Here is a 50,660-nt window from a genome sequence, read left to right on the forward strand (position 1 = left end):
ACGAGACCTTCGGGGGCACGTGCGGCCTGCGCGGTGTCAGTCTGCTGGGCGCCTGCGCCAGCAGTCTGCCCTTCCCGTACACCTACGGCGATGCCCCCGACCTGGACGCCCTTCAGGACTCGTGCGTGGCCGGTGACCTCGTCGCCTGCGACAGCCTGTATCGAGGCTCCCCCTCGGGCAGCGACTACGAGGCGGTCGGCAGCTTCTGCGGCTGGCAGTCGACCGAGCCCATGTACGGCGCCTGCGCGGGAGGTTGACCGTGTCGACAGACGCGGTGCGGGACGGCCCGCAGGTCCGAGCAGACGCTGACCGGTGCACCACTCTCGAGCTCCTCGCCCAGGCCATCCACGGCGTCTACCTGAGCGAGAACAGGTCGGCGGGCCACCAGCTACCGCCCGACGACCCGGCGCTGCAGCCGTGGGACCGGCTGAGCGATGCCCTCAAGGACTCCAACCGGGACCACGCACGGCACCTCACCGACAACCTGCACGCGATGGGTCTGGCGGTCGCTCCCCTGGACGGCGACGCGGCCACCCTCACCGAGGCAGAGGTCGAGGCCCTGTCGCAGGAGGAGCACGAGCGGTGGGTGACCGAGCGGCGGCACGCCGGTTGGAGGGCGGGGCCACGCGATGCGGCGGCGCGCACCACTCCATACCTGGTTCCGTGGGGCGCGCTGAGCGAGGAGGTCCGCGATCTCGACCGCATGTTCGTGCGGAAGCTGCCCGACCTCCTCGCGTCCGTCGGCCTCCAGGTGGTCCGGCCGGCGAGCTGGGCGTCCCTGTCGGCACCTGCTGCGCCGTCGGGGTATGACGCGACGGCCCCCGACGTCGTGCAGCTGGCGTGGGACTCGCACCGTGCGTGGTCCCGGGCTGCGGACCGCCTGAAGCACGACCGCGAGCGCCAGGCGAAGGTCGTGCTGGTGCTCGGGCTCGTGGGTGCGGCGCTCGCCGCCGCGCTGATCGCGGCCGGCGCGGGATCCACGACCGGACGACTCCTCGCCTTCCTGAGCGCCGCCTCGGTGGGGGTCGCGGGCGTCCTCAAGTCGAGGTCCGGGACGGAGCAGGTGCGGGACTGGACCAGGGCGCGGTCTGTCTCGGAGGCCATCAAGTCCGCGGTCTACGTCCACCTGGCCACCGGCGGTGACGACGATGCCCTCGACCAGCGGGTGACCGACCTCGAGGAGGACGCGAGCGACCTCCTCAGCCTGAAGGCCATGGCTGCACCGTCGTCGGCGCCACCGCCTCCGGTGCGCGACCTCGAGACCTACGTGCGCGAGCGTGTCCTGGAGCAGACCGAGCAGTTCTACCGCCCCCGCGCACGAGAGCTGGAGCGCAGGGCCGCCGTGGTCCGACGGGTGTCGCTCGGTCTGGGCGTCGCGGGTGCACTGCTCGCCGCTGCCGCGGGGACCTGGCAGGCGGAGCAGGTCGCGGCCTGGGTGCCGGTCACCACCACGATGGCGGCCGCGATCACCGCCCAGGCAGCCGCGGCCCGGTACGACTACCTCATCGTCGAGTACACGCGCACGGCAGCGGAGCTGGAGCGTCTGGCGCGACGTCAGAGGACGAGCACGGCCCTGAGCACCAAGGACTTCGTGACCGCGGCGGAGCGGGTCATCTCCACGGAGAACCGCGGGTGGATGGCTCGCCTCGCAAAGGGCGACGAGACCACCTGAACCGGCCAGAGCCCGGCTCCTGGCTCAGACCGCAGGGGCTGGCGCGGGAGGCTCCGACCTGAGCTGGCCACACCAGGTGACCATCCGGGCTAAGTGCGGCGAGCAGCTCGGCGGCCCCGGGTGGGACGCATCACCATGCTCGGACTGCTCAGCCCTGTGGATCTTCGAAGCGTGCGGTGCCGACCCCCAGGAACCTCGATCGACTCCCCGACTGCATCCTCGCTGCGTACATGGCATCCGGCAGCTGACCAAGGCGCGGATCTGCCGCATCACGGGTGCCGTTCCCACAGGATTGCTCCCGCCGAACGGCCCGCCCTGCTGGATGCCGGACGGGCCGTTGCCTTGACGGTACGCAAGCCGCGAAGCTTCGGTGTCATCACCCGGGACCCTGAGCCGATGACCTGTCCGGACGAGCCGGTGGCCTACGATCTGGTGGCTGTGCCCCGGTGGGCCGGTTTACTGGTCACCGGCTCCGCTGGTGCCTTCTGCGTCCGAGGCCTGCCCGAAGACCCAGGCGTCGACCGGGAAGAAGTCGTCCACCCACCAGACCCTGCGGGCCATGGCGTCGGACTCTGTGAGCGTCCCGTCAGTGATCTGGGCCTGAGCCCAGACCGCGTAGAGGAACTGTCCGCCGGGGTTCGCCGTCATGCTCGCCTCGCTGGCCTCCAGTCCGGGCGTCCCGGACTCCATCTTGTCGAACTCGTTGCAGAAGCCCGAGCCCTCCAGGACGGTGCCCACCACGTCGTCGTCCTCGTGCGCGGCGTTCGGGTAGCAGTCCGTCACGTCACGGCTGCCGTCACGCGTGGACTCCGCGAGCTCGTCCCAGACCACGTAGTCGTCGCCGAAGTTGACGGCGCGGCTGTAGAAAAGGTCGAGCGGCTCCGGCTCGCCGAACTGGGTCGTGGTGTTGTCGCCGGTCTCGTAGACGACGAAGAAGCGCGAGGGGTCCCGCACGTCCTCGTTGTCGCCGAACGCCGTCTCCCACTCGAGCAGCCCGTACCCGAACAGGTCGGACGTCACGTTGACGCCTTGTGGCGAGCCGGTCATCGCGAAGCGCGGGTCGAGGGTGGTGGTCGACATCGACTTGTGCTGCGTGACGTTGCGAGCCTGCTCGTCGGCGCCATCCTTGGTCGCGTCGTAGGTGTAGCAGACCTGCGGTTCCACGAGGTCCCCGCTGGCCTGGGTCTCGTCGCTGCGGTAGCTCTCGCAGACGACGGTGCCCTCACCGGTGTACTTGGTGCCGTCCCAGTGGGTGTAGTTGCTGGGCGTGTTCGTCCACGACCCGGCGCCGTCGAAGGAGCGACGGATGTACAGCTCATAGCGGTCGCTGCCCTTGGCGTTGAGCCGCCAGTTCGGCGACCAGGCGTAGAGCATCATGACCATGTCACCGTCGAGGAAGCCGCGGTGACCCTTGGCGACATCGAGCGGGTTGTACCACGACTGGTCACGCAGGGTGGAGTCGTCGGTCCGGGCATCGGTGTCGCAGTCGAGGGGCGCCATTGTGTCCTCGCCCAGTTCCACGCTGCTGTAGTCGGCGGGGCACTGGTGCCACGTGAGGGCCTCGGTAGTGTTGGAGTCCTTCGTGGTCTCGTCGCCGTCGTCCAGCACGTTGCCCTGCAGGATCGGGTTGGTGTCCCCGACTCCGAAGGTGCCCTGGGTCAGGTCGACCGCGGGGCACGCGATCGCCTCGCCCGTCTCCGAGTCGACGCACGTGTCTGGGATGGAACCCGACAGGTTGATGGGAGACTCGAGGCAGACGCCCTCGGGGTACTGAGCGTTGGAGCCGTCCTGGAACGCCCACGTCTCGCACGCCATGTTGCGGAACGCGTACGGGTTGCCGCCGTTGGGCCCGCCGGACCTGAGGTTCCAGCCGTCCGGGATGATGATCTGGCGGGACATGACGTCCGCCGGACCTCCCGAGTTCATCGTGCCCTGCTTCCAGGTCGGCAGCGCCAGCAGACCGTCCTTGGCCTTGGAGGTCGCGTTGTGGACCTTGTAGATGTCCTGGCCGAGCCAGCTGCCGCGACGGGCGATCTCGGTGTTGTAGATCGAGTACTCGTCGGGTGCATCCCCTGCTACGGGAGTGGCGTCGCTGAAGTTCCACAGGTACTCGGTGCTGGCGTCGCCGAAGAACTCCCCGGTCCGCCAGTTCACCTCCGGCTGGTTGAGCATGTTGCCGTGGCTGCCCAGGTTGTCGAGCAGGCCGTCGAGGTCCTCACTCACCATGTCGTCCGTGAGGGACATGCTGAACGAGTTGTACCAGATGCTCTTGCCCTCGTCGAAGGGCACGCAGCCCTCGATCGCGGGATCCGCGTCGGGGTCGCACGCCACCGTGTAGTCGACGGTGCCGTCCTCGGACTCCATGAAGCCGAACTTGCCGAGGCCCTTGTCCTCCTCGAAGATGACCGTGGCGAAGGCGTTGTCGATCACGGCGTCCTTCACCTTGCCCGTCGAGTCGTAGCCGTAGAGGCCCAGGCGCGGCCGGGTCGCGGCGGTGTTGCCGAGCATGGGCAGCCCGTCCTCGGTGATACACACAAGGGATGTGTCATCGTTCTTGCCGACCACGACCTCGATGATCGACTCGCACATGTCGTCGAGGCCGTACTCGAGCGGGTTCAGCTCGATACCGTCGGTGGTCTGGGGCACCGGGACCGGACCCGTGTCTGGGTCCGTGTACTCCGCGAGGGCCGAGCCGTAGCAGTACGGCTTCGGGTTCTCCACGTTGCACTTCTCGTTGTCCGTGACGCGCATGGGCATCGCGAACGGCACGAACGGCTTGGGCTTCTGCGTGACCTCGGGGTCGAGCGCGAGCGCCTCATAGCTGCCCTCAGTGGCGGTGAAGTCGTCACCGGTCAGCGGCAGGTATGCGGTGCCGTCCTCGACCGTCGGGTCCTGGACGATGCTGAAGTCCTCGATGTCGATGTAGGAGTACCAGACGTCTGTCCCGCTGTTGGCGATGGCACCGCTCCAGCCCTCACCGGGGCCTTCTCCCTGTCCGGGGCGCAGACCGTCTGGGTCCTCCTGCCAGGTGATCGCGAAGCCGGCGCCGGCGACGCCCATGACCTCGACGCGGTTGACGTCGCGGGTCCCGGAGGTGAGTCGCTCGGTGTTGAACCAGCGCATGAAGGATGCCTCGGTGACATCCCCGGTGCGCGGGTCGTCGCCCTTGATGAGCTCGCCACGGGCGGTCCACAGGCAGGAGAAGGGAACCTCGCCGGCCGGGTGGTTCTCCTCCCACTTGTCGTCGAGGTAGTCGATCGTCCCCTGGTTGCCGGCGACGCCGTACATGTCGATGAGGTAGAGGTCGTCAGGTGACGCAGTGGCGAGGTCGATCCCGAGGTACGTGGCGATGGCCGCACGGCGCTCGGTGTTCAGCAGGCCTGTCTCGTCATCGACGCCGTCGAGCGAGTAGTTGGGCTGGCCCTGGCTGCAGAACTTACTGGGCCACGCGACGACGACCTTGTTGCCGGCGATCGCGTGGAACATGTTGGTGACATCCCCGGGGTATGCGGTGGTTCCGTCAGCCACCAGCCCTGCGTCCGTGAACAGCGGGATGTCGTCGCGCACAATGTCGATGGAAGACTCGGCCGCCGACTCGGACAGGTTCGTGTCCTTCCACGTCACGCCGTCGTCAAGGCTGACCGCGGCGAACGCGTCGCGCAGGCCGTGACCCGCGAATCCCGTGCCGTCGACGCCCTCCTCGGGTCCGTCCATGAAGACGTTGACCAACGGTTTGGCGAGCCCTCGTATTTCATCGGCGACGTCGTCGCCGTCGTTGTAGAAGTACTCCAGCCCACCAGCAGTGGTCTCGGTAGAGATGGTTCCGTTCGCGGCCTGCGCCGGGACGTAGAACTTCATCATGCCGGTGAAGGCGTGCTCGGCCTCATCGACGTAACCGTCGACGACGGCTTCCTTGTCCGAGATCACCTTCATGACCTTCTCGCCGTCATCTGCGATGGCCATCGTGGCGACGGACATAGCTAGAGCCGCTGCGCTCAGTATCGCGACCCCCCGGTGTTGCTTCATGATTCTTCCTCTCCCATCAGCCCCACGGCGAGGGAAGGGAGGCGCTCCGAAAGGAGGGTCTGACGGCTCTCGTGGCGATCCACGGTGATCGCTGGGGACAGTGCTTGTGAACGTACTCCGGTCCGTCGACCGCGACCAGCAAAGGTGTTGAGCGTCACAATCCGAGCGTGCGTTTACGGGGTATTCGTCTTCGCGGATGGGTGAGGGCGACGCGCCGAGCGAATGCCTGAGACTGCGACAACTGGACCTTCTCCTGGGCCTGGAGGGGCTGCACGTGCTGGCGGCCCGATCGCGTCAGCTGGATCGGCAACTGTTGCTGACGTGCGCTTCGAGACCAGAGCGCTCGCGGGCGGACGACGGGGGGTGCTACCCGTCCAGCCCGCACGCTGTGCGAGCCTCCAGGATGGCGGCGCGCGCAAACTCCTCGTCCCCGCTGAACTCGGGGTCTTCCTTGATGGAGGTGGCCGAGGCCCTCAACCGGTCCGGGCTCCCCGCCTGCAGTCCACACAGCTGCTGGATGAGGTCCGCGTAGGCGTCCCGGCGTGCCACCTCGTCATCGTCAGAGAACCGCGCGTCCAGCTCGTCGCCGCTTCCGGCTACCGCGGCTTCGTACCATGCGGCGAACTCATCGATGGCGGCATCGCTCACCGGCTCCGCCCGGTCCGGCCCAGGTCCGGGCCTGGGCGCATCCACCGCAGTCGTCTCGCTGTCAGCACCGCCGTCGTCGGCGCTGCACCCCGCCAGGGCGACGACAGCAAGGGCACTCGCAGCGATGACCTGTCTCAGTCCCATGACACCAACGTAGAGCGGGAGGGCATGAGGCGCACGACTATCGGACCGAGCGCCGGGAGGACGACGCGAGGTTGGCGAGGGCCCACCCGTGCGGTCCAGCTCGGGCGGCAGGTTGCCGTAGCGTGCGCCACCCCCGACCCTCACCGCGGACCGGTCCGCGTCCGCCTCGACCGGGCGCGGGAGGCGGTCCGTCGACACGGGCACGCCCGGGGTGTCGGCCACCCGGCTGAAGGAGTGCCTGGCCCCGAGGGCCCTCGGCGACCCCAGCGTCGGGAGCACCCGCTGGAGCTCCTCCACCGAGACGGGCTCGACCCCGTGCGTCGCGGCATACCGCAGGTTGCCTCCCCATTTCATGCCGGTACTCATGGGGAGCCTCCTGCCGTCCCGCACACCGAGAAGGTGGTTTGCGTGGGGCCAGGTTCCGGGGCCACCTTCGATCGAGGAGCCGTCGGAGAGGCTCGGCGGCGGATGGAGCGCCTTGAGAACGTCCGTGCGCCACACGGCATCGTGCGCCGCGGTCAGCACCATCCTCCTTTTCGCCGGGTGCTCCGGCGGCGACGAGGACTCCTCGGTTCCGGCCGACACCGCCACCAGTGCCCAGACCTAGGACCCCACCGGTGCGACGACGGCTCCCCCCGGCGAGGCCGCTGCACAAGAGGTGGCCCTGCCCGACCCGCCCGGACCCCGGCGACGTCATCCCGATGACACCGGTGGCACTCCCGCTGAAGGTCAGGGAGCAGCTGGCTGCCCTCCTCACCGGGCCGAGTCCGTGGCGGACCCTGGTCGCGGAGCGGGAAGCCTGGGAGCAGACCCTCGACCGGTTCGGGGACCAGGGGTCGCTCGGCGACATCCCGCTGGTCGTCCTCGTCGCGGCGGCTGGGGCTGGAGGAGGACATGTCCGCCTTCGACCGCCAGCAGTTCGGCATCAGGCCCGAGGACGTCGCGACGTAGGACATCTCCATGGGCAATTCTGCCCATAGCCGGAGGACGGTCTCCCGCGGGACACTTCTTCCCGGCGGTCGTGGAGGACCGCGCCGAGAGGGAGTGACATGACGACAAGGCATCTCCAACGCAGCATGGCGGTCGCCGCCGTGACGGCGACCTGTCTGCTAGGTCCGGCCGTGGGCGCCCACGCAGCCAACGAGCGCGGCGCCCAGGCGGCCCAGGGCGACTTCGTCGCGGTGGTCGATTTCACCTCGCCGCAGGTCCAGGACGTCCGGGGCAACAAGTGCGAGTTCACGGTGAACGGCACGCTGACGTTCTCGGGCACCGTGGACGGCGACGCCGTCGGGCAGACGACCGCCGTGATCTTCGCGCCGTGCGATGAGGCGCTGTCCTCACCGCCCGGGACCTTCTTCGACGTCTTCCGTTTCGAGGGCGACTTCACCGGCGAGGTGCTCGGCGATCCGACCAGCGGGCCCGTGAGCTATGCCGGCGTGACGCGAGTCGGCGGGTCCATCGACGCGAGGATCATCCTCGAGGGGGACGACGCACGGGCCGTGCTGAGGGCGGACGCCCAGGTCGGCGTGGGCGGCACCTACGACGGGGTCGCCAAAGCCTCCTGACGCGGCGCAGGCGAGGAGCCTCAGAGGTCGGGGTGGCGCTGCCCGTACGCCGTCGCCGCCTCGAAGGCGTGGGCCACCCGGAGGAGATCCACGTCGCGGCCGGGGGCCGCGACGATCTGGATGCCGATCGGCAGCCCGCCCGAGGAGAAGCCGCCCGGCACCGAGATCGCCGGGCACCCCGTCGCGGAGATGAGCGTCACGGCCCGCATCCACTCCAGGTAGTTCTCCATGGGCCGGCCGTTGATGCTCTCCGGATACTCCAGCTCGGCGTCGAACGGGAGCGCCTGGGCCGTCGGCAGCACCAGCACGTCGTGGGTGGTGAAGTAGTCCTGCGTCGCCACCCACAGCCGTCCGCGTGCCGCGTCCATCGCGACGAGGTCGTCGACCGTGAGCTCGAACCCCAGTCGTGTGTTCCACACGACCGCCTGCTTGACGCGGCCGCCGTCCGGGCGCGCCGTCTCGGCGCGGACGAGCTCGCCGAACGTCGCGACGAAGTCGTAGGCCCGCTGCACCCGGAACACCTCGTCCGCCTCGCGCAGGTCGGGCACGCCGCCATCGACCTCGGCACCGAGCCGGGCCAGCACGTCGGCGCTCGCCGTGACCGTCGACGCCACCTCAGCCTCGACCTCCAGCATCCCGCCCAGGTCGGGGCTCAGCCCGACCCGCAGCCCCGCCAGGCTCGGCTGGTAGTCCGCGCCGAGCCGGAACTCCGGCAGGTCGAAGACCGAGCCCGGCTCCGGCAGCGAGCACGGGCCCTCCGGCAGCGGCCCGCAGCCCACGCTCATCAGCAGCGCGACGTCACCGACGGTCCGACCCATGAAGCCCTTCTGCGCGAGCCAGGCCCAGGCGTTGCCGGGCGGGGTGTGCGGGATCCGGCCGTTGGAGGGCCGCATGCCGACGACGTTGTTGAAGGACGCCGGCGTGCGCAGCGAGCCACCCATGTCCGACCCGTCGCCCGAGGCCTGGATGCCGGTGGCCAGGGCCGCGCCGACGCCGCCCGACGAGCCGGCCACCGACTTCGTCGGGTCGTAGGGGTTGACCGTCGTGCCGAAGACCGGGTTGAAGGTGTGCGCGCCCGCGGCGAACTCGGGCACGTTGGACTTGCCCGTGGTGACGACGCCGGCGGCGCGCAGCCGCGCCACGACGAGGTCGTCGGTCTCCGGGACGCGGTCGGCGTGGACGGGCGAGCCGAGCGTGGTCCGCATACCAGCCGTGTCGTGGGTGTCCTTGTGCGTCATCGGTATGCCGTGCAGGGGCGGCAGCACCTCCCCCGCCCGACGGGCCGCGACGAGGCGCGCGTCGGCCGCGCGCGCCTCGTCCAGTGCCCGCTCGGGGTCGGTGGTGACGATCGCGTTGACCGTCGGGTTCACCTCGTCGATGCGCGCGTAGTGCGCGCGCACCGCCTCTTCCGAGCTCACCCGCCCCTCGGCGATGAGGGCGGCGAGCTTGCGGGTGGAGAGCCAGGTGAGGTCGGTCATCACGATCCTGTCTTCGGTGGGTTACGTCTGCAGGTGGCTGACGAGCGCGGTGAGGGCGGCACGGACACCCGTCCGCAGAGCGGTCCGGACGTCGTCCGGCAGGAACATCGGGGAGTGGTTGCCAGCCACCCCTGCCTCGACGGACTCCGCCGTGTGACCGCCGAAGAACCAGTAGGTGTAGGGCACGCCGATCGCGTCCCCGAACCGTCCCACGTCCTCAGACCCGGTGACGGCGGGGGTCTCCAGGACCGCGTCCTGGCCGAGCTCGTCGCGGAAGGACTCCATGAGGCTGCTCGTCAGCGCAGGGTCGTTGTAGACCCGAGGAAACTCGTACATCTGCCGGATCTCGGGCTCCGGGGCGCCGGCGGCCGCCGACTCGGCACGGACGATGCGCTCGATGGCTGCCAGCACCGTGGCCCGCACGTCCTCGTCGAAGGAACGCACGTTGATGCTGAAGACCGCCTTGTCCGGGATGATGTTGTCCTTCAGACCGGCGTGGAACGTGGCGATGGTCAGCACGACAGCGTCGCGCGCGGAGATCTCGCGCGAGACGACGGTCTGCAGCCGGGTCACCATGAAGGCGCCGAGGACGACGGGGTCGATGGCATTCTCGGGCTGGGAGCCGTGGGCCTGCTTGCCGCGGACCGTGACCTCCAGAGAGTTGGCCATCGCCATCGCGGTCCCCACCGACACGTTGACGGTGCCCGCGACGCCCGGCCACAGGTGCTGGCCGAAGACGGCCGACGGCCTGGGCGCCTTGTCCCACACCCCGTCCTCCAGCATCGCGGCCGCGCCGGCCGACGTCTCCTCTCCCGGCTGGAAGAGGAACACCGCGGTGCCGGCCCACAGGTCGCGGTGCTCGGCGAGCAGGCGCGCGGTCTCCAGCCCGACGCTGATGTGCGTGTCGTGCCCGCACCCGTGCATCACCGGCACGGCCGTGCCGTCGGGCAGCGTCCCCTGCGCCGTCGAGGCGAAGTCGGCGCCGGTGTCCTCCGCGATCGGCAGACCGTCGATGTCGGCCCGGTAGGCGACCACCGGCCCGTCACCGTTGACCAGCGTGGCCACCACGCCCGTGCCCCCGCAGAGGAAGGCGTCGTAGCCGTGGCCCTCGACGAGCTCCTTGATCCGGGCGGCCGTCGCGTGCTCCTGCATCGACAGCTCGGGGCTGCGGTGGAACTCCTGGTAGAGCTCGACGAGGTCGTCGAGGTGGGCGTCGAGGTCCTGGGTGAGTGCTGTGCTCAGTGCCACTGGGTGATCGTCTCCTGGCGGGTATGGCGTGCGGTCGGTCTGGGGAAGGTGGTGCGGCGGGTCAGTTGATGCGGGCCTCGAGGTGCTCGTCCTCCACGTGCTCGGCCTTGTTGCGGGTGAACCAGGCGATGGCCACGGTCAGTGCCACGCACAGCGCGATCGCGAAGGACGACACGAGCTTGGGGCTGTTCGGCACCAGGAGCAGCACCACCGCGAGCGCGACGCCGATCGCGATGGCCGTCGACTTGGGCTGCTTGAGCGTGGCGATCAGCTGGACCATCACCCCGCCGAGGATGGACGGCAGGATGTAGACCCGTGCGACGTCGGTGATCGAGGTGGGCATGATCGAGACGATCCAGGTGCCGAGGATGCCGACCAGCAGCAGCAGCGAGGTCACGTGGACGACGGCGGCGCCCGCGATGCCGGCCGTGGCGGCGTACGACGCCTTCCGGGTGCCGAGCTCGGCCTCGATGCTCGCCTGCGCCACGATCGCGGAGGGGACGAGCTTGTTCGCGATGTTGCCGATGAGGAAGGCCTGGTACATGCCCGCCGGGCCCAGGATCGGGAAGTAGGTCACCGGCTCGACGACGTAGAAGACGCCGTAGACGGCGGCGACCGCGATGAAGGCGGTCAGGACCTGGCTGAACGTGATGCCGAGGTCGGTGGTGGCCAGGATGATGAACGGCACCGCGGTGGCGATGACGAGCCCGGCGAAGAGCGTGGCCCGACCCCAGTTGTTGGTGGTCCGGGTGTAGGCATCGAACAGGACGTCCTGCTCGGGGGTGTAGGTGCGCATCGTCTGGTCCTCAGTTCGTCGCGATGTAGGCGGCGATGAGCCCGCCGATGATGGAGAAGCCCAGCGCCCACTCGCGCAGCCAGGCCTGGTTGATGCGCCGGGCGATCCACAGGCAGATCGCCATGATCACTGCGGAGACGGCCACGGCCAGGACGTGGAAGGACGACTTGGGCAGCTCGGTGACCGTCAGACCGGAGAAGGCGGCGAGCAGCGCCGCGGAGGGCACGATCGCCATCAGCGCCGGGTTGACCTTGGTCAGCCTGGCCTGGCCGCGCGACAGGAGGGGCGTCAGGATCAGCGTGGCGATCATCCAGCAGGCGCCCGACAGGCTCATCGCGAAGAGCGCGACGACGAAGACCTCCTGCGTGTAGGTCGCGTCTCCGAGGTTGGCCCCCATCGTGCCGGCGGCGATCGAGGCCGACGCGGTCTCGGTCGCGGCCGAGCCGATGAGACCGATCCGGACCAGGATCGCGGGCGTGCCGAAGAGCGGGAGGAGGGCGATCGCGACGAGCACCACGGCCAGCGACGGGCCGATGGCGGCGACACCGCCTGCGCGGAAGGCGTGGAAGACCTCGCGCTGGGTCATGTCGGCGCCGACGGCGTTCTTGCGCACGGCGATCATGTAGATGCTCGACTGCAGCAGGACGACGCCGAGGACGGTGAGCGCCAGCACCCACAGCAGCGGCGAGTTGGCGATGGCGCCGATGTCGTTCGACGCGCTCTGCGCCCGGATCATGTGCGGACCTTCGTCATGCGGGGACTCCTTCGGTGGTGGTCATGACGGGGGTGTCATGGCGCTGGATCGGTGCGGGGTCTGGTCGGATCTGCGGATCAGGTCACAGGTGGTAGGTCACGTTCGCCTCGTGCGCGTGCTGGGGAACGCCGGGGCTGACCTGCACCCGCCTGCGAGCGGGATCCAGCACGACGGTGACGAGAGTGGCGAGGCGTTCCTTCGGGTCCTTCGTCTCGTCGGGCAGGAGCGCGACCCCGCCCTGGTCCAGCGGGGAGCACAGCAGCGGGATCAGCTCGTCCGGGGTCCGAGGGACCAGGGCCCGACCCGTGGTGCCCTCGAGGTAGGCCAGCCGGTCGCGGGTGTCGGACTCCGGGTTCAGAAGCAGGGCGCCTTCCTGCTGGTCGCGCGCCAGGAAGTGGTTGGTGTGGACCCTCCACCCCTCGCCGTCCAGCACGGAGACCCGGCCCGGGGCGACCTCGACCATGGCCACCCGGTCCGCGCCGACGAGCGTGAGGACCGAGGAGGACGTTGTCGGGGCCGAGCGGATGATCTCGAGGCCCTCCGCCACGGACCCGGCCTCGGACAGCACCCGGTTGAGCACGGAGTGGACCGGCACACCGCCAGGGCTGTCGTCGCGGTGCTTGAGGATGTTGAGGTGCACGCCGACCCCGGCGGCGTTCATGCCGATCTTGGCGGGCATGCCGTGCTCGGCGAACCCGGCGTGGGCCAGCTCACCCTCGAGCGGATCGACCCGGTGCGCGTGCCAGCAGCCGGAGAACTGCGCATACCAGTCCCAGGTCTGGGCGGACACGGAGGCGCCCTGCGACTGGTGGGCCACGGTCGAGCACTCCCCGGGTGCAGCCTCCGCCAGGGTCAGGATCTCCGTCCGGGCCAGGGTGAGTCCCAGGTCGAGAACGTCGAGCTCGGCCCCGTGGGCGATCCCGAGGATCTCCTCGTGCTGCCTCGGCGCCCAGACCCGCAGCGCGGCCAGCGACGCGTCCGCGGCTGCCCGCTGGTCGACCTCGCTGATGCCCAGGTCCACGAAGAGCCCTGCGTAGCGTCGCGCCGTCGCCCGGATGCTGGCCGCCAGCGTGACACCACGGACAAGGCCACGCTCCCGGTGGTCCTCAGCACCGATCCGGAAGGCCTGGAGCGGGACGCGATGAGGGGCCACGGTCCCGGGCACGAGCTCGGTCCTCACTGTTGATCCAGAGCCAGGAGCGCGTGCGTGAGCGTGGTCACGCCGGCGGTCACGTCCACCAGGTCGGTCCACTCCTCAGGACAGTGGCTCCGCCCGTCGTGGGAGGGGACGAAGATCATGCCGGACGGCACCTTGCGCGCGATCACGGCGGCGTCGTGCTCGGCACCGCTGAAGAGTCGCGACGACGAGTAGCCGAGACCGTCCACCACACCGGCCAGCGCTGACAGGACGGGGCCGGACATGGGCGCCGGTTCCTGCAGGGGGAGCCAGTCGACCTCGACCCCGACCCCCCGCTGCCGACCCTCGTCCTGGGCAGCAGCAGTGAGCTGCTCCTGCGCCTGCCGCAGCCACTCCCCCTCGGGCCCACGGAACTCACCACGGAAGTCGGCGCGTGCGGTGACGACGTTCACGGCGGCCGGTGTGAAGGTGACCTGACCGCTCGTGCCCCTGGTCTGCACACCCTCGCCCGCGATGCGTTCCACCGCCAGGACTGTCCCCGCGGCGGCGCAGCCGGCGTCGTGACGCAGACCCATCGGTGCGGTGCCGGCATGGTCGGCCCGCCCCGTGAAGAGGGCCCGGAAGCGCGAGACCCCGGTGATCGACTCCACGAGCCCGATCTGGCTACCCTGCTGCTCCAGGTACGGACCCTGCTCGATGTGCAGCTCCAGAAAGGCATCGACGCCCGAGAAGTCGACGTGTGCCCCGAGCAGTGCCGACGCGTCGATGCCGATCTCGGCGAGCGCGTCCGCCAGGGTGCGCCCCCGGTCGTCGAGGAGTCCCAGGTGCTCGGCGGTCAGCTCGCCGACCATCGCTCGTGAACCCAGGCAGCTGAGTCCGAACTCGTTCGGCTCCTCGCTGAAGAAGTCCACGACGACGAGGTCGTGCTCGAGCTCCCGCCCCGCCTCCCGGAGTGCCCGGACGGCCTCGATGGCACCGACGACCCCGACGATGCCGTCGAAGCGACCGCCTCCCACGACCGTGTCCGTGTGCGACCCGACCATCAGGCTGCGCCCTGTGGCGCCTGCCCCGCGCAGCCGCCCGACGATGTTGCCCGCGCCGTCGACCGTCGTCTCCAGACCCGCGTCGGCCATCCACCGAAGGACGAGCTCCCGGGCCTCGCGGTCGACGGGGCCGAGGGCGGTGCGGGTCCACCCGGGGAGGTCAGCCTCCACCAGCGCCGCGAGCGCCCACAGATCGGACTCCACGCGCCCGGGGTCGACCGCGATCTCTGCGGCGATGGCACCCATGCGGTCCACCTCTCTGAGGACTCGTTCACGCGAACGTTTGCGTTGGCTTAGTAAAGCGAACGTTTGCGGCCTGGTCAAGGGTCCACGACACTTGTCTTCGTGGGAACTGATCCGGCACAGAGCCGTCACCCCCGGCCGGCGACGCTCACCAGCCTGGCGACCGAGCTCGGGGTGCACGTCTCAACCGTGTCGCGCGCGTTGTCGACAACGCCGAAGGGCGTCTCCCCTGCGACCGTCGAGGCCATCAGGCAGCTGGCGCACGACCGCGGCTACCGCTCGAACCTGAACGCCCGGGCCCTGCGCACGGGCCGCTCGCTCGTCGTGGGGATGCTGGTCCCGCGGTTGTCGGACGAGGTGCTCGCGACCCTCTACGAGGGGGTGGACGACGCCGCGATCGAGGCTGGGTACGCCACTCTCGTGGCCAACACCCTCAACCGGTCGGACCTGCGGCAGCAACGGCTCGATCTTCTCCTCGACCGACAGGTCGACGGCGTCGTCGTGGCCGACTCGCTGCGGGACTCGAACGTGGTCGACGAGCTCGACGCCACCGGGATCCCGTACGTGCTCGCCCTCCGCTGCCTCCCTGGGCGCCTGAGCGTCGGCATCGACGACCTGCTCGGCGGACGCCTCGCTGCCCAGCACCTGCTCGCCCTGGGCCACACCCGTGTCGGGGTGGTCGCCGGCGACACCAGGGCGAGCACCGGCGCCGAGCGGACGCAGGGCTTCCTCGACGCCTGCGAGGAGGCCGGCGTCGAGGTCCGGGCGTCCGCCGTCGTCCCGTGCCCCTTCGACGTGCGCTCCGGCGCGGCTGCGGGCGCCCGGGTCCTCGATGCCGACCCCGGCATCACAGCCATCTTCGCGGCGAGCGACAACGTTGCCGTGGGGGTGCTGGGTGCCCTGCGGGACAGGGGACGCTCGGTTCCCGACGACGTCGCGCTCGTGGGATACAACAACCTGGACCTGGCCGCAGCGCTGCCCGTACCGCTCACGTCCGTGGACTCCCGCGTCGCGGAGGTGGGACGAGGAGCAGCGCGGGTGCTGCTCGAGCTCATCGACGGTGGGTCTCCCGCCTCCCGGCGACTCGAGCCGAGGCTCGTCGTCCGTGCGTCGAGCCACCCTGCGTGACGCTGCGCAGGCCAGAGCGCGGGGCGCCTCAGGGTCAGTCTGCCCGCACGACGGGGGCCGTGTCCTCGTCCATCCAGCGCCGCACCGCCGCCTCCGTCGCGCGCTGGAGCGCCGGGCCGGCGGAGCGCAGTGCCTGCTCCTCGCCCACCAGCTCGACGAGCGAGGAGACGTGGGTGAACCCGTGGTCGGCCCAGCTCTCGTGCTCGACCGCGCCGCCGATCCCGAGGACGGGCAGACCACGGTCTGACGCCGAACGGGCGAGCGCGACCGGACCCTTGCCGTAGGTGCTCTGCCGGTCGAGCTTGCCCTCCCCCGTGACGACGAGGTCGGCCCACGCCAGGGCCTCGTCCATCCCGACGAGGTCCATGACGAGGTCGGCCCCCGGGCTCAGACCGGCGCCGAGGAGGGCGACCATGCCCCAGCCGAGGCCGCCGGCCGCCCCACCGCCGGGGAGGTCACGGGGCGTCGCGCCCAGGTCCTCGGTGAGCTGCGCCCACCGGGTGAGTCCGGTCTCGAGCAGCCGGACCTCCGCGGGCCCGGCCCCCTTCTGCGGCGCGTAGACCCCGGCGGCACCGTGCGGACCGAGCAGGGGGTTGGTGACGTCGGTGGCGGCCACGAAGGTCGCGCCGCCGACCGTCTCCCGCAGGGGGCCGAGGTCCACGGAGGCCAGGTCGGCCAGGGAGCCGCCACCCGGCGGCAGCGGCCGGCCGCTCGCGTCGAGGAGGCGCGCGCCGAGCGCGCACGCCATACCCGCTCCTCCGTCCGTGCACGCCACGCCGCCCAGCCCGACGACGACGCGCTCGGCCCCCGTCCCGAGGGCGAGCCTGATGAGCTCGCCCACGCCGATCGAGTGCGCGGCGAGCGCGGTGGCGGGCGTGGGGTCCAGCAGCTGGAGCCCGCAGGCCTGCGCCGCCTCGACCACCGCTGTCCTGCCCCGGAGGGCGAGGCGGGCGCTCACCGACGAGCCGAGGGGACCGGCGACGGTGTGCTCGTGCTCCTCCGCGCCGGCCGCCAGGACCGCGTCCACCGTCCCCTCGCCACCGTCGGCGAGCGGGACGATCCTGACGTCGGCGTCGGGCATCGCCGCGCGGACGCCGGCGGCCATGGCCTCGGCGGCCTCCACCCCCGTGAGGGTTCCCTTGAACTTGTCGGGAGCGAGCAGCACCCGGGGCCGGCGCGACATCAGTCGAGGAGCGCGGCGCAGACGGCGGCGAGGTCCGACTTGCCCTCGAAGCCGATGCCCGCCAGCTCGGGCATGGTGATGTGGCCGTCCTCGACCTGGACACCGTCGGGGAAGCCGCCGAACGGCTGGAACAGGTCGGGGTAGGACTCGTTGCCGCCCAGGCCCAGCCCCGCCGCGAGGTTCAGCGACATCTGGTGGCCGCCGTGCGGGATGAACCGGCTCGGCTCCCAGCCCAGCGGGCGGAGCGCCTCCAGCGTGCGGAGGTACTCCACCAGCCCGTAGCTGAGGGCGCAGTCGAACTGCAGGTAGTCGCGCTTGGGGTCCAGACCGCCGTACCGCGCGAGGTTGAGCGCGTCCTGGTGGGAGAACAGGTTCTCCCCCGTGGCGAGCGGCACCGAGGTGCGCCGTTCCGCGACCCTGCGCAGGCCGTCGTAGTCCAACGGGTCCGTCGGCTCCTCGTACCACTGCAGGTCATAGGCCTCCAGCGCCCCCAGGTATGCCGTGGCCTCCTCCGCGTCGAACCGCCCGTTCGCGTCGACCATGAGGCGCTGGCCCGGGCCGAGGACGGACAGCGCGGCCTCGACGCGGGCGAGGTCCTCGGCCAGGGGTGCGCCGCCGATCTTCATCTTGACGACGCTGTAGCCGCGGTCGAGGTAGCTGAGCAGCTCGTCCTTGAGCCCCCGGGTGCCCTTGCCGGGGTGGTAGTAGCCGCCGGCGGCGTAGACGAAGACGCGACGGTCCGAGGACCCGGTGCCGTGCCGCTCGGCGATGAGGTCGTAGAGCGGGCGTTCCTCCAGCTTGGCCCGCAGGTCCCACAGCGCCATGTCGAGCACGCCGACCGCGACCGAGCGCTCGCCGTGGCCGCCGGGCTTCTCGTTCGTCATCATGACGTCCCAGGCCAGGTGCGGGTCGATGAGACCGCGGTCGTCGAGGAGGCCGTCGGGGTCGGCCGCCGTGAGCCGGGGGACGAAGCGCTCGCGCAGGAGCGAGCCCTGGCCGTAGCGGCCGTTGGAGTTGAACCCGAATCCCACGACCGGGCGCCCGTCGCGCACCTCGTCGGTGACGACGGCCGCCAGGCTGAGGGTCATCTGCGAGAAGTCCACGACCGCGTTGCGGATCCGGCTGCTGATGGGAAGGGTCCGCTCGCGGACCTCCACGATCCTCACGACGCGGGCTCCGTGCCGACGATGTGCTGCAGGACAGCGTCGGCCACCTCGGTCGTGCTCGCCGTGCCGCCGAGGTCGCGGGTGCGCACGCCGGAGGTGAGGCTGGCCTCGATCGCCGAGACCACCTCCGCGGCTGCCTGCGGGTGCCCGAGCTGGTCGAGCATCATCGACGCCGCCCAGATCTGACCGAGGGGGTTCGCGATCCCCTGGCCGGCGATGTCCGGGGCGGAGCCGTGGACCGGCTCGAACATCGACGGGTGCTCGCCCTCCGGGTTGAGGTTGGCCGAGGGTGCGATGCCGATGCTGCCGATGATGGCCGCGCCCAGGTCGGTGAGGATGTCGCCGAAGAGGTTCGAGGCGACGACCACGTCGAAGCGGCCCGGGTCCAGGACGAACAGCGCTGCGAGGGCGTCGATGTGATAGTCGCGCACCTCCACGCCCGGGTAGTCGCGGGCGCACTCGTGGACGACCTCGTCCCAGAACGGCATGGTGTGCACGATGCCGTTGGACTTGGTGGCGGACGCGAGGCTCCCCCGACGGGATGCCGCGAGGTCGAGCGCGAAGCCGGCCGCGCGCTCGACGCCACGCCGCGTGAACACCGACTCCTGCACGGCGAACTCGTCCGGGGTGCCGCGGTACATGCGTCCGCCGACCTCGGAGTACTCGCCCTCGTTGTTCTCGCGGACGACGACGAAGTCGATCTCGGTGCCCTCGCGCAGGACGAGCGGGCAGTCGATCCCGGGCATCAGCCTGACGGGGCGCAGGTTGATGTACTGCCTGAAGGTCCGTCGGATCGGGATCAGCAGACCCCAGAGCGAGACGTGGTCGGGGACCCCCGGGAACCCGACGGCGCCCAGGAGGATCTGGTCGGCCGCGGCCAGCTGGTCCAGGCCGTCCTCGGGCATCATCCGGCCGGTCCTGGTGTAGTACTCGCAGCTCCAGTCGTGGTGCTGCCAGGCGAACTCCAGTCCGTGGCGCGCGCCGACGGCCTCGAGGATGCCCAGCGTGGGCTCCATGACCTCGGTGCCGATCCCGTCTCCGGGGATCACGGCGACGGAGACCTTCTGGGGGGCGTCGGGTGCAGGGGCGCTCATGGTCGACAGCCTCTCAGGTCAGGGACACAAGCCCGCGGACGAGTGCGGAGAACCCGCCCAGCGCAGCCAGCACGACGGCCGTCCGGCGGGCGCTCCGGCTCGAGACCCGGCTCGAGAGCCAGCCGCCGAGGCCGATGCCCACCAGCACCCCACCGACGACGTAGAGCGCCAGCCACCACGGCGGGACCCACCCGGACACCGGGGTGACGAACGTCTTGGCCAGGACCGACAGGGCGCCCATGATCATGAAGACCGGCTGCATCGTGGCGGCCAGGCCCCGCTGGCTCCAGCGCACGAGTCTCGCGTGGACCACCATCGCCGGCGCGGCCACCCCTGCCGTGGTGTTGAGGAGCCCGCCCACCAGCCCGGCCGCCGGCGTCACCCACCAGCGGCGCACGTGCGGCAGCCGGCCCAGGTGGTCGACCAGCCACCCGGTGCCGAGGCCGAGCAGCACCACCGCGCCGACCACGACCTGCAGGACCGGTCCCGGGAGCGCGCCGACGAGGAGCGCTCCGAGGACAGCACCGGGGACGGCGGCGACGCCGATGAGGGCGGCCCGTCGCCACTCCACGGCGTGCCGCATCGCGATGGTCAGCATCAGCGCCGACACCGTCGTGGTGGCGTTGGCCACCAGCACGCCGGGTGCTGCACCGAGCAGGACGGCCAGCAGCGGCGCGACGACCAGGCCCATCCCGAAGCCGGAGACCCGTTGCAGGGTGGCCCCGACGACGATCGCGACCGCGATGAACGCGATCGCGGAGGCCGTCAGGGTCATGCGGGGCAGTCTGGCACCCGAGAGAGCTGCTTCCGCACAACAGCATCGTGCGATCCCGGGACCGCCGCCGCACCGACGCGCCGGACCCTACCCGGCACCGCGCAGGGCCGCGCGGCTCGCCTCATACCTGGAGCGTCCGACCAGTCGCCAGACCATCCGGAAGGGTGGAGGCAGGTGCTTGCGCTGCCACTCGTTCCCGCCGTCGGGCTGCGCGGCGAGGATGGCGCCGAGCTGCTGCCAGGTCTTGCCCTTGGGCGTCGCCCGGCGGCCGTGCTTGCCGGCGGCGTCGATCTCACGCTGGGTGAGCACCCGCTCCATCACGGGGACGATGTGCTCCTCCTCGTCCGGCAGGTGCACCGCCAGCCCGGCGTTGACGCCCTCGAGCGCGGCGGCCACGGCGGCGGCGTCTGCGGTCCGGCCGCTCTCCCGCCAGGCCGGCAGCGCCGCTTCGAGCGCGCGGAGGTGGACCAGCAGCTGCGCGTGCTGCTCCTTCATCCGCCCCACGTGCAGCGCGCACGCCGGCGCCCGGCTGTCGATGGTGTCCCACAGGCGCTCGTCCTCGAACTCGTGGTGCGCGTGCAGGCTGACCGACAGCATGCCGAGGTGGTCACCCACGACGTCGGCGTGGGCGGCATCACCCTCGGCCACCGCCGCGACGAGCGCGGGTCCCTCACCGAAGCCGGCGCGATACATCCGGTGGATCTCGATCATGCCGCTCGCGTCGCAGGGACCCCTCGTCGGCGTGTCACCCATGGTCGCTCCTCCAGCGAAGTGGTGCTCGTCGCGAGACTACGACCGGACTCGACTCACTGACAAGAGGTCCGCGGCACGGCAGCTCTGGGACATCTGCACCATGTGCCGGGCGGCTGCCGGGCGACAACCTGGGAGGGACCAGCCCCGACCCGACAGGAGAGCCATGACCACCTCAGTCCGTCCCACCACCCCACCCGACACACATGCCGAGGTGCCGCCGCTCTCCCGGGCGGCGCAGATCGGTGCCGGCCTCAGCCTCGTCCTCGCCGGGCTGCTCAACGGCGGCGCGCCCTACGCCGGTCACCTCCTCATGGGCGACCTCGACTTCTCCGAGCAGATCCGCTGGGGCACCGAGCACCCCGTCCTCCACCAGGTCGAGCAGAGCGCCCTGCTCGCCAGCCTCTTCTTCCTGCCGCTGGGCATCCTCGGGCTGGCCCAGGTCTGTCGTTGGAGGTCCCCCCGCCTGACGGCCACCGCCACTGTCCTGGCGCTGTGGGGGATGTGGGGGTTCCACACGATCATCGCGCTGGGCTACACCGCCGGCACGGTGGCGCCCGGTGCGCTGGGGGTGGACGACGCCGTCGCCCTCAACGAGGCCTTCCTGTCCCACACCGGGGTGACGGCCGTCGCCCTGGTCCCCCACCTCGTCGGCTCCTTCCTCGGCATGCTGCTGCTCGCGGTCGCCGGCTGGCGCTCGCGGGTCCTGCACCGTGTCCCGCTCGTCCTGCTCGTCGTCTTTCTCCTCTGGGACTTCCTGGCATCGGCCGTCGGCCCGCTGGAGCCCCACCTCCTCCTGATGGCCTCGTTGGTCTGGCTCGGCGTGCAGATGGTACGGCTGCCCCGGACGGCCTGGGCGGGTGCACCCCCCACCACCGAGAACAAGGACGATGAGGGCTGACGCCGAGGTCGGCAGCCGCCCATACTGAGGTCGTGACCGTGCTGACGCGTCTCACCGCAGGGGCCCTGGCCGCGGGGGTCGTCGTCACGGCGGCGGCCGCGGCCGCGCTTGCGCCCACCGACGTGCCGTGGAAGCTCGTCCTCGTCGCCTCCCTGTGGGCGGTGCCCGGTGCCCTCATCGCCGCCGACCGACCCCGCAACCCGGTCGGGTGGCTGGTCCTCCTGGCGGCCGGAATGTTCGCGACGGCGGGCCTGGCGACCGCGTGGCTGGAGTCGGGGCACCGCACGGCCGCACCCTGGGCGGCGTGGGCGACCGACCGCGCCTCGGCCCTCATCGTCCCCGCCACCCTGCTCGTCCTCCTCCTGCTGCCCGACGGACGCCTGCCCTCACGCCGGTGGCGGCCCGTGGTCACCGTCGTCCTCGGTGCCCAGCTGGCGCTGATCAGCGCCTGGGCCCTGCTGCGCGGACCGGCCCCCGCGCCCGACACCGAGCTCCCGGGGTGGACCGCCTCGCTGACCAACCCCGTCGGCGTGCTGCCCAGCGCCTGGACGGGGGTGGTGACGACGCTGGAGCCGTGGCTCCTGACCGGACCGCTGGTCCTCGCCGCCGGGGCGATCGCGCACCGCATCTCCCGGGGCTGGGGGGACGAACGGCGTCGTCTGACGGACGTGCTGGCCGCGGCGATGGTGTTCCTGCTCTGCGTCGTCGTGGGCCAGTGGGTGTGGCCGGCGGCCAGCGGGGTCCTCGACGTCGCCGGTGCTGCGCTGCTCGCCGGGTCCCTCGTATCGGCGGTGCTGAGGCGGCACATGCGCCGGGCGGCCATCGTCGTGGGCCACGCGCTCGTCTACTCGACCCTGTCGGCTCTGGCGGCGTTGACGACCGTGAGTGTGCTCGCGCTCCTGCGCAGCAGCGGGGTGGATGTCCCGCCCTTGGCGGTGGGCCTCGTCGCTGCCGTCGTGGCGGTCGCCCAGCTGCCCCTGGGCGACCTCCTTCGTCGGGCGCTCCGGCGCCTGCGGAACGGGCCGGGTCCGGACGACGAGGAGCTGGTCACGCTGTTGGAGGGGCAGCTCCTGCAGAGCAGGCACGAGATGGTCGCGGCGAGGGAGGACGAGCGCGCCGCCCTGCGGCGTGAGCTGCACGACGTCCTCGGGCCGACCCTGGCGGGTCTGACGATGCAGCTGGGAGTGGTGGCCGAGATCGTGCGGACCGAGCCCGACACCGCGGCCGAGCGCCTGGCACGGCTCGAGGACGCGTCACGCAGGGCGTTGGACGACGTGCGCCGGCTCAGCCGTGGCCTCCGTCCTCCGGGCCTGGACGAGCTCGGGCTCCTCGGTGCCCTGCGCGACCTCGCCGAGCGGCAGGGCGTCGACCTCGTGGTGCGTGCCGCCCCGGTTCCGGCCCTGCCTGCGAGCGTGGAGGTCGCGGCATACCGGATCGGGTCCGAGGCGATCACGAACGCGGCTCGCCACAGCGGCGCGCAACGGGTCGAGGTGTCCCTGGAGCAGGTCGGCACCACCGTGGTCGTCCGGGTCGCGGACGCGGGGTGCGGCACCCGGTCGACCCGTCCCGGTGTCGGCACCCTCTCCATGCGGGAGCGGGCGACGGAGCTCGGTGGCCGGCTGACGATCCGGGACACCGAGGGTGGCGGCACCACGGTGGAGGCCCGCCTCCCGCTCAGCACGGTGCCGACATGACGGTCCGCGTGGTCATCGTCGACGACCACTCCATGTTCCGGGACGGGCTGCGCTTCGCCCTCGAGCGGACCAGCGACCTGACGGTCGTCGGTGAGGCCGTCGACGGCGCCACCGCCCTGGCGAAGATCCGTGCCACCGAGCCCGACGTCGTGCTGATGGACCTGGCCATGCCGGGGATGGGTGGCCTCGAGGCGATCTCGCAGCTCACTGCCGTCCAAGGACGCGAGGACAGCCACGCTGCGCCGCGGGTGCTCGTCCTCACCCTGTCCGACGACGACGCGAGCGTCTTCGCGGCGGTGCGGGCCGGCGCGCACGGCTACCTCGTCAAGGGAGCCTCCGCCGACGAGGTGGCCAGCGCCGTGCGCGCCGTCGCGGACGGGCACGCCGTGTTCGGGTCCGGCACCGCGGCCCGGATGCTGGCCTACTTCGCCGGTCAGCCGTCCCGCACCGGCGAACGGTTCCCGTCGCTGTCGGAGCGCGAGCGCGAGGTCCTCGAGCGCCTTGCCGAGGGCGAGTCCAACCCGGCGATCGGTGCGGCGCTCTTCATCTCGCCCATCACCGTCCGCAACCACGTCAGCAGCATCCTGGCCAAGCTGCAGGTCAGCAACCGGCGCGAGGCGATGCTGCGCTACCGGCAGCCCTGACGTCCGGGGTCGGAGGAAGAACCGACCGCGGGTTCTCGACATCGCGAAGTCGGCATCGTTGCCGACTTCCCGATGTCGGGGTCTTCCGGTCGGTGGTCCATCAGCCCTGAGACATCTCCCCGATCGTCACCACGGCACGCCCGGTGATCGTCCCGGCGCGCAGGGCGCCGTAGGCCTCGTCGACCTCCTCGAACCCGTAGGTCCGGGTGACGACGTCGCGGTAGCGCAGCGCCCCCGAGGCCGCGAGCTCGATGACGGCCGGCAGGTCGGTGCGGGTGCGTGCGCCGTAGTTGGCGATGATCCGCAGGCTGCGCCGGACCATGAGGTTGATCTCGACGGGGGCCGTCTCCCCCGCCGCGCCGAGGCCGACGGGCACCATCCGGCCGCCGGGCGCCAGCACCTGCAGGGCCAGCTCGAACGTCCTGGGACCACCCACCGCCTCGAAGGCGACGTCGACCCCGCGGCCGCCGGTCAGGTCCAGGACCGCCTGCCGGGCGTCGGTCGTCAGGGAGTTGACGGTGTGGGTGGCACCCAGCCGCCCGGCCGCCGCCAGCTTCTCGTCGTCGATGTCCACGGCGATGACCTGCGAGGCGCCGAACGCGGCGGCGACCTGGACGAGGTTGGACCCCACTCCGCCCACGGCGACGACCGCGACGGTCTCGCCGGGCCGCACGTCCGCGGCCCGGCGGACGGCGCCGTAGGCGGTCAGGCCCGCGCACCCGAGGATGGCGGCGCTCACCATCTCCAGCTCCGGCGGCAGCGGCGCGACCGAGGTCGCGGGCAGCACGGCATACTCGGCCAGCCCGCCCATCGAGTACATCGCGACGGTCTCGCCGTCCAGGCCCCGCAGCCGGCTGGTGCCGTCGAAGAGCTGCCCGGCCAGCCTGTTCTTGCCGAAGAACTCCGAGCAGAGGTCGTCACGCCCCGCGACGCAGTGGGTGCACCAGCCGCATGGCATGAGGAAGGCACCCGAGACCGACCGGCCCACCGTGAGTCCCCGGCGCTCGGCCCCGGGACCGAGCGCGGTGATCGTGCCCGAGATCTCGTGCCCCAGGACCGCCGGCTGCGGGAACGGGATCGCACCGTCGAGGACGTGCAGGTCGGAGTGGCAGACTCCGCACGCGGTGACCCTGACGAGCACCTCGTCCTGCTGCGGGACGGGGGTGTGCAGCTCCTCGAGCGTGAGCGGTCGGCCGGCACCGCGCCAGACGGCGGCCCGCATCGTCGGGGGCACGGTCGGGTTCGGGTCGGTGGTGGTCGGATCGACGGGGTTCGGGTCGGTGGTGGTCGGGTCGACGGGGTTCGGGTCGGCGGACATCACTCGTGCTCCATCTGTCGGTGCGTCGCCGGGGTCCCGACGTCCGTGTGCTGCGCCGGTGACCGTTCCCGCGATCAACGATGTTCGCCGTCGTCGGTGCCGTCGTGGCGTCCCTGCTCGTCGGCTTCATCTTCTACCACCCGACGGTGATGGGCACCCGGTGGACGAAGGCGGTCGGGCACACCCTGGCGATGGCGCTCGTTTCGGGCTGCTGCCGCCGGGCTGAGGTTGGACGGCCCAGCCATGGCCGGCGGGCCAGCCGGCGAGACTGACCGCCTCTTCTCGACATCGGGTCCTCGGGACCGTGTCCGACTTGTCGATGTCGAGAAGCGACGGTCGTGAACGGGGCCCCGTTCTGCGTGAGGGTTCTCCCGGCGGTAGACGCACATGCCGCCCTCGCCGGGATACGTTCCACCGCAGTCGTCGGCCACCGCCTGCTCCGGCGTGCCAGACGCACCGTCCAGTAGAGGCCGTCGCACGCCTGCATGTGGCCCGCCAGGCACGCGTCCACGAGCACCTTGGAGCTCGGCAGCCTCGGCCTCGCGGTCGACGCAGGAGCCCCAGCCGTCGGGGACGTACCCCCCGCAGGTCATCGCGAACGCCTGTGGTCCGAGCCGTAGGCCGAGAGCCCCCACAGCTCGTCGCCGGCGGCCAGGTCGCCGGCGGCGCACGAGTCGTAGAGGCCGTCGAAGGTCGCGTCGGCGGTGAAGAGGATCGGCAGCATCTGCAGCTGGTTGGCCTCCTGCACCACGAGCGTGGCCACCCCGGCGACCTCGCCGTCCCGGGTCAGCGCCGGCCCGCCCGAGTTGCCGCGGTCGATGGCGCCGTCACCCCGGATCGCCTCGCGAGACGCGCCCTCGGGCGGTCACCCCGGGGAGGGGTACCGCGTGGTCGCTGAAGGAGACTCCGATGTCGAGCGCCCCGTCCACCGGACGCAGGGTGATCGTCTGCCCCGTCTCCCAGCGCAGGACCGTCGCGCCGCCCTCTTTGTCACCGGCGCGCGGGCCGCCCAGTGGCCGGCCAGCTGCGTGGCGTAGGGCTAGGCACGGTCCGTCGGCATCGTGCCGCGCCTGGTCCTCATGGTTCCTCCTGCTGGGTAGGCGGGTGTCCTGCCCACTGGCGCGTGATCGTCATACCTCGTGCGGCTCGTCGTCGGGGTCCTCGATGTCCTCGTGACGGCTCGACCGCCGCCCCGAGACCCGGAGCGCTCCCTCCGGCAGCACCAGGGCCAGGGGACGGCGCAGCGGGCGGGCCCGCACCCCGGCGAGGACCATCGACCCGTGCGCGGCTGGCACGAGGACTCCTCCGTCGGTGACGTGCTGAGGGATCTCGATGCTCACCAGCAGACCGCCGTCCCCGGTCTGACTGCAGGGCAGCACACCCCCCGCCGCCACCCACCCCGCCGCGTCCGCTCGAGGGCCGAGTCAGGCCAGCCACGGCGCGGCCGCCGCGCGGTGCTGGGCACGGCGCCCGTCGTCCAGCCCGTCCAGCGTGCGCACCGCGAAGGACGCCCGGGGGTTGGCCTCGAAGACCTCACGGTGGTCCTCGACGAAGCTCCAGTAGAGGCCGTCCCAGGCCTCGCACCACGCGCCCCTCGGCACGTCCGACATCGTGCGCAGGTAGTTGCTCCCCGACACGTAGGGCTTGGTCGTGATCGCCTCGCCCGCGGCGAACTGGCTCATGGCATACACGTTCGGCACCATCACCCAGTCGTAGGCGTCGACGAACATCTCCATGAACCACCGCCACACCTCGTCGGGGTCGGTCCGCAGCAGGCACATCGCGTTGCCCAGCACCATGAGCCGCTCGATGTGGTGGGCGTAGCCGCGCTCGAGCACCCGTCGCACGACGAGGTCGACGGGGTCCAGCCCGGTCTCCCCCGTCCACCACCCCCGCCCCAGCGACCTCCCGTGCCCCAGCACGTTGCTCGTGCGCATCCGCCGTCCCCAGAGCCGGTACGTCGCCCGCATGTACTCCCGCCACCCGATCAGCTGACGGACGAAGCCCTCCAGGCTGGCCAGCTCGACCTGCTGGTCCTCCCCAGCGGCGAGCGCCCGTTCGAGCACCTGCGCGGGGTCGATCAGCCCGCAGTTGAGCGCGGGTGAGATGGCGGCGTGGAAGACGACCGGGTGCTCCACGCTGATCGCGTCCTCGTAGGGCCCGAACTGCGCCAGCCGCTCGTCGAGGAAGCGCCGCAGCGCCGCGTCCGCCTCGGCGTGCGAGGTCGGCCAGGCGAAGGCGGCGGGGTCGCCGGGCGCGTCGGGAAAGTGCTCCGACACCCAGTCCACCGCCTCTGCCACCCGGGTATGCCGTCGCGCCGGTCCGAGGGCGGGTGCCGGGACCGGGTGGTCCCGGGGCAGACGTCGGCGGTTCTCGGTGTCGAAGGACCACCGCCCGCCGACCGGCCGTCCGTCGTCGACGAGGACGTCCAGCCGACGTCGCTGCCAGGCGTAGAAGTGCTGCATCCGTGCCGTCCCCGTGGCGAAGTGCTCGGCGATCTGGGCCCGGGTGGTGAGGAAGCCGGGGGTGTCCAGCACGTCCTCGGTCCGCAGCTCGTACCCGCCCTCGCGCAGCTGGTCGCGGCAGTGCCGTCCCAGCCAGTCGTCGCTCACGTCGAGAACGCTCACCCTGCTCGGCCGCAGCCGCGAGACCAGCTCCACGAGGCCTGCACCCGAGGCACGGTCTGCGCTGCTCTCTACGATCTCGACGTCAAGCCCCTGGTCGCGCGCCCGGTCGGCGAACCGTCGCACCGCCGCGTGGTGCAGGACCAGCTTGTGCGCATGGAAGGGCAGCTGACGGTAGAGCAGGTCGTCCTCGACGAGGACCAGCACGGTCCCGGGGTCGACGTGCAGCTGCGCGGCGTGGAGCTGGTGCGGGTAGACCAGTCGCAGCGCGGACGGCATACCCAGACCGTAGCGGCCACCACCCGAGACGGTCCGACCACCCGAGACGTCCGGTCGTGCAGGGCGACGCGTCCGGTGGGGCTGCTCTAGATTGACCGTCCATGGACACCCCCGCCGCCTGGAGACCCGACACCCTCGCCGTCCGCGGCGGGCTCATGCGCAGCCAGTTCGACGAGACCGCCGAGGCGCTCTACCCGACGTCGGGCTACGTCTACTCCAGCGCCGAGGAGGCCGAGTCGGCGTTCAACGACGAGATCGAGCGCTTCGTCTACTCCCGCTACGGCAACCCGACGGTCGCGATGCTCGAGGAGCGGCTGCGCCTGATGCACGGCGCCGAGGCCTGCCAGGCGACGGCGTCCGGGATGTCGGCCGTCTTCACAGCCCTGGGCGGGCTGTGCGCGCAGGGCGACCGCATCGTCGCCTCGCGCGCCCTCTTCGGCTCCTGCTTCGTCGTCGTCGACGAGGTCCTGCGGCGCTGGGGCGTGGAGAGCACCTTCGTCGACGGCACGGACCTCGGCCAGTGGGAGGAGGCGCTGGCCACCCCGGCCGCGGCCGTCTTCTTCGAGACCCCGTCCAACCCGACCCAGGAGCTCGTCGACATCGCCGCGGTCAGCGAGATCGCACACCGGGCCGGCGCGGTCGTCGTCGTCGACAACGTCTTCGGCACCCCGGTCTTCTCCCGTCCGTTCGACCACGGCGCCGACGTCGTCGTCTACTCCACCACCAAGCACATCGACGGCCAGGGACGCGTCATGGGCGGCGCGATCCTCGGCCCCGCCGAGATCGTCTACGGCCCCGTCCGCACGCTCGTGCGCCACACCGGGCCCTCCATGTCCCCGTTCAACGCCTGGGTGACCCTCAAGGGTATGGAGACCCTCACCCTGCGTGTGGAGCGGATGGCGGAGAGCGCGCTGGCCCTCGCGCACCACCTCGAGGCCGACCCCCGCGTGGTCCGCGTCTTCCACCCGTGGCTGGAGTCGCACCCGCAGCACGAGCTGGCCCGGCGGCAGATGACCGGCGGCGGCACCGTCGTGACCTTCACCCTGGACGGCGGGAAGGACGAGGCGTTCGCGTTCATGAACGCCCTGGAGGTCGTCGACATCTCCAACAACCTCGGCGACAGCAAGTCCCTCACCACGCACCCTGCGACGACGACCCACCGACGCCTGCCCGAGGAGGCACGCGTCGCCGCCGGCATCACCGACGGCACGGTCAGGCTCTCCGTCGGGCTCGAGGACCTCGAGGACCTGCGCGAGGACGTGGAGCGCGGGCTGGCCGCCGCCTACGGCGGCTAGTCGGCCGCGGTCAGGACCAGCGAGAGGGTCAGTGGCTGTCCCGCGGGAGACCACGGGTCTGGGCGATCCGCTGGTAGGCGGCCGCCCCCCGCAGGACCATCCCCTCGTCGAACTGCTCCACGAGGTTGCGCTGGATCTCCTGCCAGGGGGTCTGCGAGGCCGGGACGGGGAAACCGCCCTGTTCCTCCAGCTCCGCCTGGCGCCAGGAGATCTCGTCGTCGTCGAGGAGGACGTCGGCCCGCCCCGCCGCGAGGTCGATCCGCACCGTGTCGTCGGTGCGCAGGACGGCGAGGCCGGATCCGAGCGCGGCCTCCGGGGCCGCGTTGAGGATGGACGGGGACCCCGAGGTCCCCGACTGACGACCGTCCCCGATGCACGGCAGGTGGTGGATGCCCCGCTTGATGAGCTCGGTCGGGGGCTGCATGTTGACCACCTCGGCCCCACCCGGGTACCCCAGAGGCCCGGCGCCCCGGATGAAGAGGATGCACGTCTCGTCGATCCCGAGCTCGGGGTCGTTGAGCCGGGCGTGGTAGTCCTCGGGACCGTCGAAGACGATGGCGCGGCCCTCGAAGCGGTCAGGGTGCTCCGGGTCGGACAGGTAGCGCTCGCGGAACTCCGGCGAGATCACGCTCGTCTTCATGATCGCGCTGGTGAACAGGTTCCCGGTCAGCACGACGAACCCGGCATCGGCGAGCATCGGGTCGTCGAAGGGACGGATCACCTCGGTGTCCTGGATGCGCGTGTCGCGGTAGTTCTCCCCGACGGTCCTGCCGTTCACCGTCATCGCGTCCTCGTGGATGAGGCCGGCGCCCATGAGCTGGTTGACCACCGCGGGCACGCCGCCGGCGCGGTAGAACTCCTCCCCCAGGTACTCCCCCGCGGGTTGCAGGTTGACCAGGAGCGGCACGTGCAGGCCGACCTCCTGCCAGTCCTCGATCTCCAGGTCGACGCCGACGTGGCGGGCGATGGCCGTCAGGTGGATGGGAGCGTTGGTCGAGCCGCCGATGGCCGAGTTGACCCGGATGGCGTTCTCGAACGCGTGCCGCGTGAGGATGTCGCTCGGCTTGAGGTCCTCGTGCACCATCTCCACGATGCGCCGCCCCGTGCGGTAGGCGGCCCTCGCGCGGTCCCGGTGGACGGCGGGGATGATCGCACTGCCCGGCAGACTCATGCCGAGGGCCTCGGCCAGCGAGTTCATCGTGCTCGCCGTGCCCATGGTGTTGCAGTGGCCCGGCGAGGGGGCGGACGAGGCCACCATGTCGACGAACTGCGCCTCGTCGATCTCCCCGGCCGCCAGCATCTCTCGTGCCCTCCACACGATGGTGCCCGAGCCCGTCCGCTTGCCGTCGTACCAGCCGTTGAGCATCGGCCCGCCGGAGAGGACGATGGCGGGGATGTTCACGGTGGCCGCGCCCATGAGCAGCGCGGGAGTGGTCTTGTCGCAACCCGTGGTCAGCACCACGCCGTCGAGCGGGTAGCCGTAGAGCACCTCGACGAGCCCCAGATAGGCCAGGTTGCGGTCCAGCAGCGCGGTCGGGCGCTTGCCGGTCTCCTGGATCGGGTGGCAGGGGAACTCGATCGCGATGCCGCCCATCTCGCGGATGCCTTCCCGGACCCGCTCAGCCAGGTCGAGGTGATGCCGGTTGCAGGGGGAAAGGTCTGACCCCGTCTGGGCGATGCCGATGATCGGGCGCCCCGACTGCAGTTCTTCCCGCGTCAGCCCCCAGTTCATGTAGCGCTCGATGTACAGCGCTGTCATGTCGGTGTTGTCGGGGTTGTCGAACCACTCCTGGCTGCGCAGACGAGTCATGCAGACATCCTACTTCTGTCCCTGCGGCGAGGTGCTGACGGCATCCTCAGCCGTCCTCCGTCGGGGCCGCGTCCGGTCCACCGGTCTCGGGCGGAGCCGGCTCGGCCGTCGGCTCCCCGTCCGTCTGCCGCGCGCCGGCGGCTGCCTGGGTCCCCGAGGCCTCGGCCTCGGCGGCGCACGACCCCACGATCAGGACGACGAGCTCCACCGGGCCGTGCATGCCCCGCACGTGGATCTGCTCGATGTCGCCCGAGCTGCTGGGCCCGGTCTCCAGCCGCATCCCGCTCGGGGCCGGTCGCACGGAGAGCAGCTCCTGCAGCACCTCGGCGTAGGTGTCCCGCAGTCGGTCCACCGGCAGGAGGGCGACGTGCGTGGGGGGCACCAGGCCGGTGGACCTCCGGTGCCGGGCGTCGAACGGGTGGGCGAGGGTCGACGTGTCGGCGGCGGCGCAGAGCGCCGTCGTCACCCCGACGGTCGCCTCCCAGGGGTCGTCGACCACGGCGGCATCGCCCAGGATGGTCCGCACGACGGGATCGTCGTCCACGCAGGCCGTGCGGCCCGCCAGCAGGTCGACCAGCAGGTCGCGGGCGTGTCCTTCGTCGCGGGCGTGCACGATCTTCCCTCCCCGGGACTCCAGGGCACGCGCGAAACGGATCTCGCGGGGCTCCACCTGGTCCTGACGGATCTCCTCCGCCGCTGAGGCAGCCATGCTCGTCACCCTCTCCCTCGGCCGGCTCCGTCGAGACGCGGCAGCGTCCGGCCCCGGCTCCACCGCCGAGCCATCGGCAGGCGTTCCATGACGGCGCGCGGAACCCGGGACGACACCCGCGCACCGAGGGCCGTCGCTGCATACCCCAGGCGGGTGGACCACACCGCGGACCACGCCCACCACCCGGCCCGGGTCGCCCTCGAGGCGTGCTCGTCCTGGTAGTCGCTGCGCAGGTCGATGAGCATGTCGGGCAGGGGGATCTTGACGGGGCAGGCGTCCCCGCAGGCCCCGCACAGGCTGGACAGGTAGGCCAGGTCGCGGTCCTCCGGGCGGTCCGACAACAACGGGGTGATGACGGCCCCGATCGGCCCCCCGTAGACGTTCGCGTACGAGTGGCCCCCACCTGCGGTCGCAAAGACCGGGCAGGCGGTCTGGCAGGCCCCGCAGCGGATGCAGGCGAGCACGTCCTCGTACCGGGTCCCCAGCAGCGAGGACCGTCCGTTGTCGAGGATCACCAGGTGCAGCTCCTCCGGCCCGTCCGACTCCCCCTCCCCGCGGGGGCCGTTGACGAAGGTCTGGTAGACGGTGACCTCCTGGTTCGCCCCGGCCTGCGACAGCAGCGGCAGGAGGGTGGACAGCGCCTCGGCGTCCGCGATCACCTTCTCCAGGGTCATCACGGCGATGTGGATCCGCGGTTGGGAAGTGACCATGTCGGCGTTTCCCTCGTTGGTCACCAGCACCAACGTGCCCGTCTCGGCGACGGCGAAGTTGACGCCGCTGATGCCCACGTCGGCCCGATGGAAGTCCTCCCGCAGACGGTCCCGGGCGAAACGGGCCAGGTCGGCCGGCTCGTCGCCCAGGTCCCGGTCGGCCAGGGCCGAGAACCGCGCCCGGACGTCCTGCCGGGACAGGTGGACGGCCGGAGCCACGATGTGCGCAGGACGTTCGTCGGCGATCTGGACGATGTACTCGCCGAGGTCGGTCTCCACCACGTCCAGGCCGCGTGCCTGCAGATGGGCGTTGAGATGGATCTCCTCGGTGACCATCGACTTCGACTTGACGACCAGCTGGACGTCGTGGGGCTCGAGGATCCGGTCGATCGCCGCGAGGGCCTCGCGCGAGTCGGCGGCGCGGTGCACGTGCGCGCCGCGGGAGGTCAGCTGCGTGGTCAGCTGCGCGAGGTGCCCCTCGAGGTCCGGCAGCGTCTGCCGGCGGATGGCGGCGGCCCGGTCCCGGGCCTCCGCCCGGGGGCCGGTCCACGTGCCGAGCCCCCACTCCCGGCTCCGCGCGCTGAGGCGGTCGGCGGTGGCGGCAGAGGCCGGCCGGGCGACGGCCTCCTTGACGATGAGCGGCAGCGGGCGTCGGTGCGGGGGGATCGTCGTCCCGGCCCACTCCGGCCGCTCCACCGCGACCCGTTCCATGCCTGCCAGGGCACGCGACGTGGTGCTCATGCCGACACCCCTGCGGAGTTCCGGACGAGGGACCGTGCCAGCAGCTCGGCCACGTGCATCGGCCGTCCCTCGGGCCGGTGCTCACGCTCGTGGCGGCCAGCCAGGTGCAGGAGGCACCCCGGGTCCGCCGACACCAGGTGGTCGACGCCGGACGCGGCGGAGCTGTCGAGCTTGCGGTCCGCCATGGCGGCCGAGAGCTCCGGGAACTTGGTGGAGAAGGTGCCGCCGAACCCGCAGCACGTGCGCTCCTCGTCGAACTCGCGCACCGTGAGCCCCTCGACGCGTCCGAGCAGGGTCAGCGCGCTGGTCGCCTCGCCCAGCATCCGCAGCATGTGGCAGGAGTGGTGCCAGGCCACCGTGGCGTCGAGCTGGAACTCCAGACCCTGCCCGTGCGCGACGAGGTACTGCGTCAGCTCCATGGTCCGCCCCGCCAGGTCATCGACCTCGGCCTGCCAGGAAGGGTCCTCGTCGAGGCGGGGAAAGCTGTGGTGAACGGTCGCCACGCAGGACCCGGAGGGAGCGACCACGAGGTCGTACGGACGGAACGTCTCCACCCAGTGCCGGGCCAGGGCGAGCCCCGGCGCGGTGTGCCCGCTGTTCAGCGCCACCTGACCGCAGCAGCTCTGCCCCTGAGGGACCTCGACCGTCGCCCCGGTCGCCTCGATCAGGCGCCTGGTCGCCTGGACGACGCCCGGCATCGCCAGGTCCGCCGCGCAGGTCACGAACAGCGCCACCCTCTTCACAGCCACGACTCCAACCTTCCGTCCTCGGTGAAGGAGATGGGCTCGACGTCCCCGACGATCTCCAACCCCCTGCCCCTGGCCTCGTCGACCAGGGCCTCGGTGATGAGCATCTGTCCGACCTCGAGGGTGGACTCGATCCGGACGAGGCGGAGACGGGACAGGTCTCTGCGTCCGCACATCCGGGCGGCCGCATGGACCACGTCACGGTCCGTGGGCAGCACCATCGGGAGGCGGCTGCGACGGACGCCGCCGGTGCTGGAGGTCAGGGAGTTGATGTAGGTGGCGCGGAGGTCCACCTGGTCCGCCAGCCGACGGGGGATCAGGTCGGCCATGCCGAGGCCGGAGGCGTTGCCGTGCGAGGCCGGGGTCAGCTCGAAGACGCAGACCGTGCGGGCGTCGAGCATGCCCTCCGGCTCCTCGACCCCCGGCACCCAGAAGCGGCCGATCACGTTGGTGTCCATCCCGGCACCGGAGACGTCCTTGCCCATGCGGTCCACCAGCACGACGTCGAGGTGGTCGAACGGAAGCTGGCCGTGCAGCTCGTGGGCGCGGCGCAGCAGTGCCTTCTCGGCAGGACCGGCGATCCCGGCAGCAGGGACAACTTCCACGTGCGCGCTGCGGCCGGACCCGTCCTCGACCACCGCCACGCCCCCACGGAGGAGATCCTTCTCCCTCATGACCTCCACCCACTCGCTGATGACCCGCGGGAGCTCTGCGCTCCCGTCCGCGTGGATGAGGGTCGCCCCCTCGATGTTCCCGAGGCCGATGGCAGCCATCTTGGCCAGGCCGGAGCCGAAGTCGCCGGCGAAGTCGGTGTGCGGCTTGACCCGGTTCACCACGATCACGCCGTCCGACTCCACGACGAACCGGTCCACCCTCACGGGCACCCCGCCCCGGGTGCGCCCGACCTCGATCGTCTCCATGGTGGCCCGCACGGGGACCCCCATCGTCTCGGCCGTGACACCGTAGTCGGCGAGCACCTGCGCCTGACCCTCTGCCTGGGAGGAGCCGTGCGACCCCATCGCCGGGACGATGAACGGCACCGCGCCTGCGTCCTGCAGGGCCCGGACCGTGGCCCGGACGAGCGCGGCCACGTCACGGACGCCACGGCTGCCCACCCCCACGGCGATCCTCCGGCCGGCCAGCCCGCCCTGTTCGCGGCCGAGCTGGGCGATCCCGCGACCGACGGTGCCGTCGATGTCCACCGTGGCCGTGGGCGCGGAGGGGACGCGGGCCCGCACCACCCGTGGGAGCGTGGCGCCCTCCGGCAGCGGGACGTGCAGGTCGGCGACCTGGTCGAGCAAGGACGAGGGGGTCCCTGGAGGCCCTTCGCTCATGCGACGTCCTCGGTCGTCAGCCTGCCGTTGATCCGCCGGACCAACCCGCCCGGACCTGCGTCGCGAAGCTCGACCGGCAGGGCGTCCTGCGGGAAGTCCTGGAAGACGACCGGTCGCTGGAACCTCCGGACGGCCGTCATCCCCACGGACGTGTGCGAGGCGACGGTGGTGGCCGGGTAGGGACCGCCGTGGTGCTGCGCCCAGGAGACGGCGACACCCGTGGGCCACCCGTTCCAGAGCACCCGCCCGGCTCGGTCCTGCAGGACCCCCACCAGGTCGGTGACCGCGGTGTCCTGGGAGTCGGACGGCTCACCGTGCACGGTGGCCGTCAGGTTTCCCTCCATCACGCGGGCGGCCCGCACCGCGTCGTCGAGCCCGTCGTACTCGACCAGGACGGTGGTGGGGCCGAAGCACTCCGTCAGGAGCTCGTCCGCGTCGGAGACGAGGTGCTGCACGTCGGTGCTGAGCACGGTCGGTGCCGCAGAGCCGCTGTCGGCGTCTGCGGACCCGTCGACGAGCACCTCGACCCCCGGACGCCCGCTGATCCTGCCCAGCACCTCCTGGTGGCCCTCGAAGATCCGCGGCATCAGCATCCGGCCCCCGGGACGACCCTCGGCCGCCGAGACGATGGCCTTCTTCAGGGCACTCCCGCGGGGCAGGAACAGCAGCCCCGGCTTCGTGCAGAACTGACCGACCCCCATGGTGAAGGACTCGATGAAACCGTTGGCGATCTCCTCCGTCCGGGCCGCCGCCGCCGCCGGGGTGACGAAGGTCGGGTTGAGGGAGCCCATCTCCGCATAGAACGGGATCGGCACCTCCCGCGAGGAGGCGATGTCGAAGAGGGCCCGGCCCCCGGCGATCGACCCGGTGAACGAACCTGCCCGGATCGCCGGATGGGTGAGCACCGTGACGCCGGCGTCGTGGCCGTGGACCAGCGCGAAAGAGCCGTCGGGCATCCCGGTCCGGGACAGTGCCTGCTGGACGATCTCCCCGGTCCGTGCCGACGTGCGGGGGTGTCCCGGGTGCGCCTTGACCACGACCGGGCACCCGGCTGCCAGGGCGGCGGCGGTGTCACCGCCGGCGACGCTGAAGGCGAACGGGAAGTTGCTGGCGGCAAAGATCACCACCGGCCCCACCGGGACCTGCATGCGCCGCAGGTCAGGACGCGGGACCGGAGCTGCCTGGGGATCGGCGGTGTCGATGATGACGTCGACCAGCCCGTCCTCCTCCTCGAGACCGGTCGCGAACATCCGCAGCTGGCCCGTCGTCCGACCCACCTCCCCCTCGAGGCGTGCCTGTGGCAGGTGGGTCTCCTCCATGGCCAGCTGCACCAGCTCGGCCCGCGCCAGGTCCAGGTCGTCTGCGACCGCCCGCAGCGCGACGGCACGTCGCGCCCTGTCGGTCGCCGCGAGGAGCGGGGCGGCCTGCGTGGCCTGCGTCACCAGGGCCTCGACCTCGTGCTCCGTCGTGTCGCTCACCGTGGGCTGAGGGTTCATGAGATTACTGCCTTCCGTCGAGAAGTGGTGGTGTGGGGGGGCTCAGATGGAGACTCCGAGTCCACCTCGGCTCACCTGGAAACCTGTCAGGCCCGCGCGTGCCGCCGCGGGTTCGTACTGCCCCTGGACGGCCTGCGCCAGCAGATCAGCGAGCGCCAGGACGTCCGAGGGTGCCATGCCCTCGGCCGCGTGGGGCAGACCGAGATCGAGATCACGGCCCCGCGCCTCGACCGTATAAGAATCCGTCGAGAACTGCAGGACAGGGACGAACGGGTGCCCGGGGACCGTCAGCCGGTCCACGTGGGTCAGCACGGCCGCCGCGCCGGCGCCGGCCAGTGCCGTCATGGCCTCGAGCCAGTCCTCCCCGGGTCCGGCCATGACGTGCATCCCCGCCTCGTCGGGCGCCTCGCCGTGGCGAAGCGTCGGCTCGGGGTCGCTCGAGAGCAGTGCGTCGGTGAAGTCGGTCGAGCGCAGCAGTCCCTGCGGACCGTCGACGACCACGACGGCGTGCCCCGCACGCACCAGGGCGGCGGCGAACTGGGCCATGCCCCGGGCCGCCCCCGGCGGCACCGGGCCCACGGCGTGCAGGCCGATGACGAGCGGGCGCGCTGCCTGCTCGAGGACGGGCGGATCGACGAACCAGTCGCGGATCTTGCGCTCCACAGCGTCGATCCCCCCGTCCAGCTGGATGCTGGCCCAGCCGAGGTGCTCGGCCAGGTCGGCGTCGCCCTGCTCGACCATGACCTCGCGGAAGTAGGCGTTGTGGGTCTTCTCGCACCCGTGCTCGAGCATCAGCGCGTGCCGTACGCGGGGATGACGTGCGTGCCCGATGACCACCCGCGCGAAGATCTGCTCCGAGGCCCCGCTGCTGGCGCCGCACCCCTCGGTGTGCGCCGGCGCCGCGAACGCGACCGAGGGGACCGGGCCGGCAGACTCGCTGAGGCCACGGGCGACCCGCTGGGCGACCTGTCCGGAGCAGATGCTCGTCGGCATGACCAGGCCGACGTCGCGAGGCACCTCCAGGTCGCGCAACCGGGCCACCAGCTCGGGGGCGGGGACGCCCACCACCGGCAGCGGGCGGCCGGTGGTCTCCGGCTCCGAGAGCGCCTCCTCCGGCGCTGCGGCCGGCTCGCCGTGGCCGCGGCTCCACTCCCGCCAGAGCGACACCTGCGAATGACCGGCACGTTCACCCGCAGACCGCTGCCCGCTGCTGACCGCGACGGAAAGGTCCAGCACCTCCTCGGTGAGCCCGTCCATGGACTCGCCCGTCAGCAGGCGTCCGGCATCGACGTCCATCTCGGCGGGGAGGAGGTTGTAGCGACCCGTCGTGCTGACCAGCTTGAGGGTCGGGACGAACGGGAAGTTGGTCACGGAGCCGTTGCCGGTCGTGAAGAAGATGATGTTGGCGCCGCAGGCCACCTCTCCCGCGATCGACTCCAGGTCGTTCCCCGGAGAGTCCATGAAGATGTACCCTCGCCGGTCGCGCAGGGCCGTGGCGTAGTCGACCACGTGCTCGAGCACGAGCCTCGGGTCGAGCTTGCGCGCCGCGCCCAGAGACTTGATGGAGATGTTGTACAGACCCCGCCACAGGTTTCCGCCGGCGACGTTCGTCTCCGCGCTGTGTCCGTGCCTGCCCACCTGCTCGGTGAACCGGGCGACCGTGTCGAGGAACTGCTGGGCCACGTCGGCGGACCGCGCCCGGGAGACGACGTACTGCTCCGCCCCCACGAGCTCGTCCGTCTCGGCAAGAATGGCCGTGCCGCCCCGACGCACCAGCTGTCGGGCGACGGCGCCGGCGAGAGGGTTGGCCGTGATGCCGGAGAAGGCGTCCGAGCCCCCGCACTGCAGCGCCAGGGTCAGGTCGGACAGCGGCCGTTCCGTGCGCTCGGCCGCGACCTCGGGGACCCAGGCTCGCACCTGGCGTTCGCAGTCCTGGAGATCCTCCTCGACGCTGCGGCTGCGGCTGAAGAAGGTCAGCGGCCGGCCCGTGCTGGGGTAGGAGTTCGCCGACAGGAAGGCGCGGAGGTCATCGTTGCCCAGACCACCGTCCGGCTCGTCGACGGCCAGCAGCGCACCGACGTTCGGGTGCACCGCATACCCGGCGAGGGTCCGGAGGACGAGTTCGCGGTTGTGCGTCAGGCGGCGCCGCCCTCCCTCCGTGTGGACGACCGTCACCAACGGGTCGATCCCCGCCCCGGCACGACCGTCCCGACCGATGTCCCGCAGTCGTCCTTCCAGGGCCTGGACGAACGCTCCCGTCCGGGAGCTGGTGGCCACGACGACGATGTGGTTGCGCGTGCCCACTCCCAGCCCGCGGCCTCGGTCGTACCCGAGGAAGGTGCGCCCGTCGGCGATCGCCTGCTCGGGCTCGGGCGGGACGAACGTGGTCCGATCCAGCGTGCACGGCTCCAACGGGTGGTCCACGACGTTGGGTTCGGGGAACTGTCCGACCACCCCGCGGGTATGCAGCACCCCCAGCATCCGGTCCGAGAGGACGTAGTCTCCCGGTGCGAGGTCTGCGACGGCGACGGCGAACGGTCGGCCCCAGGACGAGAGAACCTCTCCCTCCCTGATCGGCGCCACCGCGATCCGGTGCCCCTCCGGGACGTCGTGCACGACTCGCACCGTCGTCCCGTGGACCACGGGCCCTTCATCGCCGGGTCGGAGGGGACGGGTCGCGACGGCCACGTTGTCCAGGGGTGCGGGCAGCACAGCCAGGGGTGGCGCCGTGGTCGTCGACCTGGGCCGCTGGTCCTCAGCCAAGGAAGTGCTGCCCCCCGTTGACGGGCAGGACCTGCCCGGTGATGTAGCCGGCCGCCCCGTCGTGCGCGAGGAACAGGATGGCCCCGGCACACTCGCCCGCGGATCCGGCTCGGCCCATGGGGATGGTGGACACCATGCCCCGCATCTGTTCCGGGGTGGTCCAGCGGTCGTGGAACGGCGTCTCGATGACCCCGGGCGCGAGGGTGTTCGCCCGGACACCGCTGGAAGCCAGTTCGCGGGCGATGCCCCGCGTGTAGGTGGTCACCGCACCCTTCGTCGTGGCGTAGACGGCGGACCCGCCTGCGCCACCCGTGACGGCGGCCACCGATCCGACGTTGACGATGGATCCCCGGCCCCGCTCCGCCATCCCCGGGGCGACGGCCTCGCACAGAGCGATGAGCTGCCCGACGTTGAGGTCGAGGAGTCGCCGGACGAAGTCCGCGTCCCGCTCCCCCAGGGGGCGACGCTCGATCAGGCCGCCGGCGTTGTTGACCAGGACGTCGACGCGGCCGAACTCCTGGAGGACGTGCTCGGCCAGGGCGACCGCTCCCGACGCTTCCGAGAGGTCCTGCTGCACAGCGACGGCACGACCGCCGCCCTGCTCGATGTCCTGCACGACCTCGGCGGCGCGCTCTCCGTTGGCGTTGTAGTGCACGATGACCGTGGCGCCGGCCCGACCGAAGTGGCGGGCCGCGGCGGCACCGATCCCCGTGCTGGCGCCGGTCACGAGAACCACCTCGTCGTCGAATCGTAGGTCCATGGCGTCTCCTTCTTGAAAGGTGAGGGGTCAGCGAGCGGCCGGCAACCGCAGCCCGGTGAGGCCGCCGTCGACGGTCAGGGACGTGCCGGTCGTCGCACCGGACCGTGGGCTGGCCAGGTAGGCGATGGCCTCGGCGACCTCGAGCGCACTGACCAGGCGGCCGGTGGGCTGTCGGGCCTCCAGCGCGGCGCGCTCGGCCGCCGGGTCGGCCGCCGCCTGCAGCAGCCGACCCACCCAAGGCGTGTCGGCGGTCCCGGGGTTGACGGCCGTCACGCGGACGCCGTGGGCGAGGTGGTCGGCCGCCATCGCCCTGGTCAGTGCCAGGACCGCGCCCTTGCTCGCGCTGTAGACCGCTCGCTGGGGAAGCCCGACCTCGGCCGCGACCGAGCACGTGTTGACGATGGCGGCGCGCTCCGACCGCTCCAGGTGCGGCAGCGCGGCCCGGGTGGTCCGCACGATGCCCATCAGGTTGACGTCGAGGACGCTCCACCACTCGTCGTCGGAGTTGTCCACGACCGAGCCGGCAGCACCCACCCCCGCGTTGTTGACGACGACGTCGATCCCGCCGGCCCGTCGGACGACCGTGGCGACGGCCGCGTCGACCGACGACTGGTCCGTGACGTCGGCCACGAGCATCTCGACGTCAGCGCGTCGTGCGTCCGGGTCGGACGAGGGGTACGGAGCCCGGTCCAGCCCGAAGACGCGAGCCCCTCGTCGAGCGAGGAGCTGCGCCGTCGCCGCGCCGATGCCGGAGGCGGCACCCGTCACGACGGCCGTCACGCCGGCGAAGTCCCCCTCGTCGCGCGGCTGCGCCGCAGCCGTCTCGTGGGCGGGTCGGTGGTGGGGGTCTGGCACGGTGGGCACGGGTCTGGACTCCATCCTCGATCACGCAGAGCAGGACGGGGGGCCGAGCGGATCGGCGGGAGGACTGCTCAGGTCGGCGCCTCCCACTGTAGGGATAGGTCCGATGTTTGACAACAGACGCCCCTCCGCTCTCGAGCGTGCCGTCCCGGTCACTGCGCCTCTTCGATGGACTCGAGGTTCTGGCGCAGGAACTCCTCGACCCCTTGGATGTGCACCGTCATCCAGGCCGACGCGAGGTCGGGGTCGCGGGCCTGCAGGGCCATGACGATGGCCCGGTGCTCGGCGATCGTGCGCTCCACGACACCGCTCTCGGTCATGGCGCGCCAGGCCCGGACCCGCACGGTCCGCGGGCTCAGGGCGTCCAGCAGGCCCACCAGGTAGGAGTTGTCGGCAGCCTGGGCGATGAGGCGGTGGAACCGGGCGTCGTGCCGGACGAGGACCTCGGTGTCCACGTCCGTGCATGCCGCCACCTCCTCGGCCAGCTGCGCCAGGGTGGCGGTGTCGATGCGCACGGCAGCGCGACGCACGGCGGCCGTCTCCAGGATGCGGCGCACCTCCATGAGCTCGAGGGCGGTCCGGCCCTGCTGGAGCTCCACGACGAAGCCCACCGCCTGGGTGAGCATGGCCGGCTCGAGGCTCGTGACGTACGTCCCGTCCCCACGCCGCACGTCGAGCACGTTGACCATCTCCAGGGCCTTCACCGCCTCCCGCAGAGAGCTGCGGGACAGCCCGAGCCGCTCACTGAGCTCCGCCTCCGGGGGCATCCTGTCCCCCGGGCGGAGCTCGCCGGAGAGGATCATCTGCTTGATCTTGAGGATCGCTGCCTCGGTCACCGACACAAGCGCCATCTAACCACTGACCTGGTGGCGGGACGAGGGACGGGGAGTGCAGACGTCAGATGGATCGGCGACCGGGTGGTTGCCCCCTCTGGACGGAGTCGACATACTGAGGCACCACTCGGACCCGCAAGAGGAGAACCACGTGAGGATCATGCGCCTGGGAGAGCCGGGGCACGAGCTTCCGGCCGTCGAGGTCGACGGGGTCGTGTACGACCTCCGACCGCTCACGGCCGATATCGACGGAGGCTTTCTCGCCGACCGGGGGGTGGAGCGCATCCGTGAGGCGGTGCAGCGGTCCGGCCTCCCGACCGTGGAGGACGCGGGCTCCCTGCGCCTGGGAGCCCCGATCGCCCGGCCGTCGGCGGTCCTGTGCATCGGCCAGAACTACGCCGCCCACGCCGCGGAGTCCGGGGCGGCACCACCGGAGGTACCGATCCTGTTCTTCAAGCACCCGAACACCGTCGTCGGACCGTACGACGACGTGGAGATCCCCTCGGGCGCAGAGCAGGTGGACTGGGAGGTGGAGCTCGGCGTGGTCATCGCCCGGAAGGCGTGGCGACTCGACTCGGCGGAAGATGCCCTCGACCACATCGCGGGGCTGGTCGTGAGCAACGACGTGTCCGAACGGGACTTCCAGCTCGCCCAGTCGGGCGGGCAGTGGTCCAAGGGCAAGTGCTGCCCCACCTTCAACCCGTTGGGCCCGTGGCTGGTCCCGCTGCAGGAGGCGGGTGACCCCCAGGCCCTTCGCGTGTGGTCCACCGTCAACGGCGAAGGTCGGCAGGACAGCAGCACCTCGGACATGATCTTCTCCGTGGCGCAGATCGTCCACCACCTCTCACAGTTCCTCGCGCTGGAGGCCGGAGACCTGATCAACACCGGCACACCGGAGGGCGTGGCGCTCTCGGGGCGATACCCCTACCTCCAGCCGGGTGACGAGATGACCCTGGGCATCGACGGGTTGGGCAAGCAGACCCAGCGCCTGGTGAGGGGCCCCCGTTGAGCGACCTGACCGGCGTGCTCCCGCGACGAGACGACGACGCCCTGTTCGTGGGACGCGTGTGGCACGCCGCCACCCAGGGTCCCCGCCCCGTCCTGGTCCGGGACGGAGAGGTCCACGACCTCGTCGAGGTCGCCGCGACCGTGTCCGAGCTCCTCGAGCGGTCCGACCTCGTGGAGCTCCTGCGGTCCGTCGAGGGGTCGGGGCGGTGGTCGCTGGACGACCTGCTGCCCGGGGTCGGCCGCCGTGACGTGGACCACCTGCTGGCGCCCGTCGACCTGCAGGTCATCAAGGCGTGCGGGGTGACCTTCGTCGACAGCATGGTGGAGCGGGTCATCGAGGAGCGCAGTGCCGGAGACCCGTCACGCGCGACCGAGGCGCGCGCCGCTCTCGCCGGCATCCTGGAGACCAGTCTGAGCGACGTGGTCCCGGGGAGCGCGGAGGCCCAGCGGGTGAAAGAGGTCCTCACCGAGCAGGGCCTGTGGTCGCAGTACCTGGAGGTGGGACTCGGTCCCGACCCGGAGGTGTTCACGAAGGCGCCCGTGCTGTCCGCGCTGGGGACGAACGCCTCGATCGGCATCCCGGCCTTCTCCCGGTGGAACAACCCGGAGCCGGAGCTCGTGCTCGTCGTCGACAGCCGCGGCATGCCCCGGGGCGCCACCCTCGGCAACGACGTCAACCTGCGCGACGTCGAGGGCCGCAGCGCCCTGCTGCTGGGCAAGGCCAAGGACAACAACGGGTCGACGGCGCTCGGACCCCTGGTGAGGGTGTTCGACGGGGCGGCCTTCACGCTCGACGACCTGCGTCACGAGCGGATCAGCCTGAGGGTGGAGGGCGCCGGGGGCTACCTGCTCGAGGGCGAGAACAACGTCGCCAGGCTCAGTCGCCCCTTCGAGGAGCTCGTGGCAGCGACGCACGGGGCCCACCACCAGTACCCCGACGGCTTCGTCCTGTTCACCGGCACCCTGTTCGCGCCCGTGGACGATCGTCATACCCCTGGTTCGGGGTTCACCCACGAGATCGGCGACGTGGTGTCCATCAGCAGCCCGCTCCTGGGAACGCTGCGGAACACCGTCGGGCGCACCGAGGAGCTGGACCCGTGGACGTTCGGGATCCAGCAGCTCCTCACCTACCTGCAGACGACACGGGAGGCGGGCACGCGTCGACCGGGCCCCTGACCTGACTGTGACCTAGCTAGCCGAGGTCGGGGCGCTGCCGACGCAGCAGCTCCAGCATCAGGGCCGCCCGCCTGACCCGCTCCCGACCCAGGCTGGCCGGCACTGCCCCCAGGTGCTGGCCGCTGGGGTAGATGTTGGGTGCGTTCCGCAGGCCGAGCTTGAGGTAGACGGGGGCAGCGATGCGCACCAGCTCGGGGACGTCGTAGTAGCGGACTGCCCCTCCTTGGTCGTCGGGCGCCTCCACGTAGATGTCGATCGGTGCCGTGGCGGCCTGGCGGATCTCCGCCAGGTGGCCCAGGGTCAGGTCGGTCGAGACGTTGAGGCTCGTGGCGCCCAGCTGCTCGTAGACGGCCGCCGTCGGACCGTTCGTCAGCGGCATCACCACGCTGGTCTTGAGGACGAGGTCCTTCGGGAGCCGCCCCTGCGCCTTCTCCGCCCCGAGCACGGAGAGCGTCCCGAGGTCACCGACGAGCAACGACCTGATGCCCAGCTCGACGGCTCGGCTCGCCTCGGCCAGGGAGGCCGCCACCATCTCGTTGCCCCGGGCCGCGCCACCCACCGCTGCCGTCACCTTGGCCTGGCCACCCACGTCCCAGGCTGCCCGTGGACCGATGAACAGGTTGACCTCGACGTCGTGGTCGGAACCCATCTGCACCATGTCCTGGATCTCCGCGTCCCGGAGCATCATGACGCCGCTGCCCTGGGAGACCCGGTGGACGGGCACGTCCAGCTCGTCCGCAGCCTCGAGCACCTCCGCCATGACCCTCGGCCCCTCGCAGCTCGGGATCTCGATCCGCCAGGCACGCCCGTCGGCGAACCTCCTCCCGGACGTCGGCAGCTCCTGCACGAGCGCCGGAAAACCGGACCGTGCGACCGCGTCGACCATCTCGGACCTCAGCATGATGTCTCCTTCGTTCGTGGTGGGTGTCCGACCGAGGAGCACCTGGACCTCTGGCGAGCCCTGCGGAGGACTCAGGACGGTACACCCACCGGCCCTTGTAGGGTTTGCGGCGGCGCCCGTCGCGCCGACCCCACCCGCCGGACCCTCCAGGAGGACCAGGATCACCGCGTCGACAGCCGCCCCTGCCGCGGCCGGGGTGGGGACCACCCGGGCTCTCGTGGTGTGGGGCGTGGCGCTGGCCGCCTATGTCATCGCCGTCACCGGGCGCACCTCGTTGGGTGTCGCCGGACCGGCCGCGATCGACCGCTTCTCGATCAGCGCGGCCACCCTGGCCACCTTCTCGGTGATCCAGCTCAGCGTGTATGCCGCGGCCCAGATCCCGGCGGGCCTGGTGCTGGACCGGGTCGGCAGCCGGGCGATGATCGCTGCGGGGGCGTTGTTGATGGGGGCCGGCCAGCTGATGCTGGCGTTGGCCGACACCATGCCGCTGGCGCTGGCCGCCCGGGTCCTCATCGGCCTGGGCGACGCGGCAACCCTGGTCTCGGTGCTACGGCTGCTGCCGGTCTGGTTCCGACCCCGCGTCGTGCCGATGATGACCCAGGTCAGCGGGATCCTCGGGCAGCTGGGGCAGGTCATCTCCGCGGTGCCCTTCCTCGTGGTGCTGCTGGCCTTCGGCTGGGTGCCGGCCTTCGGCTCCCTGGCGGGAGCCGGGTTGGTCGTCGCGCTGCTGGTGCTCGCCCTGGTGCGTGACCTGCCGCCGGGCACCACCGCGAACCCGGCCGCTCATGGTCGAGGCTCGGTGCTGGCAGGCCTGCGCGTGGTGGTCGGCGAGCCAGGAACGTGGCTGGGGTTCTTCACCCACTTCGTCACCCTGTTCCCGGGCAACATGCTGCTGCTGCTGTGGGGCGTGCCCTTCTTCACCGCCGGGCACGGGCTGAGCGCGCCGCGGGCGGGGGCCCTGCTGACCGTCGCCGCCCTGTCCACCATCCTCATCGGGCTGGTGCTGGGTGATCTGGTCGGCCGCTACCCGGCCCGGCGATCTCTCATCGTCCTTCTCACCGTCGCTGCGACCACCCTGGTGTGGGCCGGCATCCTGCTGCCGGCAACTCCTCGGCCGTTCTGGCAGCTGACCGTCCTGGCCGTGGTCTCGGCCGCCGGCATGGCCGCCTGCACCATCGGCTTCGACTTCGCCCGCACCTCCGTGCCGCACGCGCACCTGGGCACGGCCACCGGCCTGGTGAACGTGGGAGGTTACCTGGCCTCGGTGCTGGCCATCCTGCTGGTCGGCCTCATCCTGGACCTCAGCCAGCCCTCCGGCGACTACGCCCTGGCCGACTTCCGGCTCGCCTTCGCCGTCGGTCAGGCCCCGCTGCTCCTTGCCGGGGTCGCGGGGGTGCTGCTCGCGCGCCGTGCGGTCCGGCGGCGTGAACTTCGCACTACGCGGGTCCAGTGGTCCGATGTCTGACGAGCCGCGCCCCCGCGCCACGTCCTGATCCGGACGGCGTCCCAGGACCTCATACCTCCCCCGCGGCTCTCGCTCCGCGGATTCCTCGCCCAATGTCACGACCCGGTGACGATGCGCCCCTTGGTGTTGCGCCCCGTGGTGCCAGGGACTAGACATGGGACACACATCAGATGACTTGATCCTCTGGCGCGAGGATGCGCCACCTACGGAAGGCACGTCCCCTCCATGCCCCCGCAGCCTGGTCCGACAACGCGGTCCACCCCCGCGTCGTCATGGTGGCGTTCGCTGAACGCGCCGGTCGGACTGGTGCTGCTGGGGTTTCTGGTGCTCGGCGCGGGAAGCGGTCTGGCGATCTGGCTGCAGCTCACCCTCGGGACCGGCACCGCGATGACGCTCATCGCGGTGCACGCCTACACGGGGCTCCTCGGACTTCCCGTGCTGGCGGTCAAGGCGGTGGCTGGCGCCGTGTCCTGGCGGCGCCGGGCGACCCGTCCGCGGACGCCACCGTCCGGGCGGCTCGACCATCTGATGACCGCGGCCCTGGTCGCTGTGGTCCTCGCCCTCTACGGCAGCGGGGTGACGATGTACGGGAACTGGGGCGTGCTCCCGGGGGGGACCCTGAAGCTGGTGCACCTGTGGGCGGCCGTGGCAGGAGTCCCGATCCTGACCTATCACCTGTGGCGGTTCCTGAGCCGCGCCCGGGCGACGGTCGGGTATGCGATCCGCTCCGCAGAGCCGGTCGTGGCGACGGGGCGTCGGCACCTTCTGCTGGCCGGGGGCCTCGCCCTGGTCGGGTGGGGCGCGGTGCGGGTCGGCGCGGGCAGCGTGGCCGAGCTGGACCGACAGGGACCCAACGACTTCCCTGTGACGCTGACCTCGGGCGGGGCCGACCAGCCCGACCCGGCGACGTGGCGGATGCGCATCGACGGAGAGGTGCAGCGACCCCTGGTCCTCTCCCTCGCCGACCTCCGCGCCGGGGCCGTGGAACGACACAGGTACAGCCTGGACTGCGTGCTCGGCTGGTCGGCGACCCGCACCTGGGGCGGGGTGCCGCTGCGCGACCTGCTGCGCACCGCCGGCGCGTCCTCGGACCTGATCAGCGTGGTGGTGCGCAGCACGACCGGCTACCGGGTCGCGCTGCTGCGCGAGCAGGTGGAGGACCCGCGCACGATGGTGGCCTGGGAGGTCGACGGCGTGGACCTCACCCCCGAGCACGGCCACCCGGCCCGGATGATGGCCCCGGGCGTCATCGGCGAGCTGTGCCTGAAGTGGGTCGACTCGGTGACCGTGGTCGCCGCATGAGGCCGCTGACCTGGGCGTCGCTGGGCGTGCTGACCCTTGCCGTGCTCGCGCTGGCCCGGATCGAGGTCCCCACCGACCTGGGCAGCTGGGTACAGGGCCCCTTGGCCGGACAGATCGTGCTCACGATGAGAGCCCAGGGCGAGTCCGTGCTCGTGGGCACCCGTGCCGGGCTGTACCGCCTCGACCCCGACGGCAGCGAGCACGACCTGGGCGTGGACGGCCCGGTGAACGCCCTTGCCGTGGACGCGGCCGGTCAGCTCTGGGCCGGCACCGACCGCGGGGTGGAGCCGGTGGACCCGGACCCGCAGGCTCTCCCCAGCCTGACCGACGGCCCGGTGCACGCGCTGGGCGTGCAGGGCACCGCGCTGATCGCCGGTGGCGCCTCCGGAGCGCACCGGCTGAGGCCGCAGGGCGACTGGGAGCTGGTCTGGCCCGTCGGCGGTTCGGGGTCGGCTCCGGTCGGAGCCGTGGTGGGCACACCGGCCGGCATCTTGTTCAGCCACCCCGACGGCCTTGCCCTGCTGCACCACGACGGACAGGTCGAAATGGTCCTCCCCGAGGTGGACGTCGTCGCGCTCGGCAGGTGGGACGACACCGGCGACGTCTGGGTCGGCACCCGCGGCGCTCCTCTGCTGCTCACCTCCTCCGACGACGGCCTGACCTGGTCTGAACGGTCCGAAGGGCTGGGGTACAACGCGGTCCACGCCGTCGTGTGGGACCCGGCCGACCCCGCCCGGCTCGTCTCGGGCGGGAGCGGGCTGGCGGACGGCACCGGCAACGCCGGCACCCAGCTCACCGAGGACGGCGGCCTCACCTGGCAGGTGGAGCAGGACCGGTTGAGCAACACCCACGTCTACGCCCTGGCCGCCACGACCGAACCGGTGCGGTTGGGTCTGCGCGTCGCCGGCACCGACCGGGGCACGACGATCCCACTGCCGAGCACCACGACCCGCTGGTACGCCGGGACGAACGGGGCGGGCGTCGCCACGTCCCGGCCCGCGGTACCCGTCCTCGACACCCTCGCCGCGACCACCCCGTACCTGCGACTCGCCGAGCCGCTTCTCGGCGGTGTGCTCCTCGTCGCGATGCTGGTGGCGGCCTACCATCAGCTGACCAGCACGCGGACGACCGCTCCACGCGGACCGCCTGTCCCCAGGCCCGACGGCCCGAGCACGCCGTCCAGCGCCCCCTCCGGCCGAACAAGACCAGACCCCCCGACCCCAGGAGAAAACTGATGAGAACACGCACGCACACCCGACGGGCCATGTCCACGGCCCTCATGCTCGCAGGGGCCCTCACCCTGACCGCCTGCGGCGGCTTCGGTGAGGATGAGCCCGCCGCCGACAACGGCGCCGACGGAGGCTCGGAGACCGAGACTGCGGACGCAGGCAGCGACGGCCCCGAGCTGTCCGACCCACCAGCCATCGACGGTGACGTCGTGTCCGACGGCGACTCGTACGAGATCAAGTTCGGCATCGGCCTGGCCGAGGACTCCCCGCAGGCCATGTCGGTCGACTACTTCGGCGAGATCCTCGACCAGCGCAGCGACGGGCGCATCGACGTGAACCTGTTCCCGAACAGCCAGGTCGGCGACGACCTCCAGATGATGAACGCCCTGCAGAGCGGCACGCTGGAGATGACCTATCCGTCCACCTCCCCCGCCACCTCGATCGTGCCCGAGCTGCAGCTCTTCGACCTGCCCTTCCTCTTCCCGACCCCCGAGGACGCGGACGCGGTGCTCGACGGGGAGATCGGTCAGGAGATGCTGGCCGCCTTCGACGGCTCCGGGATCACCGGCCTCGCCTGGGCGGAGAACGGCTACCGTCAGCTGACCAACAGCCAGCGGGCCGTCAGCACTCCTGAGGACGTCGAGGGCCTGAGGGTCCGGGTGATGGAGAACCCGATCCAGGTGTCGATCTGGGAGACGCTCGGCGCCAACCCGACCTCGATGGCCTTCGGTGAGGTCTTCAGCGCCCTGGAGCAGGGGGTGGTGGACGGGCAGGAGAACCCCTGGTCGACCATCCTCACGTCCCGCTTCAACGAGGTGCAGGACTACGGGTCGGAGACCCGGCACGTCTACACCCCGTTCCTGATCCTGATCGGCGAGGACTTCTACGAGGGCCTGTCCGAGGAGGACCAGGCCCTGATCCAGGAGGCCGCCATCCAGGCTGCGGGCTACCAGCGCACCATCTCCCGCGAGTACTCGGACTACGCGCGTGAGGCGCTCGCCGAGGTGGGTATGGAGATCACCGAGCTCAGCGACGAGGAGCTGGCGGCGTTCCAGGAGGCCGTCCAGCCGGTGTACGAGCAGTGGGAGGACGAGATCGGCGCGGAGCTGATCCAGCGGGTCCAGGACGAGACCCAGAACTAAGCGGATCCTGGGGGGGGGGGGGGGGGGGAGAGCAAACCCCCCCCGGACGTCGCCCTCCCTCTTCAGAA

The 50,660-nt window shown here is 71.5% G+C and carries 43 protein-coding genes (1 of these 43 only partly in view); 15 read left to right on the forward strand and 28 right to left on the reverse strand.

The window, feature by feature from the left end; genetic code table 11:
- Both ACI3ET_RS00180 and ACI3ET_RS00185 read left to right on the forward strand, forming a co-directional pair.
- Positions 1-257: the 3' end of a toll/interleukin-1 receptor domain-containing protein gene (locus ACI3ET_RS00180; RefSeq protein WP_405030870.1), read on the forward strand. The gene continues 1,330 nt to the left of window position 1, outside the view; only the last 257 of its 1,587 coding nucleotides appear in the window; its start codon lies off the left edge, out of view; it ends in the stop codon at positions 255-257.
- Between the two features lie 2 nt (positions 258-259).
- On the forward strand, positions 260-1,672 hold the full coding sequence (locus tag ACI3ET_RS00185; RefSeq protein ID WP_405030872.1) for a DUF4231 domain-containing protein: 1,413 nt from the start codon (positions 260-262) through the stop codon (positions 1,670-1,672).
- A 456-nt stretch (positions 1,673-2,128) separates the two neighbouring features.
- Here ACI3ET_RS00185 and ACI3ET_RS00190 read toward each other — a convergent pair whose 3' ends face one another.
- Positions 2,129-5,635, reverse strand: a complete 3,507-nt coding sequence (locus tag ACI3ET_RS00190) for a choice-of-anchor O protein (protein ID WP_405030873.1) — start codon at positions 5,633-5,635, stop codon at positions 2,129-2,131.
- A 429-nt stretch (positions 5,636-6,064) separates the two neighbouring features.
- Complete coding sequence (locus tag ACI3ET_RS00195) at positions 6,065-7,081, reverse strand: hypothetical protein (RefSeq protein ID WP_405030874.1); 1,017 nt, start codon at positions 7,079-7,081, stop codon at positions 6,065-6,067.
- Between the two features lie 530 nt (positions 7,082-7,611).
- Here ACI3ET_RS00195 and ACI3ET_RS00200 point away from each other — a divergent pair.
- Entirely contained in the window at positions 7,612-8,055 is a 444-nt protein-coding gene (locus ACI3ET_RS00200; protein WP_405030875.1) for a hypothetical protein, read from the forward strand.
- A 20-nt stretch (positions 8,056-8,075) separates the two neighbouring features.
- Here the strand turns inward: ACI3ET_RS00200 and ACI3ET_RS00205 are convergent, their stop codons facing one another.
- The 6 genes from ACI3ET_RS00205 to ACI3ET_RS00230 form a co-directional block, all read right to left on the reverse strand.
- Entirely contained in the window at positions 8,076-9,533 is a 1,458-nt protein-coding gene (locus ACI3ET_RS00205) for an amidase (RefSeq protein ID WP_405030876.1), read from the reverse strand.
- Between the two features lie 21 nt (positions 9,534-9,554).
- Positions 9,555-10,781: an amidohydrolase gene (locus tag ACI3ET_RS00210; RefSeq protein ID WP_405030877.1), complete on the reverse strand. Its 1,227-nt coding sequence runs from the start codon at positions 10,779-10,781 to the stop codon at positions 9,555-9,557.
- Between the two features lie 61 nt (positions 10,782-10,842).
- A complete protein-coding gene (locus tag ACI3ET_RS00215) occupies positions 10,843-11,577 on the reverse strand; it encodes a hypothetical protein (RefSeq protein ID WP_405030878.1) in 735 nt (244 codons plus the stop codon).
- 10 nt (positions 11,578-11,587) lie between these two features.
- Positions 11,588-12,313, reverse strand: coding sequence for a DUF5058 family protein (locus ACI3ET_RS00220; RefSeq protein ID WP_405030879.1), 726 nt, complete (start codon positions 12,311-12,313; stop codon positions 11,588-11,590).
- A 100-nt stretch (positions 12,314-12,413) separates the two neighbouring features.
- A complete protein-coding gene (locus ACI3ET_RS00225) occupies positions 12,414-13,496 on the reverse strand; it encodes a C45 family autoproteolytic acyltransferase/hydolase (RefSeq protein ID WP_405030880.1) in 1,083 nt (360 codons plus the stop codon).
- Positions 13,497-13,507: 11 nt separating this feature from the next.
- Entirely contained in the window at positions 13,508-14,758 is a 1,251-nt protein-coding gene (locus tag ACI3ET_RS00230) for a M20 family metallo-hydrolase (RefSeq protein ID WP_405030881.1), read from the reverse strand.
- Positions 14,759-14,857: 99 nt separating this feature from the next.
- On the opposite strand from ACI3ET_RS00230, the gene ACI3ET_RS00235 reads away from it, so the two are divergent.
- Positions 14,858-15,883: a LacI family DNA-binding transcriptional regulator gene (locus ACI3ET_RS00235; RefSeq protein ID WP_405030882.1), complete on the forward strand. Its 1,026-nt coding sequence runs from the start codon at positions 14,858-14,860 to the stop codon at positions 15,881-15,883.
- A gap of 34 nt (positions 15,884-15,917) precedes the next feature.
- Here ACI3ET_RS00235 and ACI3ET_RS00240 read toward each other — a convergent pair whose 3' ends face one another.
- The 5 genes from ACI3ET_RS00240 to ACI3ET_RS00260 all read right to left on the reverse strand — a co-directional run bounded on the left by ACI3ET_RS00240 (position 15,918) and on the right by ACI3ET_RS00260 (position 20,854).
- Entirely contained in the window at positions 15,918-17,066 is a 1,149-nt protein-coding gene (locus ACI3ET_RS00240; RefSeq protein ID WP_405030883.1) for a glycerate kinase, read from the reverse strand.
- Complete coding sequence (locus ACI3ET_RS00245; RefSeq protein ID WP_405030884.1) at positions 17,066-18,232, reverse strand: mandelate racemase/muconate lactonizing enzyme family protein; 1,167 nt, start codon at positions 18,230-18,232, stop codon at positions 17,066-17,068. Before ACI3ET_RS00245 ends, ACI3ET_RS00240 begins: the two co-directional genes overlap by 1 nt.
- Positions 18,229-19,326, reverse strand: coding sequence for a tartrate dehydrogenase (locus ACI3ET_RS00250; protein ID WP_405030885.1), 1,098 nt, complete (start codon positions 19,324-19,326; stop codon positions 18,229-18,231). Before ACI3ET_RS00250 ends, ACI3ET_RS00245 begins: the two co-directional genes overlap by 4 nt.
- A gap of 13 nt (positions 19,327-19,339) precedes the next feature.
- Positions 19,340-20,101: a TSUP family transporter gene (locus tag ACI3ET_RS00255; protein ID WP_405030886.1), complete on the reverse strand. Its 762-nt coding sequence runs from the start codon at positions 20,099-20,101 to the stop codon at positions 19,340-19,342.
- A gap of 87 nt (positions 20,102-20,188) precedes the next feature.
- The gene (locus tag ACI3ET_RS00260) at positions 20,189-20,854 is read right to left on the reverse strand and encodes a hemerythrin domain-containing protein (protein ID WP_405030887.1); all 666 of its coding nucleotides are present in this window, start codon (positions 20,852-20,854) and stop codon (positions 20,189-20,191) included.
- 163 nt (positions 20,855-21,017) lie between these two features.
- On the opposite strand from ACI3ET_RS00260, the gene ACI3ET_RS00265 reads away from it, so the two are divergent.
- Genes ACI3ET_RS00265 through ACI3ET_RS00275 form a run of 3 tightly spaced genes read left to right on the forward strand, consistent with a single transcriptional unit; the run spans position 21,018 to position 24,090 of the window.
- Complete coding sequence (locus ACI3ET_RS00265) at positions 21,018-21,752, forward strand: hypothetical protein (RefSeq protein WP_405030888.1); 735 nt, start codon at positions 21,018-21,020, stop codon at positions 21,750-21,752.
- Positions 21,753-21,784: 32 nt separating this feature from the next.
- On the forward strand, positions 21,785-23,446 hold the full coding sequence (locus tag ACI3ET_RS00270) for a sensor histidine kinase (RefSeq protein ID WP_405030889.1): 1,662 nt from the start codon (positions 21,785-21,787) through the stop codon (positions 23,444-23,446).
- Positions 23,443-24,090: a response regulator gene (locus tag ACI3ET_RS00275; RefSeq protein ID WP_405030890.1), complete on the forward strand. Its 648-nt coding sequence runs from the start codon at positions 23,443-23,445 to the stop codon at positions 24,088-24,090. The genes ACI3ET_RS00270 and ACI3ET_RS00275 overlap by 4 nt, the downstream gene beginning before the upstream one ends.
- A gap of 100 nt (positions 24,091-24,190) precedes the next feature.
- On the opposite strand, the gene ACI3ET_RS00280 is transcribed toward ACI3ET_RS00275, so the two are convergent.
- Complete coding sequence (locus tag ACI3ET_RS00280; protein WP_405030891.1) at positions 24,191-25,408, reverse strand: zinc-binding dehydrogenase; 1,218 nt, start codon at positions 25,406-25,408, stop codon at positions 24,191-24,193.
- Positions 25,409-25,488: 80 nt separating this feature from the next.
- On the opposite strand from ACI3ET_RS00280, the gene ACI3ET_RS00285 reads away from it, so the two are divergent.
- Positions 25,489-25,680, forward strand: a complete 192-nt coding sequence (locus ACI3ET_RS00285; RefSeq protein WP_405030892.1) for a hypothetical protein — start codon at positions 25,489-25,491, stop codon at positions 25,678-25,680.
- Between the two features lie 317 nt (positions 25,681-25,997).
- On the opposite strand, the gene ACI3ET_RS00290 is transcribed toward ACI3ET_RS00285, so the two are convergent.
- The 3 genes from ACI3ET_RS00290 to ACI3ET_RS00300 all read right to left on the reverse strand — a co-directional run bounded on the left by ACI3ET_RS00290 (position 25,998) and on the right by ACI3ET_RS00300 (position 28,311).
- The gene (locus tag ACI3ET_RS00290; RefSeq protein ID WP_405030912.1) at positions 25,998-26,246 is read right to left on the reverse strand and encodes a trypsin-like serine protease; all 249 of its coding nucleotides are present in this window, start codon (positions 26,244-26,246) and stop codon (positions 25,998-26,000) included.
- A 292-nt stretch (positions 26,247-26,538) separates the two neighbouring features.
- Positions 26,539-26,748, reverse strand: coding sequence for a hypothetical protein (locus tag ACI3ET_RS00295; RefSeq protein WP_405030894.1), 210 nt, complete (start codon positions 26,746-26,748; stop codon positions 26,539-26,541).
- Positions 26,749-26,832: 84 nt separating this feature from the next.
- Entirely contained in the window at positions 26,833-28,311 is a 1,479-nt protein-coding gene (locus ACI3ET_RS00300; RefSeq protein WP_405030895.1) for a cryptochrome/photolyase family protein, read from the reverse strand.
- A gap of 101 nt (positions 28,312-28,412) precedes the next feature.
- Between ACI3ET_RS00300 and ACI3ET_RS00305 the strand changes: the two genes are divergently transcribed.
- Positions 28,413-29,606 carry an O-succinylhomoserine sulfhydrylase gene (locus ACI3ET_RS00305; RefSeq protein ID WP_405030896.1) on the forward strand — a complete coding sequence of 398 codons (1,194 nt, stop codon included), beginning with the start codon at positions 28,413-28,415 and terminating at the stop codon, positions 29,604-29,606.
- Between the two features lie 28 nt (positions 29,607-29,634).
- On the opposite strand, the gene ACI3ET_RS00310 is transcribed toward ACI3ET_RS00305, so the two are convergent.
- From ACI3ET_RS00310 to ACI3ET_RS00355, 10 genes are all read right to left on the reverse strand, one after another.
- Positions 29,635-31,416: an IlvD/Edd family dehydratase gene (locus ACI3ET_RS00310; protein ID WP_405030897.1), complete on the reverse strand. Its 1,782-nt coding sequence runs from the start codon at positions 31,414-31,416 to the stop codon at positions 29,635-29,637.
- Between the two features lie 46 nt (positions 31,417-31,462).
- Positions 31,463-32,125: an LUD domain-containing protein gene (locus ACI3ET_RS00315; protein ID WP_405030898.1), complete on the reverse strand. Its 663-nt coding sequence runs from the start codon at positions 32,123-32,125 to the stop codon at positions 31,463-31,465.
- A gap of 5 nt (positions 32,126-32,130) precedes the next feature.
- Complete coding sequence (locus ACI3ET_RS00320; RefSeq protein WP_405030899.1) at positions 32,131-33,576, reverse strand: LUD domain-containing protein; 1,446 nt, start codon at positions 33,574-33,576, stop codon at positions 32,131-32,133.
- Positions 33,573-34,325, reverse strand: a complete 753-nt coding sequence (locus tag ACI3ET_RS00325) for a (Fe-S)-binding protein (protein WP_405030900.1) — start codon at positions 34,323-34,325, stop codon at positions 33,573-33,575. The genes ACI3ET_RS00320 and ACI3ET_RS00325 overlap by 4 nt, the downstream gene beginning before the upstream one ends.
- On the reverse strand, positions 34,316-35,656 hold the full coding sequence (locus ACI3ET_RS00330; RefSeq protein ID WP_405030901.1) for a nickel pincer cofactor-dependent isomerase, group 22: 1,341 nt from the start codon (positions 35,654-35,656) through the stop codon (positions 34,316-34,318). The genes ACI3ET_RS00325 and ACI3ET_RS00330 overlap by 10 nt, the downstream gene beginning before the upstream one ends.
- Positions 35,653-37,152: an aldehyde dehydrogenase (NADP(+)) gene (locus ACI3ET_RS00335; protein ID WP_405030902.1), complete on the reverse strand. Its 1,500-nt coding sequence runs from the start codon at positions 37,150-37,152 to the stop codon at positions 35,653-35,655. The genes ACI3ET_RS00330 and ACI3ET_RS00335 overlap by 4 nt, the downstream gene beginning before the upstream one ends.
- A gap of 42 nt (positions 37,153-37,194) precedes the next feature.
- Positions 37,195-39,768, reverse strand: coding sequence for a UxaA family hydrolase (locus ACI3ET_RS00340; protein ID WP_405030903.1), 2,574 nt, complete (start codon positions 39,766-39,768; stop codon positions 37,195-37,197).
- Between the two features lie 139 nt (positions 39,769-39,907).
- A complete protein-coding gene (locus tag ACI3ET_RS00345; protein WP_405030904.1) occupies positions 39,908-40,675 on the reverse strand; it encodes an SDR family NAD(P)-dependent oxidoreductase in 768 nt (255 codons plus the stop codon).
- A 27-nt stretch (positions 40,676-40,702) separates the two neighbouring features.
- On the reverse strand, positions 40,703-41,455 hold the full coding sequence (locus ACI3ET_RS00350; protein WP_405030913.1) for an SDR family NAD(P)-dependent oxidoreductase: 753 nt from the start codon (positions 41,453-41,455) through the stop codon (positions 40,703-40,705).
- 233 nt (positions 41,456-41,688) lie between these two features.
- The gene (locus ACI3ET_RS00355) at positions 41,689-42,378 is read right to left on the reverse strand and encodes a FadR/GntR family transcriptional regulator (protein ID WP_405030914.1); all 690 of its coding nucleotides are present in this window, start codon (positions 42,376-42,378) and stop codon (positions 41,689-41,691) included.
- Between the two features lie 142 nt (positions 42,379-42,520).
- On the opposite strand from ACI3ET_RS00355, the gene ACI3ET_RS00360 reads away from it, so the two are divergent.
- Positions 42,521-43,378 (forward strand): fumarylacetoacetate hydrolase family protein, encoded by an 858-nt coding sequence (locus ACI3ET_RS00360; RefSeq protein ID WP_405030905.1) that lies wholly within the window; start codon positions 42,521-42,523, stop codon positions 43,376-43,378.
- Positions 43,375-44,553 carry a fumarylacetoacetate hydrolase family protein gene (locus tag ACI3ET_RS00365; RefSeq protein ID WP_405030906.1) on the forward strand — a complete coding sequence of 393 codons (1,179 nt, stop codon included), beginning with the start codon at positions 43,375-43,377 and terminating at the stop codon, positions 44,551-44,553. Before ACI3ET_RS00360 ends, ACI3ET_RS00365 begins: the two co-directional genes overlap by 4 nt.
- Before the next feature lie 16 nt (positions 44,554-44,569).
- On the opposite strand, the gene ACI3ET_RS00370 is transcribed toward ACI3ET_RS00365, so the two are convergent.
- On the reverse strand, positions 44,570-45,454 hold the full coding sequence (locus ACI3ET_RS00370; RefSeq protein ID WP_405030907.1) for a hypothetical protein: 885 nt from the start codon (positions 45,452-45,454) through the stop codon (positions 44,570-44,572).
- A gap of 229 nt (positions 45,455-45,683) precedes the next feature.
- On the opposite strand from ACI3ET_RS00370, the gene ACI3ET_RS00375 reads away from it, so the two are divergent.
- The 4 genes from ACI3ET_RS00375 to ACI3ET_RS00390 all read left to right on the forward strand — a co-directional run bounded on the left by ACI3ET_RS00375 (position 45,684) and on the right by ACI3ET_RS00390 (position 50,592).
- Positions 45,684-46,919, forward strand: a complete 1,236-nt coding sequence (locus tag ACI3ET_RS00375) for an MFS transporter (RefSeq protein ID WP_405030908.1) — start codon at positions 45,684-45,686, stop codon at positions 46,917-46,919.
- A gap of 306 nt (positions 46,920-47,225) precedes the next feature.
- Positions 47,226-48,221, forward strand: coding sequence for a molybdopterin-dependent oxidoreductase (locus ACI3ET_RS00380; protein WP_405030909.1), 996 nt, complete (start codon positions 47,226-47,228; stop codon positions 48,219-48,221).
- On the forward strand, positions 48,218-49,456 hold the full coding sequence (locus tag ACI3ET_RS00385) for a hypothetical protein (protein ID WP_405030910.1): 1,239 nt from the start codon (positions 48,218-48,220) through the stop codon (positions 49,454-49,456). The genes ACI3ET_RS00380 and ACI3ET_RS00385 overlap by 4 nt, the downstream gene beginning before the upstream one ends.
- Positions 49,456-50,592 (forward strand): TRAP transporter substrate-binding protein, encoded by a 1,137-nt coding sequence (locus tag ACI3ET_RS00390; RefSeq protein WP_405030911.1) that lies wholly within the window; start codon positions 49,456-49,458, stop codon positions 50,590-50,592. The genes ACI3ET_RS00385 and ACI3ET_RS00390 overlap by 1 nt, the downstream gene beginning before the upstream one ends.
- Positions 50,593-50,660 lie beyond the last annotated feature (68 nt).

The sequence above is a fragment of the Ornithinimicrobium jinqii genome, assembly GCF_045032595.1.
Taxonomy (GTDB): Bacteria; Actinomycetota; Actinomycetes; order Actinomycetales; family Dermatophilaceae; genus Ornithinicoccus.

What these genes read in the sequence shown, in the direction of transcription:
- ACI3ET_RS00190 (WP_405030873.1), bottom strand. Translation starts at nt 5,635, where the DNA reads ATGGCCATCGCAGATGACGGCGAGAAGGTCATGAAGGTGATCTCGGAC.
- ACI3ET_RS00205 (WP_405030876.1), bottom strand. Translation starts at nt 9,533, where the DNA reads ATGACCGACCTCACCTGGCTCTCCACCCGCAAGCTCGCCGCCCTCATC.
- ACI3ET_RS00215 (WP_405030878.1), bottom strand. Translation starts at nt 11,577, where the DNA reads ATGCGCACCTACACCCCCGAGCAGGACGTCCTGTTCGATGCCTACACC.
- ACI3ET_RS00220 (WP_405030879.1), bottom strand. Translation starts at nt 12,313, where the DNA reads ATGATCCGGGCGCAGAGCGCGTCGAACGACATCGGCGCCATCGCCAAC.
- ACI3ET_RS00230 (WP_405030881.1), bottom strand. Translation starts at nt 14,758, where the DNA reads ATGGGTGCCATCGCCGCAGAGATCGCGGTCGACCCCGGGCGCGTGGAG.
- ACI3ET_RS00240 (WP_405030883.1), bottom strand. Translation starts at nt 17,066, where the DNA reads ATGTCGCGCCGGCCCCGGGTGCTGCTCGCTCCCGACAAGTTCAAGGGA.
- ACI3ET_RS00250 (WP_405030885.1), bottom strand. Translation starts at nt 19,326, where the DNA reads ATGAGCGCCCCTGCACCCGACGCCCCCCAGAAGGTCTCCGTCGCCGTG.
- ACI3ET_RS00255 (WP_405030886.1), bottom strand. Translation starts at nt 20,101, where the DNA reads ATGACCCTGACGGCCTCCGCGATCGCGTTCATCGCGGTCGCGATCGTC.
- ACI3ET_RS00260 (WP_405030887.1), bottom strand. Translation starts at nt 20,854, where the DNA reads ATGGGTGACACGCCGACGAGGGGTCCCTGCGACGCGAGCGGCATGATC.
- ACI3ET_RS00265 (WP_405030888.1), top strand. Translation starts at nt 21,018, where the DNA reads ATGACCACCTCAGTCCGTCCCACCACCCCACCCGACACACATGCCGAG.
- ACI3ET_RS00275 (WP_405030890.1), top strand. Translation starts at nt 23,443, where the DNA reads ATGACGGTCCGCGTGGTCATCGTCGACGACCACTCCATGTTCCGGGAC.
- ACI3ET_RS00280 (WP_405030891.1), bottom strand. Translation starts at nt 25,408, where the DNA reads ATGTCCGCCGACCCGAACCCCGTCGACCCGACCACCACCGACCCGAAC.
- ACI3ET_RS00285 (WP_405030892.1), top strand. Translation starts at nt 25,489, where the DNA reads ATGTTCGCCGTCGTCGGTGCCGTCGTGGCGTCCCTGCTCGTCGGCTTC.
- ACI3ET_RS00300 (WP_405030895.1), bottom strand. Translation starts at nt 28,311, where the DNA reads ATGCCGTCCGCGCTGCGACTGGTCTACCCGCACCAGCTCCACGCCGCG.
- ACI3ET_RS00305 (WP_405030896.1), top strand. Translation starts at nt 28,413, where the DNA reads ATGGACACCCCCGCCGCCTGGAGACCCGACACCCTCGCCGTCCGCGGC.
- ACI3ET_RS00310 (WP_405030897.1), bottom strand. Translation starts at nt 31,416, where the DNA reads ATGACTCGTCTGCGCAGCCAGGAGTGGTTCGACAACCCCGACAACACC.
- ACI3ET_RS00315 (WP_405030898.1), bottom strand. Translation starts at nt 32,125, where the DNA reads ATGGCTGCCTCAGCGGCGGAGGAGATCCGTCAGGACCAGGTGGAGCCC.
- ACI3ET_RS00320 (WP_405030899.1), bottom strand. Translation starts at nt 33,576, where the DNA reads ATGAGCACCACGTCGCGTGCCCTGGCAGGCATGGAACGGGTCGCGGTG.
- ACI3ET_RS00330 (WP_405030901.1), bottom strand. Translation starts at nt 35,656, where the DNA reads ATGAGCGAAGGGCCTCCAGGGACCCCCTCGTCCTTGCTCGACCAGGTC.
- ACI3ET_RS00335 (WP_405030902.1), bottom strand. Translation starts at nt 37,152, where the DNA reads ATGAACCCTCAGCCCACGGTGAGCGACACGACGGAGCACGAGGTCGAG.
- ACI3ET_RS00345 (WP_405030904.1), bottom strand. Translation starts at nt 40,675, where the DNA reads ATGGACCTACGATTCGACGACGAGGTGGTTCTCGTGACCGGCGCCAGC.
- ACI3ET_RS00370 (WP_405030907.1), bottom strand. Translation starts at nt 45,454, where the DNA reads ATGCTGAGGTCCGAGATGGTCGACGCGGTCGCACGGTCCGGTTTTCCG.
- ACI3ET_RS00385 (WP_405030910.1), top strand. Translation starts at nt 48,218, where the DNA reads ATGAGGCCGCTGACCTGGGCGTCGCTGGGCGTGCTGACCCTTGCCGTG.
- ACI3ET_RS00390 (WP_405030911.1), top strand. Translation starts at nt 49,456, where the DNA reads ATGAGAACACGCACGCACACCCGACGGGCCATGTCCACGGCCCTCATG.